Raw genomic sequence first — 57,671 nt, 5'->3', positions numbered from 1 at the left:
GCCCCATCAGCTTTGGCGGCATCCAAGCTCATTTCCACGGCAGCAACAGGCAAATTGGCTAGGATCGCTTCATTGAGTAAATCCTCTACTCTGGTCAATTCCACGGGTGTCAAGGAAGAGAAGTGGGTAAAGTCAAAACGCAAGCGCTCAGGGGTTACAAAGGATCCAGCCTGTTGGACATGTTCTCCTAACACAGTCCGGAGAGCGGACTGGAGCAAGTGTGTGGCGCTGTGATGACGGGCAGTCGCTTGGCGAGCTTTTTCGTCGACCAGTGCTTCTACTTCATCTCCCCGATTCAACACTCCTTGGGTGACGATAAAATGATGATAAAGGGTTCCCGTGACACCCTTTTTCACTTCAGTGAGCTTAGCCTCAGCACGTTGCGTCCGAATCACTCCACTGTCTGAAGTCTGACCGCCGCTTTCCGCATAGAAGGGTGATTCACTGAGGAAGATTAAAACTTCGTCTCCTTCAGCAGCATCCTTTACCTCTTCCCCATTTTGAAACAGTGCTTCGATCTTGGTTTTTATAGTCAGCTCCTGGTATCCACGGAAAGGTGTTGTACCCAAAGCCTTTGCTTTTTCAGAAATAGCAGCACTTTCTTGGACGGCTTTCATCTGTTGGGATTGCTCCTTAGCTAGGCGGCGATGCTCTTCAGCCGCAAGGTTAAAGCCTTCCATATCTACAGTCATGTCTTGCTCAATGAGCATTTCTTCAGTCAGCTCCACGGGGAAGCCATAGGTTTCATATAGCGAGAAGGCATCCGCGCCATTAAGCACCGTTTCTCCTACTTCCTGAAGAGACTTAACCTTTTCCTGAAGAATTTGCGTGCCTTGCTCCAAGGTCGCTTGGAAGTTCTTCTCCTCTAAGCGCAGGTGGTTAAGAATGAAGTTTTCATTTTCCTTGAGCTCCGGATAATGATGGCTGTAATCTCTTTGGATAATCGCGAAGATTTGCTCTAAGAAAGGCTTATCGATGCCAAGCAGACGCGCATAGCGAATGGCACGGCGCAAGATTCGGCGCAACACATAGCCACGCCCTTCACTACCCGGACGAATACCATCGGAGAGCATGAAGGAAACAGCTCGGGTATGATCAGCAACCACTTTCATGGCTATATCGCTCTTGTCATTGCTATGATAGGTTACTCCCGAAAGCTCGGATACCTTATTGATGATAGGTAGGAATAAATCTGTATCAAAGTTAGAGGCAACCCCTTGCATAACGGAGGCAATCCGCTCCAGGCCCATTCCCGTATCAATATTTTGCTTGGGTAGGGGGGTGAGCATGCCGGATTCGTCCCGGTTGTACTGCATAAATACCAGATTCCAGATTTCTAGGAAGCGATCGCAATCACAGCCTAGGGCACAATCGGGTTTACCGCAGCCGCGGGATTCCCCTAAATCCACATATATTTCTGAGCAATAGCCACAAGGACCAACCGGTCCGGCTGCCCATAAGTTTTCCGGATCATAGGCGATACGATCAGGAGATACTCCGGTTTTTTCAATCCAGAGAGCCTTGGCTTCTTCGTCTTCCGGATGGACGGTAATCCACAGCTGATCAACCGGCAGCTTGAGGACTTCCGTTACAAATTCCCAAGCCCAGGGAATTGCATCAGCCTTAAAATAATCACCGAAGGAAAAATTACCGAGCATTTCAAAGAAGGTGTGATGGCGGGCTGTTTTTCCCACAACCTCTAAATCCGGAGTGCGCACACATTTTTGTGATGTGGTAGCCCTTGGAAAGGGAGGTTCGACTTTGCGCATAAAGTAAGGTTTGAAGGGAACCATCCCCGCTACTGTAAGGAGCAAGGTTGGGTCATCCTTGGGAATCAAAGATGCACTCGGCAAGATGCGGTGACCTTTGGATTCAAAAAACTTCAAAAACATTTCTCTTAGCTGATTACCTGTATACACGTTATTTCCTCCCTCAAAATAGATAAACCCGCCCCTAAAATCAGGGACGGGCTAATATCACCGTGGTACCACCCTGCTTACCGATACAGATGCCCGATGTCAGAGGCCAGAGATCAGCTTCGCGCATTTTCACGGCATACTGATTATAGGTACGGCTTCCTATCTGAACTGGATCGGTCGCTTTGCGACAGTTTACTGTCATTGCACTTAACGCGTGCCTCGTCAAGGTTCGTGCTTGCCCTCGGGAATAGCCTTCATACAAAACTCCCTAGCTTCTTTTCACCTGGCGAAGCCTCTCTGCAAAGGAATGTGGTATTACTCGTTCCGTCATCAGTTTTAATCTGTTAAAACTTTGAAATTAATCTTAAGTATATCGGAATGATCAGGAGCTTGTCAACTTCCTCTTTTGATCTCCGGAGAAACCAGCCAAAAATAAATATGACGAAGCAGGACGCGGATAATGGCGGCGATGGGAACCGAAAAAAGCATTCCCCAAAAGCCGGCGATTTCCCCTCCGGCGAGTAAAGCAAAGATAATCCACAAGGGGTGCAATCCCACACTATCCCCCATGAGCTTAGGCGAGATAATGCTGCCTTCTAGCTGCTGGACGATGAGGATGACAATAGCTACTTTAATCGCCATAAAAGGAGATTCAATAAGGCCTAGCAGCACCGCGGGAACAGCGCCAATCAGGGGGCCAAAGTAAGGAATTAAATCAAATACACCACATATGACTCCAATCAGCAGGGCATAGTCCATACCCATCAGCTTTACTCCGACCCCACTAAGAATCCCGACAATGATGGCCACCGTGAGATTGCCTCGGATAAAGCTACGCACCACATGGCTTATATCTTGAATCACTCTTTGCCAAGCGACTCGTTTGCTTTGGGGAACAATCCGCAAAAAACCTACCTGAAGGCGCTTCCAGTCGGCCAATAAATATATTGCGATCACTGGGGAAAGGATGAGAAAGCTCATCGAGGTCAAAAGCTGGGGCAGATTATCCAGAAATTCCTCAAGCCAATTGACGAGAAACGTTTCACCTTCCCCCAAATGTTCATCCAAGACACTGACGACTTGATTCGGTAATCCAGTTGCCCGAAAATTAGTACGAAAATCCTGAATAAGCTGTTCAACGGTCTGGAGGGTACCGGGAAGCACCTGGGTGAGCTTGGAAAGCTCGATGTAAAGCATCGGGATGATAAAAAAGATCAGCAAACCTATCGAAACCAGAATTCCCACGAAGACAATAGCAATTGCTGACTTACGTCCAGCCCCTCGTTTTACTAAAGACCCTACCACAGGCTCTAATAGATAAGCCAAAATAAAGGCTAGGATAAAAGGGCTGAGAATCGTACGCACGGAAAGGATGAATAGCCAGCTTGCAACCATAATACTCACCAAAAAAACCCAACGCCACTTTTCCTTCTTCATAGTCTTCTCCACACCTCTCTAGCCTTGTCATGCCCCATACAGAAATAATTTATACCTTGATAGAGTGTAGTGCGTTTATCAGTGGTACTGTCAAAAGTAAGAGCGCAAGAAAAGCATTTTGCTTTCTTACGCTCTTACTGATTAAGGATGTCGCTTACTTACTTTGGAGAGACTTTAGAATTTCATCATTTTCATACCCTTACGCATCATAGACAGCGTTTTATTTTTCGGACGCATCATGTAACCGACGCTCATACCCAGAATGCTACCTGCCACGATTCCTCCAATGACTTGTCCTGACTTCAAGGTATATCCCTCCTTACTCTTTACTCCATGGCAGCCTCATTTACAGCCCCATCTATTGCTTGGTCTTGCCAAGCAACTAAGGAGCCGTCTTCGGCTAAGTCATAGACGACCACTTTATCCATGGCGCTGGTGAATTCAACACAGCAATCCCAACAATAAAACTGGCCTACTCCTACCTTTCCAATAGCACGACCACTACAAACCGGACAATTCATGATAGTGAACCCCCTTCTTTTCCTTGGTCCCAGGGGGATACCTGGTCTTCAACGATTAAAACATCTTTCCCATCTACCATGACGTTAGCTTGCAGTATCGTGCCACGGCCTTCGAATAAATCGGAAAAAAGGCCATCTGAAACTTCGAAACCAACAATATTTTCAGCTGAATCATCAAGAAAGACATCCTCAATCGTGCCCTTTGCTTCCCCGCCTTGGGTAAAAACTTGATTCCCAACCTTTTGTGACCATTTAACTCCATGAATCCTTTGAACCACATGGTCCCTAATAGTTAAGGCATCTTTCCCTACAGTAGCAACAATTTCACGCGGAATGCCTTTTCCAGAGTGGAAAATATGAGCGTTTTCCAAGAGAATTCCGCTAATTTTCCTGTTGCTTTCATCGAAAACCACATCTTTTACCCAGCCAATCTGGTCTCCGCTTTTTGAACATAAAACAGGTAAACCAACGATTTCTCGTGTTCTACGCATTTTTCCCCTCCCTTCAAAACTTCATGGTTCTTTGCTACTATGCCCGTTTTGTTTAATATTCATTCACAAATATTTCAGGAAAATGAATCACGGGGACAGGTCCCATTCTTCACTGAATCAAGGTCCCAGGCCCCATGATTCAGCCGCGGGGGTCGGTGATGATTTTGCCACCGCCTATGACAAGGTCGCCTTGGTAAAAGACCACTGCTTGTCCGGGAGTTATGGCACGTTGCGGGGTTGCAAATTCTACGCGGACCACCGAACCAATTGCTCCGGGTATTGTCTCAGAATTCTGCACGGTCGTGATTTTTGCAGGAGCTAGAGGGGCTTTGTAACGGATTTTAGCCTGTACATCCAGTGAATCTTGAAGATCAGAAATAGCTATCCAGTTCATATCCGTAGCCAAAAGTGAGGTCGCATAAACCTCTTCATCTTCACCTAAAACTACTTCATTGCGCTCCACATTAAAACCAATAACGAACATTGGCTTGCCAAAGGTTATACCCAGTCCCTTGCGCTGACCGACTGTATAGTTGACTAAGCCTTGATGCAGTCCCAGCACATTCCCTTGACTGTCCACAAAATTACCGGGTCTGATCCTATCTTGAGAACGTTCACGAATGAAGGATATATAATCATCATCGGGTATAAAGCATATTTCCTGACTGTCAGGCTTCCGTGAAACACGAATCAGTCCTCTCTCTGCAGCCATCTCACGAATATGCTCTTTCTTATACTCCGCAAGGGGGAACAGGGTTCCTTTCAGCTGATCCTGGGTCAAGTTATAGAGCATATAGGTTTGGTCCTTCCAGGTGTCCACAGGTCGGCTCAAAAGATAGCGTCCGCTCTGGGGATCTTGAAGAACTTTAGCATAATGCCCTGTCGCCAAATAATCAGCTCCCAAGCTTCGGGCCTTCCTTAAAAACTCTCCCCAGCGGACAACCCGATTGCACATGGTGCAAGGATTCGGCGTCTCCCCACTTAGGTAAGAATTTGTAAAGTAATCGATGACATTTTCCTCGAAAATAGTACGAAAGTTCAAGACATAATGAGGTATGCCCAATTGATGGGCTACCCGACGGGCATCATCAATAGCTGTAATGGAGCAGCAGCCCCCCACATCATCTGGCCCTCCTGAGGGCATGGTTTGTAGGGTTATGCCGATGACGTCATAACCCTTTTCTTTAAGCAAAGCGGCGGCCATGGAACTATCCACACCGCCGCTCATGCCGACCACTACCTTCTTCTTTTCGGTAAGTGTCATTTCATCTTCATCCTTATGCCTTTTGATGCTTTTCGTGATAATCCTTAATGGCTTCATGTAGTGCATCAGCAGCTAAATTCGAACAGTGCATCTTCGCCGGGGGAAGTCCATCAAGGGCTTCAGCAACAGCTGCATTAGTAATTTGGAGAGCCTCTTCAATAGTTTTACCTTTTACCATTTCGGTGACCATACTACTGGTAGCTACCGCTGCCCCACAGCCAAAGGTCTTAAATTTTACATCTTTAATAATATCGCCTTCAACGTCTAAATAAATACGCATAATGTCGCCACATTTAGCATTGCCCACTTCACCGACACCGTCAGCATTTTCTATTTCGCCTACATTACGTGGATTTGTAAAATGATCCATTACTTTTTCTGAATACATATCTCTTCACTCCTCATTATTGCGCTTGCGCGTGACTACATTGCCCATGTTTGGCTTGGTCATATAGGGGGGACATCATCCGTAAACGATCGACAATCTTTGGCAACTGCTCGAGGACATAATCTACATCTTCTTCCGTATTCTGATGTCCAAAGGAGAAGCGTAAGGACCCATGAGCAATTTCGTGAGTTAAACCCATAGCCAACAAGACATGGGAAGGATCCAGAGATCCTGAGGTACAGGCAGAGCCACTGGAAACGGCAATGCCCATCATATCTAAACTGAGAAGAAGTGCTTCTCCTTCTACGAATTGAATGCTAACATTCAAATTACCGGGAAGGCGATTCTCTCCACGGGGTCCATTCAATTTAACATGATCAATCTTTGCCAGGATACCTTCCAGAAGCTTATCCCGAAGCTTACCTTGTCGTATCCCTTCTGCTTCCATCCGTTCGGCAGCCAGGTCACAGGCTTTTCCGAACCCAATGATTCCTGGGGTATTCTCCGTACCTGAACGCCGTTTCTTTTCCTGTCCGCCTCCATAGATCCGGGGAACAACCCTTACCCCTCTGCGAATAAAGAGAGCTCCTACCCCTTTGGGTCCATAGATCTTGTGACTAGATACAGTCATAAGGTCTACATTCATCGACTTCACATTAATCGGAATCTTACCAAAGGATTGGACAGCATCCACATGGAAGATAATGCCTTTTTCCCGAGCGAGCTTACCGATTTCGGTAATAGGTTGAATGGTTCCCACTTCATTATTGGCATGCATGATAGAAATCAATATTGTATCGGGTCGGATGGCTTTTTCCACCTCCGCGACCGAGATCAATCCTTCTTCGTCTACAGGAACGATGGTGAGTTCATACCCATTCTTTGCTAAGAATTCGCAGGCTTCTAAGACTGCGTGATGTTCCACAGCAGAAGTAATGATGTGTTTGCCTTTTTTGCTTTGAGCCTCAGCTGCACCGAGGATCGCAAGATTGTCTGCTTCTGTACCACCGCTAGTGAAGGTGATCTCAGTTGGTTCAGCACCCAAAAGCTTGGCTACAGAATCACGTGCGTTTTCTAAGGCCGCCTTTGCTTCTCGTCCAAAGCTATGCACACTGGAAGGGTTTCCGTATTGTTCAGTGTAATAGGTCATCATCAGCTTGGCAACTTCAGGGTCGACCGGAGTTGTTGCGCTATGGTCAAGATATACTCTCCGCATTGTTGTTCCTCCTAAGTAAACTTGTTTTGTTGATCTACTCTTATGAAAGGTATGTTAAAATGGATCTCAATCAGGATCGGCAATAGAGTTCATCGTCTCAGGGTCCTTCACTAGATCTGCTAAGGTGATAGAATCCAAGACATCCTCGATGGGGTCACGGACCTTTTCGCGAATGGTTCGTGTCACACAGTAGTCTGACTTCAGACAGCACTCAGAATCCCCACCAGAATCGCACTCTACCGCCGCAATAGGCCCCTCTAAAACCCTAATGATATCGCCGATTCTAATTTTCTCTGTTTTCTTACCTAAGATATATCCACCTTGAGCTCCTCGAATACTTTTCACCAACCCAGCTTTTCTAAGTCCTGAAATTAGTTGTTCGAGATAGTGTTCAGATAGTCCCTGTCGATCGGCTATACTTTTTAGGGAAATCGGCCCTTCTCCTGAATTTAAAGCTAGATCGACCATGGCCGTGAGGCCATAGCGGCCTTTTGTAGAAAGCTTCAAATCCCCAACTCCTTTTCAGCGGTTCTCATTGTCCGCTAAGCTCAACTATCGTTTCTTTTTCTGTTCATGTATATCTTACAAAAACACTCGGGATTTGTCAACATAAACCCGACCATTTTGATCAGATTTTTTTCTTAAATTTATGCTTTTACCTCTGGTTATTTCGTTTTATCATTGTGATCATAGTGATAAATTATCAAACAATTCTGTTCCCAATCTCTGAAGGATTTCGCATCTTTATGGTCATTGATTACATCTAAGTACTTCTGGGTTTGGAAATCTACTTTGCTTCATCCAAAAATCTAAGTATACTAAGATTAGTTCATCTAGCCAAAAAATTCATGGGGCTAGTCGACAAACCTCAAAAGCAAGCTGAATAAGCATAGCTATAGATTTTGATTTCAGAAAGGAATTGTTTCCTCATGGATCTATTTTCTGCTTCATTTAACCCCCATCAAGTGGCACCTCTTGCTGAGCGAATGCGCCCTCGTTCCCTTGATGAATATATCGGGCAATCCGAGATTATCGGTCCAGGCAAACTCTTGCGCCGAGCTATCGAAGCCGATCGAGTCACTTCTCTTATTCTCTACGGACCTCCCGGAACAGGGAAAACTTCGCTGGCCCAGGTCATTGCCAACACCACAGCTGCAAGCTTTGTGCGCATCAATGCGGTATCCTCTGGAGTCAAGGACATTCGCGAAATTATTCAAGCAGCCACAGAGCAGCTTCACCTTTACGGCAAGAAGACTCTGGTATTTTGTGATGAGGTCCACCGTTTTAATAAGGGGCAACAAGATGCTCTACTCCCAGCCGTGGAAAACGGAACGATTACCTTTATCGGGGCCACAACGGAAAATCCTTTTTTCGAATTGAACTCCGCACTCTTAAGTCGCTCGACCTTATTTCGTCTGCAAACATTGACTGAAGAGGAGATACGCGCGGGTTTAGAGCAAGCCTTAGCGGATAAAGAGCGTGGACTGGGAAACTATACCGTCGATATTGCACCGGAAGCCTGGGAGCATTGGCTTAATTATGCTAATGGGGATCTACGACGAGCCCTAAATGCTTTAGAGCTTGCCATACTGACCACCCCCCCAGAACAAGGAGTGCGTCATATTTCTTTGGAGGTAGCAGAAGAATCCATCCAACAACGCGCCATGCGCTTTGATAAGGATGGAGATAATCACTATGATATTATCTCTGCTTTTATTAAGAGCATGCGTGGTTCAGATCCGGATGCTGCACTCTATTGGTTAGCCGTTCTTCTGGAATCAGGAGAGGACCCCCGCTTTATCGTCCGCCGCATTCTGGTACAAGCCTCTGAGGACGTGGGTTTAGCAGATCCCATGGTCATGCTGCAAGCTCAAGCAGCAGCAAATGCCTTGGAATGGTTAGGCCTTCCTGAAGCTAGAATTCCCATCGCCCAAGCCGTATTGGCTATAACCACTGCCCCGAAAAGCAATAGTGCCTACGCAGCGATCGATTCTGCATTAAACTATGTTCGCACCCATCCTACCGCGGTGGTCCCTGAACATCTCCGCGATGCTCATTATCCTGGTGCAAAAAAACTGGGACATGGTAATGACTATCTTTACCCTCACGCATACCCTGGTCATTGGGTAGAACAATCTTATTTACCTGAAGGAATCCAAGGAGAGACCTTCTTTAAACCTTCAGGAATCGGCAAAGATTTAGGTAATCAAGGAAAACATAAATAAGAACGAAAAAGGAGAGTCGTAAAACTGCTTATATATCAGTTAACGACTCTCCCTTGATCTTGACTTAATGGGACTCCGTGTCACGATCTAGCGCCGTATGGCGCTTTAATTATGCGTGTTTTTCTAGCATTTTTACTAAGTCAGCTTTTCCACGGAAACCGACGGATTGTTCAACAAGCTCTCCGTTTTTGAAAATCGCTAAGGTTGGGATGCTCATGACCTTATATTGTCCTGCAACTGCCGGTTGCTCATCCACATTTACCTTGCCAATGATTACTTTTCCCAGATATTCATTGGCTAATTCTTCAATGACTGGGGCAACCATGCGACAGGGACCACACCAAGCCGCCCAAAAGTCAACTAAGACGGGTTTATCAGCTCCCAAAACATCCGAACTCCAATTTTCTGCTGTAAAGGTTTTTACATTTTCTCCTGCCATAAAATGTCCCTCCTCGAAATTTGTTTGATTACACAGGGATTGTATAGAATTAATGGTTACTTCATAAATTTCGCTAAGACGGAAACAAGTTCATCGACTGATTCGTCCTGGCGATTTTCTTCCACGGCCCTTATCAGACACTCCCGTGAATGACTTTCGACAATTAGTACACCGACTTTATTGATGGCCGCACGCACAGCTGCGATTTGGATTAAAATATCTACACAATATTTATCCTGATCCACCATTCGTTGTAGTCCTTTGACTTGTCCTTCAATTTTCTTCAATCGTCGCATAACGTCTTCTTTGGGCGCATTATCCGAATTTACCTGCACTACACGTTCCCCTCCTAAATACCCATAGGGGGTACCAACGATTCTATTATAATAAGAATCATTACCCATGTCAAAGTTTTTTCAATTAATAATTCAGATGGAGTTCATCACTAAATCTGATGCCTTATTATTTTGCTTTACTCGGCAGAATATCCGTCTTTATGTGCAATTCTTTCAATTGCTTGGCATCCACTGAAGATGGCGCCTGGATCATGAGGTCAGATGCACTTTGGGTCTTAGGGAAAGCGATGACATCGCGGATATTATCCTTGCCGGTCAAGAGCATGGTCAAGCGGTCTAAGCCAAAGGCAATTCCGCCATGGGGTGGCGTTCCATATTCGAAGGCGTCTAGCAAGTAACCGAATTTAGCTTTGGCTTCTTCAGGAGACAGTCCTAAGAGCTCAAACATCTGCTCTTGGACATCTCTTTGATGAATCCGGATACTTCCTCCACCCAGTTCGATGCCGTTCAAGACCATATCATAGGCCTTGGCTCTCGCTTTACCGGGCTCAGTCTTTAAGAGAGCTATATCCTCTGTCATGGGCGCAGTAAAGGGGTGATGGATAGCCACAAAGCGCTTTTCCTCTTCATCCCACTCGAGAAGGGGGAATTCAGTAACCCAGAGGAAATTCAAAGCGTCTTCAGCGATGAGCCCCAAACGTTTACCTAATTCCAATCTTAGGTGACCCAAGGCATCGGCAACCACATTCTCTTGATCGGCTACAAAGAAGAGAATATCCCCTGTCTCTCCTTTTAGCTTAGCGATTAAGTCCTTAAGCTGTTCTTCAGTAAAGAATTTAGCGATGGGGGATTTGATACCCTCTTCGCCTAAGACGATATAGGCCAGTCCCTTAGCTCCATAAATGCTCACGTATTGGACCAAACCATCCAGTTCCCGGCGTGGCATACTCGCACAGCCTTTAGCGCAGATACCTTTTACGCGCCCACCCTTGGTGAGTGTGTCTGTAAAGACCTTAAAGTTGGAGTCCTTAACGCACTCGGCTACGTCCACCATTTCCATACCAAAACGGATATCGGGTTTGTCGGAGCCATACAGTTCCATGGCATCCTTGTAAGTCATCCGTGGGAAAGGACGAGGAACTTCTCGGCCTGTGGTCTCTTTAAAAATGCGAACCATAAGTTCTTCCATCATGGGCAAGATGTCTTCTACTTCGACAAAGGACATCTCCACGTCCAGCTGAGTGAATTCCGGTTGGCGATCCGCCCGTAAATCTTCATCGCGGAAGCAACGAGCGATCTGGAAGTACTTCTCCATACCCGAAACCATCAGAAGCTGCTTGAAAATCTGGGGAGATTGGGGCAAGGCGTAGAATTCCCCAGGGTGAACCCGACTGGGCACCAGATAATCTCTAGCTCCTTCTGGGGAAGATTTTATCAGCACAGGCGTTTCAATCTCATAGAAGCCTTGGCTATCGAAGAAGTTCCGCATGATTTGGGTCACTCGATGGCGAATTTTGAAAACCTTTTGCATTTCTGGACGGCGCAGGTCTAAGTAGCGATACTTAAGACGCACCATCTCATCTACATCCACATCATCCTGAATATAGAAAGGAGGAGTTTTCGCTCCATTTAATATCTCCAGTGATTCTGCGACAACTTCGATTTCCCCTGTCTCTAGATTGGGGTTGGCTGAACCCTCGGGACGTAAGCGGACTTTGCCACGGATGGATACTACATATTCTGAACGGATACGTTCCGCCGCTGAGAATTCAGGCATATCGGGATTGAATACAACTTGGACAAAGCCAGAACGGTCCCGGAGATCCACAAAGATGACACCTCCATGGTCCCGACGGCGTTGTACCCAGCCTAAAAGATGAATTACCTCTCCTGCATGGCTTCGTCTTAGGCTTCCTGCTTCTGTTCGATCGGATAATAAGGTCATTAGTTTCCATCCTCCTTGTATTGCTTCAACACTTGCTCTTCAAAGTCCTTAAGGGAGAGCTCTTCCTGTTCTCCTAGTTTGAGATCGCGTAAAATAATGATTCCTTTGTTGATTTCCTCTTCCCCCAGAATAGCTGCATATTTGGCTTGAACTCGGTCCGCGGCCTTCAGCTGAGCCTTGAGACTTCGGCCTAGAAGGTCAATGCTTACAGGCAGTCCTTTTTTCCGTAAGCGACTGATGATGGCAAAGCCTTCACTTTGAGCTTTTTCCCCCAGGGCCACAAGCATTAAAAATTCTTTGGCATCCTCATCCTCATGCTCTTTTGAGAGCTTCAGGGCAGCGAGGACTCGCTCCATCCCCATGGCGAAACCTATCCCAGGTGTTTGAGGTCCACCAACTTCTTGAACCAGCCCGTCATAGCGGCCACCGCCGCAGATAGCGCTTTGAGCACCAATATCTTCTACCAGAACTTCAAACGCGGTCTTACGATAATAATCCAGACCTCTGACAAGGCGGGGATTCACCTTATAGACAACCTCTGCTGCCGTCAGCAAACTTTTCAGTTCCGCGAAGTGTCCTGCACAGTCCTCACACAGGACATCCAAAGTAGTTGGAGCTCCCTGGGTAATTTCCTGACAGGTCGGGTTCTTGCAATCCAAGATCCTCAGAGGATTCTTTTCAAAGCGAGACTGACAATCTTTACAAAGCTCTTCTTTGTGTGGTTCAAGAAATTCTTGGAGCTTCTGCTTGTGCTCAGGACGACAGGTTGGGCACCCGACAGAGTTCACATGAACCTCAAGGCCCTTCAAGCCCAGTCTACTGTAGAGATCCCACACCAGAGTGATGACTTCCGCGTCCACCATGGGCTTGTCTGCTCCCAAGACTTCCACGCCAAACTGATGGAACTGCCGGAATCGACCCGATTGAGGCCGTTCATAGCGAAACATGGGGCCGATATAGTAGAGCTTAACAGGTTGGGGCCCGCCATAGAGTTTGTTCTCCACATAAGCCCGACAGACAGAGGCTGTTCCCTCTGGACGTAGGGTGATCGAACGGTCTCCTTTATCGAGGAAGGTGTACATTTCTTTATTGACTATATCTGTAGTTTCCCCAACTCCCCGCTGAAACAGCTCTGTAGCTTCAAACATCGGAGTACGGATTTCTTGGTATCCATATTCCTTACAGATCTTGCGTATTTGCTCTTCAAGTCCTTGCCATTGTTCCACAACTCCGGGCAGTAAATCTTGAGTCCCTTTCGGACGCTGAATGGCCATAATGCATACTCCTTCCTAAAATAAACTAATATCTTAACAGATCCTTCTATCCATTAATAGATCCTTCAGTCAGTCATTCTTCCCTCAGGATGATACAAATAAAAAAGCCCCCTCCCTTGCCAATAAGCAAGGGACGAGAGCTCCCGTGGTGCCACCCTTATTGACGGACTCAAAGAATCCGCCCACTTTGCGGTCTATAACGAGACCAAACGCCGTCATTTCTGTTCTTGGGGTGTCCTCCTAAGCGTCTCCCAGGCTAGTTTCAGTCCAGGCTAGCCTTCCCTGCAGAGAGAATAATGCACAGTCTCTTCCCAAGAATTAATTCAGAAAATCGAGTTCTTATTATACTTTGAATCAAAAAAGCTCAAAATATGTAAAAGTGTTATATTACAATATCTTAACGAGTGAAAACTAATTTGTCAATGTGCCAAATACAGTTTTAATGCCAATTACAGTTTGCCCCCCAAAAATATCCTTCAATCACTCTTTCGCCAAGGATGACACTGCATAGTGAAGAATCTTGAATCGATAATCGGGGATGCGCGGTCGGAGCGGCGTAAAAGTCTGACAGGCAACAAAAAGTGCCCCCTATCAAAAGTCTTACATGTTTAGCCTGATTCAGGGAAAACTAAAAAAGACTAAGAAGGGAGGTTACTCATCATGTCAGACAAACAAACAGACAAATCTCGTACTCATGCGCCTAATGCCGATGATAAAACTCAAAGCCCCAACAAATCAGATCGCTATATCGATAAAGCAACTAAAAAAAAGTAAGATCGGAGCACATCCGATCTTTTTCTTTAGGTCACTCATTTATATATATGCCTATTGATATATTTCATTGGCTTCCTGTAAAGCTTTTAAGTAATACTGAGGAACGAATTCTTCATCAATCTTAAACTCACTAATGAATCGATTCACTACAGGCCAGTTTCCTTGCTCATAAGCTATGATCAAATCCAGTAAATTACGAAATCTACTGGGTCGTCCTAAAAGGGCATCCTTAACTGATTCTTCCATAGGCAGATCCTTAAGAATTTCTGGAAGGGGACGGTCGAGACATGCGTCGATTAAGGAAAAGAGCCCCAATAAGAAAGCATTTGAACCCTGACCTATAAGACCGACCTTCGGTGCTAGCTTTTCTAAGAAACTTGCTCTCACATAGGATTGAATGGCTAGTGCATCAGGTTTTCCGGCTGTGATATCACCCATCACGATGACGGATGCCCACTTTTTAACTTCTTTAGGCCCTAATAAAACCAAGGCTTGCTTAATCGAGGAAATCTTGGATTGGAAGCCAAAGGCTGAGGAGTTGATGAACTTTAATAATTTATACGCAAGAGAGACGTCTCCTTTGATAATTCTTTCGAGTTCTTCTACCTCAAGATAAAGAGAGTTGACTCTCTGCAATAATCTAAGATAGTTCATCTTGCTTGAAGAAATATCTTTGCTCTGGACAATACTTGGTTTGCTGAAAAAATAGCCTTGAAATAAGCCATAGCCGATAGTTCTTGCTACTTCATATTCTTCAAGTGTCTCGACTTTCTCAGCTAGAAACTGGATATTTAATTCACGAAGACGTCGAATTAAGGCCTGAAGCTCCATTCGTTCAGTTGCCTGAAAATCCACTTTAATAATATTTGCAAGCTCGATTAAAGAACGATAGTCCGGTCGAAAAATAAAATCATCCAGAGCTAATTTGTACCCCTGGGCTTTTAGATGCTTACAGGCTGCTACAATTTCCGGATCAGGGTCTACAGTTTCAAGAATTTCAATAACAACTTGGTTCTTAGGAAGTAAGGTCGCCATTCCTTCTTTAAGCAAATTGGCGGTAAAATTAATAAAGGCTGGCTTACCCATCGTAAGCCTGTTGATATCCATAAGAAAAAAGCTACTGGAGATAACCGAACTCGTAGCTAAATCTTCGTTGGCATTTTTGAAATAATTGTCCATGCCTTCTCTAAATAAAAGCTCATAGGCAAAAATTTTCCCCTGCGGATTAAGAATTGGCTGGCGGGCTACAAACACATCCATTCGTGTTCCTCCAATTCGTACAGACCACGTCTGCATCCTTTACCTTTATTATAAACTTTTTATTACTTTTTCTTTATTAATATTCTTAATAAAAGAAAAAAACCCTTTCTTCGTCAAAAGTTAATTTTCCTTAACTTCTATGCCCGCTAATCGAATTAAGTAGAGGGCATTGCGAGTGGTAGATATTCCCTCCCGAAGCTTATAGTCAAAGAATATCTCATTGTCCTGATAATGCTCGCGGAAGTGGTAATTTTTGATTCTACTGTTACTTTGCTTCTCGAGGTCACCCAGTTCCAAATCGTGAGTGGATACAAGTCCCATAGCCCCATCGTTTTGCAGTTGTTGAATCAGAGCAATGGCCCCCTGATGGCGATCGTGGGAGTTGGTCCCTTTAAAAATCTCATCCAGCAGAAAGAATACGGATTTTTCCTTTTTCGCAGCCTCCACAATCTCCTTGATTCTAAGAATTTCGGCATAGAAAGAGGATATACTTTGCTCTAGATTATCGCTAACCCGCATACACGTCCAGAGTTGGAAAATTGAGCAACGGAAGTACTCTGCACAGACAGGAGCACCTGTATAGGCTAGAAGTAAGTTCGTGCCAACAGTGCGCAAGAAGGTGCTTTTTCCCGACATATTGGATCCAGTAATCAACACAATACCTGCGGGTTCCTGAAGGGTAAAGTCATTAGCTACCCGTTTAACGGTAAGCAAAGGATGGCCTAGCTTGCGGGAAGACAACCCCTGCCAGTCATGGTTCCCGGTCTTTTCCGTATCACTGCTTTCCACAATTTCGGGCATGACCCAATGAGGATTTTCGAAGGAAATATTAGCGAGGCTTGCTAATGCTTCCATCTCAGCGATAACCTCTAACCAGGTCTTCAGCAATTTGCCCGACTTGCTTTTCCATTCTTCAAGAGCAATCATACAATGATAGTCCCAGAGGGTAAGAATATTGATAGCTATAAACATAGCATTATCGCGATTAGAGATGCGCTCGACAAGCTTAGATAACTTCTGAATTTGGAGGTGTGCAGAATACCCTTCTTTATCGCGTAAAAGACTCTGCAGTCTATTTAGCTCTTCAGAATGAAATTTCTTCTTTTCCACCTGACTCAACATTTCGGAGTAGGTCTTCAGGCTTGCTTCGTGCTTATAGACCATCGATAGAACTTTTGAACGCTCTTTACCATACAGTTGGAGCAGGAGGATTTGGGTACCAATTAGCAAGGCCACGACTTGCCAAGGGATCCATCCTCCATAAAGGTAAAAAGCAGTCAAGACGCAGGTGATCGTCGGTAGCACGGTCACTCCTAGCTTGAGATTAGGCTGCAGATAACCCTCTTCTCTTTCCTCTGCCCACTGAATAAAGGCTTCGGTAGCTTGGAATTGATCGGATACAACCGCTCCTTCCGCTTCAAACCGTTGACGCCATCCTATAGCTTCGCCTAATTCAGTGATTGCTGCTTGCCGCTTAGCAATTTCCCCATGACTACGCTGAGAGTTTTTAAGAGTACCGCTCAAGGCCTTTCTGCCCAAAGGAGAACGGGCTGAATTAATCCATTGGAAAATGGAAGCCTGACCAAAGAGATCAAGATCAGAAGCATAGGGATGCTTGTCATCCTTGAAATCTGCTCCTGTATCGTTAAAATTCACCCACTCACCTGTGAGGCGTTTCAGACCCTTTTGATTAATATCAGCGAGAATCTCTGCAAATCGTAATTGGGCACGAACCTGACGATGTTGGGATGCAAGATATAGGAAAAAACCAAGGGTAAGAACCCCCATTAATATACCCAAGGCGCTGCTTACCGTTAGATAGAGAAAAACAGCAAAAGTAAAGCCCACTAGGGATGAGAATAACCGGTAATTGCTTAACTGATTCGCTGTTCGCGTATGTTTAACACTTAATCTTTCATAGGCTTGTTTTCTTTTTTCGTAGATTTGTTCCGGAGCGCTCACACTATACCTCCTGCAGGTTAATGGTGTAATTATACCATAATTTAGAAAGAAAAGATCATCCCTCCAATTCGGGATGATCTTTTGCCTTTATTTCTTGCAATGAAGCTGCCAATGGACACCAAACTTATCTGTGAATTTCGCATAGAGAGGGCTGAAAAAAGTTTTCTGTAGATCCATTTCTACCGTTCCCCCTTGGGATAAGTCAGCGAAGGCCTTGCGGATCTCTTCTTCTGAAGAAAACTCTACGGCAAAAGAGATTGCATTTCCTTGGGTGAAAGGTGCGCCGGGAAAATTATCAGCACAACGGATAATATGGCCATCCTTTCTTAGCTCAGCATGAAGGACTCGATTTTTCATCTCCTCACTGACAGGGAAATTCGGGTTGGGCGGTGCATCTCCATAGCGAAGTATTTGGGTCTCGCCACCCAAGGCAGACTGATAGAACTTCACGGCTTCCTCACAATCGCCATTAAATGTAATATAAGGAATTAACCAATCGCTCACGATTAAAACTTCCTTTCCGGCATATCTGATGCTTCCCCTGAAAGAGACATCCGATAAGATTCTTATTCCATAGTATATCTCAAAACGAGCTACTCTACATTCTTTTTATTTTAATCGAGCGGAATATTGATTACTTCATTATAGTCCTTCATATAGGTCATTGATTTAATATCCAATTCAAGTTCCTCCCCCACTCCCTGGAAGCGCAAAGTTCTCTGATGCTTGATGATTCCATCGGGGCCTTTATCATATTGATCATCTATGGTTTCTTCTAGCACAATCTGCTTCCCATCAGCTATGAGATAGACCTTGGTTAAAACTACGCTTTCTTCACTGGTTAGGGTGATTAGAGTCTCCCGTTCCTTTACTACGATTTCGTTAATCTCTACATTCTGCCCTGAAATATCTAGGGTTTGATTCTCTTGGCTAGTTTGAAGCCGAAATTTTTGATTCACGTCATGATCTGCACCAAAGCTTACCAGTTCAAGCTTTAAGTCATTCAAAGGGGCAGGTAGCGCATTAAAATTGCTGTGGAAGGTGATCCCTTGCAGATCAGTGCTCATTCCACCACCCTGTTTCTCTACTTCGATACCATTGGCTATTAACCTGAAGGATAAATCATGCGGTCTAAAGCGCTCCCCACTTACCGTATCTAGCACTAAAGCGATGATGCCCTGAGCCGATCCTCTAATGACCGTCTGGGTAGGCGAAGCTAGGATGGACTCAACCGTAATATTCGTTTCATCCACTTTAATCACTTGATTCAGCTCTTTCTTTAGGGTGTGTCCCATGGCTCTATTTCTATCCAGAATAAAAGTGATTTCAGCAGGAGTACTTATACCATGGTCACCTAGGGCAAAATTAAAAGTCAGTTTTTTTGCCATGGGAGGCGGGGGTTCAAAGCTGGCAATGTTTTTTACCTCAGATTCTTCGTCGTTGAATAAGCCTTGGGAGCTTTGAAGCTGGCTCTCTCCCCAAAATCCCTTTAGAGATATAAAAGGTGATAGTGCATCATTTACCTTCCCGGCAGGATCCTTTACTGTGTAGAAAAGAAGGAGTTGGTTTTCATCCAGCATCACATAATCGACTGTTAAGGACACCCCATTGGCAAACGTATGACTTTTACCGATTAGCTGACCTTTACCCAAATTATTCAGCTCCCTTAGAGTTCCATCCATCACTTGATCATAACCAAAGAGCTGTTTTCCATAGGAAGCAATAGCATCATAATTAAAGCTAACGAGCAGGACAAAGACTAGGGCCACAGCAATCCTGAGTTGCCTAGTATAACGTTGATAAAAAGGCAGGGGCTTTTGCTCCGCTTTTTCCAGGGCACTGCGCAGCCTTATTTCCAGTTCATCGGGCACTTGAATGCGGTCCATCTGGGCCTTGCTAGCTTCGAACATTTCCTCTATATCCTTCATCCCTGCTCCACCTCCATCCTTTGCTTAAGCGTTTGTAGTCCATTGTGTATTCGTGATTTCACAGTACCCAGAGGAATTTCCAACAGGTTAGCGATCGATTGATAATCCAGATCGAGAAGGAATCGCAGCCTTAGAACCTCCTGATAGTGTGGCTTCAACTTATCCAGATGAGCTTCAAAGACTATTTGCTCTTCATGCACACTCATTGGTTCCTCATAGGATTCTTCCGGTAGCTCTTGGATTAAAATGAGTTTATTTCTTTTCCGCAAGTTCTGCTTACAGCAATTAATTAAAATTGTTTTACTCCAGCTAAAGAAGGCCTCAGCTTCTTTGAGGATCTTAATATTTTCAAACACCTTAAGAATCATATCTTCCATGGCATCTAGAGCATCTTCTTGGTTCTTCATATAAACATAAGCCAAGCGGTAATAATCTTGCTTTTGGCTCATAATCAGCTGGACCAAAGCTTCTTTATCGCCGTTCTGGGCTAGTATAACTTTGTCTAAAACCTCTTGTTCCACTCTGTCACCTCTCTCTGCTATAGATAAGAGTATTTAACCTCGCAAAAAGTTCGCACAATACATATGAAAAACAACCACTACCCGAAAATCAGTTTTGGGCAGGGGTTGTAAAGTTCTTTATTATGAGAGCTTACACTTATTATGCCATATATAACCATATAGTTAAAGCTTGTATATCTAGCGGTCTCCTAGTTTATTCTTCATTATCTATATTTACGAACTCCAATATATCACCAGGTTGACAATCAAGGGTTCTACATATTGCTTCAAGTGTAGAAAAGCGAATAGCTTTCACTTTTCCCGTCTTTAGGTTCGAAAGATTTACGTTAGAAATACCGATACTTTCTGCTAATTCATTGAGTTTCATTTTTCTCTCTACTAAAACTCGATCTAATCTGATTATGATTGCCAAGTGAAACACATCCTTATAAAGTTGTGTCGAATTCATTTTGTAGAAAGACACCATATCGGAATATATCCGCGATTAAGAGAACTATCAATCCGATGATTACTCCAGGTAAAAAATCAAAGCTTACATTAAAAGCAAATATCTTTGTCACTAATGCACAGAGAAGGGTGGCTAACATATCTGATGCAAGTGTATAGATTATTATCGAATACGCCAGTCGCTTTAAGCTCTTAGCGTTATTCATGTCAAAAGGCGTTTCATCATTGCTCATGATCGATGTTGCTATATTTTCCACTTGCCTAATCCCATATAAGATGAGGCCAAAACTCAATAGAAATGAGAATAAATAAGCTATTAATGCATACTTAGCACTAAACATACTGCTATCTAAAGGTTGAATAATCTTAAACGGCACAGACATATAGAAATTCGAACTTTCATTGACGGCAAACGTTAGCGACCAGTCGATAGTACCTTTCACTGCGGCGAATCGCTCCGGTGAAGCAAAAATTAAAAACAACAATCCCAGCAAACCTGCTATAAGCACTACCGCTCCAATGAGAAATGCTATCGTGACAAACATATGAATTAACCCGGCTCTGGCTTTGATTCTTAATAGATCATCTTTTCGCATAGTATCCCCTCCCTATTTAAAGTATGCGGATACGATATTCGTTTGTCAATATGAAATTAACGTTTATCGTTAAATATAGCTCGATCATTTTCTATGGCGTCTCCTTAAATCCTTAATTGAAAGGTGAGAAGCCATTTTGTAAACTGAGATGCAGTCTTTGTAACCGACAACTGAATATTTGTAAACGAAACGCAGTTTTTGTATCTGAAATGCCTGCTTTGAAAACCAAACCTTAATTGAATGGCAAAAAGCCATTTTCTCAACCGAGATTCAGCCTTTGTAACCGACAACTGAATATTTGTAAACGAAACGCAGTTTTTTGCACCTAAAATGTTATTTAAAAGACAAAGGCTTAGGAGGACATAACTATACCCCCTAAGCCTTGCATATCGAATAAGCTGTGCACATACCTTCATGTTAAATAAACTAATTTCGAACTTGATTCCATGCCTCTTCTCTTCGCCCTTGCATCTCTTGCCATCGATGCAAATAAGCCTGCCAATCGGAGGGATGATGGATATTGATCAAGGAAAAATCTTTGGGATTGATTATCTTACTGGAAGCACCCGCTCCTAGACCGATGACCGTTTGCTGTTCTTCCATAATGCCGATATTATAACGACATTCTAACCCGGGCTTGGCAAAGCCGATATTCTCCAGATTCCCGGCGATATACTTTTGGCGATAAAGATAATAGGGTAGCATGCCCATGGAACGCGCGCTGGTCATCACCACTTGCTGGATAGTCTCTAACTCACCGCCCAAATTTTGAGTTGAGCCTTGTTCGCGCTCCTTCGAACCCCGTTTAATGGATAAAGCGTGAACGGTCAGATTATCGGGGCCCAACAGCTTAATCTGCCCAAGGGTTTCTTTGATATCTTTCACCCCTTCGCCGGGTAGCCCCATAATCAGGTCCATATTGATAACCCAGCCCGGTATTTCGCGCGCAAGCTGATAGACCTTAAGGATATCGTCCACAGTATGGGCACGACCAATCCGCTGGAGGGTCCGGTCATGCATGGTTTGAGGATTGATGCTCAGGCGATTGACACCGCACTCCCGGAGAGCCAGAAGCTTCTCCTGGGAAAGGGTATCCGGGCGACCTGCTTCGACTGTCAGTTCTACTACACCTTCCGTGGGGACAGCCTTCCGCACTAAAGCGATGAGCGCACTAATCTCTGAGGTAGTAAGGATTGTCGGAGTACCTCCTCCTAGGTAGATGGAATCTGCCACGAGGCCACTAGCGCTCATCCAAGCTCCGGTGGTGCGGATCTCTTCCCCTAATCCTTGAAGATAACGCTCAAGAGTCTCCCGACCTTGCTTCAAGGAGTAGGCAGGAAAAGAGCAATAGGAACAGCGTGTAGGGCAGAAGGGTATCCCCACATAAATTGCTACATGGTTGAGGTGGGTTCTCATAAAGTTAAGGTAGGGTTGTTGAAGTGAGACTACTTTTTGGAGCAGTTGAGCTTTATCCTCACGAACTCCATATACTTCCCTTAATGATCTATTACTTTCCTCAGCAGTATATCCTGCATCTTGCAAACGATGAAGAATCTTGCTGGGGCGAATACCGGTGAGAATCCCCCAAGGAGGAGTATGGCCTGCCACCTGAGGAAGAAGAGCTAGGAGCCCTCTTTTTAACAAGAGCTTGCGCAGACTTTCCTTTCCCACATAGGGATGGGCTAACAAAGCTTTCACTTCATCCTCATCAACCTCGAAGGCAGCTTCCTTAACGTCAGCTTCCTTTATGTCCTCTGCTGTTTCATGATGGGCCTCCTGTAGGCTAAAATATCCTTCAATTCGCGAAGGGGTTTCGGGATAATGAATATCTATATGTACTATCCCGATCTCGTCATGTGCTACAGCAGTAGTATCACTCTGGTTGAGGTCGACATCCTTGGGATCTTTTTCTATTGGCTTCCCATCTTCACCCTTGTCTGTACTTTCCTCTTCAAGCTCCACTTGCGCATGGGGAAAAAAAGCACGGCTTAAGGAAAGACCCGCTGCCAGTTCGGAGCGGGATAAGGTGTTGCTTTTTAAGATGATCTTCATTGTAAAAACGGGTTATCCCGTTTTTCCCTCCCAATCGTGGTTTCCGGACCATGGCCCGGATACACCATGGTATCATCAGGTAAAATGAGCAATTTCTCCTCTATAGAGTTAATTAACTCTTCCATGGATCCCCCAGGAAAGTCAGCCCGACCGACTGAGCCATCGAAAAGGGTATCTCCACTTAACAGACCCTCGGCAGTCAAAAAGCATACCCCGCCAAGGGAATGGCCAGGTGTAGCAATGACAGTGAGGCTCAGTTTTCCAACTTGAAGCACTTGGCCCTCTTCCAGAAAGAAATCTGCCGGCTTATATTCGAAGGACTTGCCCAACATACGCGACAAATTATGAGCTCCACTGGTGAGCATGACAGCATCCTCGTGATGAATGCCTGCCTTTGCTTGATATTGCTCACGCAGGTCATCTACGGCTCCGATGTGGTCAAAATGGCCATGGGTTAACAAGATATATTCCACCTGGACCCCTTTGTCGGCAATCCACTTTTTAAGTCCATCACTATTTGCTCCTGGGTCAATGATGGCAGCCTTTTTGGTTTCCGGGCAGCTGACTAAATAACAGTTCGCTCCCATTGGACCTACGGCACGGCATTCAATCACTATCGATCCCCCCTAAAAATTCTTCTCGCTATCTAAAAGCATTGTTACGGGTCCATCATTGACCAACTCTACCTTCATCTCTGCTTGAAAGATTCCCGTGGCCACCTGAATTCCATACCCTCGTAATTTATCCACAGCCTGATCAAATAAGACCTTCGCTACCTCTGGAGGGGCTGCGCTTGAAAAGCTGGGGCGTCTACCCTTACGGCAATCACCATAGAGTGTAAATTGGGAAACCATGAGGATTTCACCGCCCACATCCGAAATCGAGCGATTCATTTTCCCATCCTCATCCTCAAAGATCCTCAGACCGACGATCTTATCGACCAGCCATTCCAGATCTGACTCCTGGTCGCTCTGTCCCACCCCGAAAAAAATCAGCAATCCGGCGCTAATTTTGCCGACGACCTCTCCATCAACGGTTACGGAGGCCTGGGTCACTCGCTGAACTACACTACGCAAATTAGCGCCCCCCTAAATGCACCCGCTCCACAGAGCTAATATCTTTGATTCGTCGAATCTTCTGTATGACATTATACAAATGCCCCAGATTGCGAATCTCGATACTCAGTTGGATATGGGTAATTTTATCTTTACCGACACGGGCATTAATCGCTAAAATACTGGTTCGTGTCTCTAAAACCGCATTCATCACATCCGTTACTAACCGCGGTCTATCCAAGGCGAAGATCTCCAAATCTACCGGATAGATAGACTCGACGTCCGTATCCCAAATCACTTCGACCATCCGGGCTTGTTCCTCCGGAGAATGATGTTTGATATTATCACATTCTCGTCGATGAATGGAGACTCCTCTGCCCCGAGTGATGTAACCCACGATATCATCCCCGGGCAAAGGGTTACAACAACGGGAAAAACGGACCAAAATATTGTCGACCCCTTTAACTCGTACTCCCTGACTAGCTTTACCATAGCTACTGGAATCCCGGGCCGATTTGCCATCTCCCTGTTGCAGGGCTTCCAATTGTATCCTTTCCCGTTCTTCCTTAGTAAAATCCTCCCGCAAGCGCATGAGGACCTTATTGATCGTAATCGCGCCATCTCCCATAGCGGCGTAGAGATCATCTAAATTCGTGATATTATAGGATTTGGCAATCTTGAGAAGTACTTCCGGGCGGAGAGCCTGAGTGGGGTCAAGACCAAGCTTGCGTACTTCGCGTTCAATTCCTTCGCGTCCACGCACCACATTCTCTTCCCGTTTTTCTTTCTTAAACCAGCCCCGAATCCGGTTTTTTGCTTGGGAGGTCTTGACAAAGGACAGCCAATCCCTACTCGGTCCATTGCTCTGCTTTGAGGTGAGAATCTCAACAATATCGCCATTAGTTAGCTTGGTCTCCAAGGGAACAATCCGGCTATTAATCTTAGCACCTACGCAGCGATGCCCAACATCCGTATGAACCCGATAAGCAAAATCCACCGGACAGGATCCTGCCGGGAGCTCGACCACATCCCCTTTTGGGGTAAATACAAACACCGTATCGGCAAAGAGGTCAATCTTCAGGGACTCCATAAATTCGCCGGCATCCCGTGAATCATGCTGCCACTCAAGAAGCTGCCGTAACCAGGAAAGCTTTTGTTCAAAATTCCCGCCTGTGGGTCTGCCTGGGCCCTCTTTGTATTTCCAGTGTGCAGCAATACCATATTCAGCAGTACGATGCATTTCCCAAGTTCTGATTTGGATTTCAAAGGGTTCGCCATGTGCCCCCACCAAGGTGGTGTGGAGCGATTGATACATGTTAGGTTTAGGCATGGCAATATAATCCTTAAACCGACCCGGCAAAGGTTTCCATAACGTATGAATAATTCCTAAAGCTCCATAACAATCATTGACAGAATCGACGATAACCCTAACGGCTGTTAAATCATAAATCTCACTTAATTCTTTATGTTGATTGATCATTTTGCGATAAATACTATAAAAATGTTTAGGACGCCCAGATATATCCGCCCGAATCCCTACCTCTGACAAACGGCTACGCAGCTGAGTAATAACCTCATTGATCTGGACCTCCCGTTCGGCTCGTTTTAAAGCGATTCCTTCGGATAAGTCATAGTACTCTTGGGGTTTCAGGTAGCGGAAGGATAAATCCTCCAGCTCCCATTTGATTCTAAATATACCTAGGCGATTAGCCAGTGGGGCAAAGATTTCTATGGTCTCTTGAGCAATCTCTTTCTGTTTCTTCTCAGAATGGTATTTTAACGTACGCATATTGTGCAGGCGATCCGCTAATTTGATCAAGATAACCCGTATATCCTTAGCCATGGCTAGGAACATCTTACGAAGGTTCTCGACTTGAAGCTCTTCCTTACTCTTATACTCGATTCGTCCTAATTTTGTGACCCCATCCACCAATAAGGCCACTTGGGAGCCAAACTCCTTTTCGATATCCTCTACAGAATACTTGGTGTCCTCCACCACATCATGGAGGAAAGCCGCTGCAATCGTTGCCTCATCCAATTCTAGTTCCAATAAAATCTTGGCCACTTCCAGAGGATGCTGAATATATTCTTCTCCAGAATTGCGAAGCTGCCCACGGTGTGCTTCTTCAGCAAAGGAATAAGCCTTCTCAATAAGCTTAATCCCTTCCGGAGATGCTTTATGTAATTTTTCCATGAGCTCGCCTATCGACATCACACTGCTCCTCTCTTGTGCCCCTTCTTCTTAATAATTCAGCAAGGAAAAAATATCATAGCCTTGCAATTTTTTACGGCCTTCCAGAAAACCAAGTTCGATTAAGAAACCCATGCTGACGACTTGAGCTCCTGTCTTTTCGATCAGGCGGGCAGTAGCTGATGTCGTCCCGCCGGTTGCTAGTAAATCATCCACAATAGCCACCCTTTGTCCTGCCCTTAGGGCATCTGCATGAACTTCTAAGGTATCACAACCATATTCGAGTTCATAGGTTTCGCTGACCGTTTGGCCGGGGAGTTTTCCCGGCTTACGCACGGGTACAAAGCCAATTCCTAAGGCATAGGCTACTGGAGCTCCCAACAAAAAACCGCGTGCTTCCGGTCCCACAATGAGATCCGGTTGATATCCTTTTACTTGCTCAACGATGGCATCAATAGCTGCCCGATAAGCTTCTCCATCCTTTAAAAGGGTCGTGATATCTTTAAAGGAAATACCAGGTTTGGGAAAATCCTCAATAACGCGAATATACTGGTCAAAATCCACTATTTTCACACCTTTCCTTTTCCTTAGCTGTATTGTGACTCAGTTGCGTTGGCCCTTATCTAGCTTTTGCCTAAATTCAGGCCAAGCTAATGTTCTATAGTCTACACTAAAGGCCTTCGCATCCTCCCAGCATCTTTTAGCAGTACGAAAACGCAATGACGACTCTAAATTCAGCTTTTGCGTTGCAGGTATCCATTCCAAATCCACTTTTTGATCTTTATAACGTAAGCAGCGCAGTAAACCTAGCTCTTCAAATACTTTCAAGGCCGCTCGAGCTTGCCAGAGGGGCAGATCTTGCATCTGCCAAGAAAACGGATTTTTCTTAATAGCCAAATCATATAACACTCTGTAGATTTGGACAAGGTTTTCTCTGGATAAATAATCCGTACGCTTTTGCAGCAGGTCATCATCGACGCTACTTTGGGCAAAAATGCATCCCTGGATCTCCTGTCCACCTTGCTGAGAAATACACTCGTAGACCTCTTGCCAGGATGAGGGGACCCCTAGAACCATCACCCAACGGGCTTCTGGACTCTTCTCTCGCCAATAAGGGCTTATCCCCGTACTATCCCAAATATTGACTGGTTTTTCCCATCCTTCAAGGGCTTGCATCCATTCTTCCCGATTTTTCTCTCGCCAATCCAAAACTTCAAGGTCCTGAGCAAGTACCTTTTCCCCAAGATTCTCGGCAGATCCTACGGCAATTTCTTGAAGAGCCCTTTGCTGTTGATCATTTTCATACCAAGTCGCCTTGGGCAAAATATCTTTTATCATCAATTGAATGCACTGTACGCCCCGGAACGTATTCCATTCCAAGCCAAAAGCAACGTCCACTGTTGGGGAATTGATAATCTTCGCTATTTCCTCCCCTTTACGGAAGGCAATACCTTCCCATTCTCCATGGGGACCAAAGCTGCATTTTAGATGAGCCTGGTCTTTGCCCACTGTGTCTGCCTGATACAGTGTATAATCCTCGCCGGCGAGCACCGGGTTAGGGTTGCCAAAGCCAAAGGGCGCAAGATGTTCCAGTTCACGTAGCAATGAGGCATCTATGGCTTCCAAGGGGAGGCTTTGATCCACACGAAGGCGTTCATAAAACAATTCTTCCGGCAACTTCTCTGCCGAACGATTCAGGGCCTCACGTAGCAAGGGTATATTTTCCCTCTTTAGTGAAAAACCAGCGGCTTGACTATGTCCACCAAACTTCTCAAGAAGTTGTTCTTGATCTCTAAGTTCATCCAGAACGTGATAGCCACCGATTCCGCGGGCTGAGCCTTTGCCCAACTCTTCCTCCTCGGAAATAATAAAAACAGGTCGATAATAGCGTTCAACTAAGCGTGAAGCGACGATACCTATTACTCCATGATGCCAGTTCTCCGCCGCTAACACGATAACCCGAGGGACAGGGGACTTTTCTAAAATCTCTATTGCCTCAGCGACAATTTCCTTTTCCGTGTCTTGACGCAGGGAGTTTTCACGACTTAAGAACCTTGCTAATTCTTGGGCTCGCTCTTCATGCCCAGTAAGCAGCAGCTCCAGTCCAGCACGGGCACTATCCATGCGCCCAGCGGCATTGATTCGTGGGGCGACCATAAAGGCTATTTGCCCAGCCTTCAGTGGTTTATTCCACAACCCGCACTCTTCAAGTAGAGTCTGTAAACCCAGATGGATCGTATGTTCCATCTGGCGTAAGCCATAGGCTACAATAATCCTGTTCTCTCCCACTAAGGGGACAAGGTCCGCAATCGTTCCTAACGCTACTAAATCCATAACTTCAAGGACTGCGTATGCATCCGTTTCACCCAGTTGTAATGACTCCAACAAGGCCTGTGCTAATTTAAAGGCCACTCCTACTCCCGCCAAATCGCGAAAGGGATACCCAGAGTCCGGGATTTTCGGATTGAGGGTCGCATAAGCCCCTGGCAAAATAGCGGGGGGTTCATGATGGTCGGTAAGTATGATGTCTATTCCTAAGGTCTTGGCATAATCGACCTCTTCCACCGCGGTAATGCCACAATCCACAGTAATAATTACCTTTACGTCGGCTTGTGAAGCTTTTAATATAGCTTCCTTATGTAAGCCATAGCCTTCATCCATGCGACTGGGAATATAAGCAACAGCTTTTAGGCCGCAATTCGTTAACACCTTATAGAGCAAGGTTGTGCTGGTTACCCCGTCCACATCATAATCTCCATAGATGAGGACCTTCTCCTCCCCGCTCCGCGCGCGCTCTAAACGTTCGACGGCCTGAGCCATCTCGCGAAAAGCGAAGGGGGAGTGGAGGTTCAGCAAGGAAGGTCTCAAAAATTCGAGTATCTGCTCCTCTGTCTCAATTCCACGTTGCTTCAATATATCTGTAACTACAGCGGATATTCCTAAACGTTGGGAGATTGTATGGTTCCCCTCATTAGTCCTTGGCAGGGGTTGTGGCCTTGTCCATATCTTTTTCGTCATACTCTACCTCCATAGGCACCATTATACCTTATCTGTTCCGCTCTGTGCACGCACCCATGGAGGACAAATTGACCTTTTTTGACATGATCGATTTTTAGATAAGGATATTACCAACAACGATACACAATATTCCCATCACTGCACGCCAGAGAACGGGCGAGAATCCCCAAGCCACTTCCTTAAATTTTATCTTAGGAATTAAGCCGACACCTACAACCAGCGCCCAGGCCAGGATAGCCAGTAGTGGCGTGATAAAAGCTCCAAAAACAACAAGGCTAGCAATACCCCCCGCTAAACCAGCTACAATATTGCTTTGCCCCGCCTTTTCGACGAAATAGAGTAGAATCCCTATACTTATTCCGACTCCACCTAAAAAGAGGATTTCCCACAACCAAAAATCAGTAGGATGTGTATACCAAAGGATTCCACTCATAATAAGTGTCGCTACTAATGCTCCTCTAATTCCGCCTATGAAAATCATAGTTGCCGCCAACAACAGCAGCCATTCCAAGAAGACTAGAATTACAAAAGCCAAAGCCCATCCCCCTTTCAACACACATCATGATCTAGTATTTCCTGTAGCAGTCCAAATAAACCAAATTAAAACCCACAATCCATTAATTGTCAAATACCATCCTATTGCATAGTATATATTGGGAATGAGAAAAACTATTTATACAAAGGAGGAATTGTACTATGTGGGGTTGGGGTTTCCCCTGGTGGGGCTTTGGATTTGGTTTTCCTTGGTTTGGGATACGATATCGTCGTCGTTGGTGGTGGTAATCTTTCTTCGATTCTATCTCTTCTGTAAGCAGCCTCATTATATGTATTTCCATCTGAACCGTTGGCTCGTTCCAACGGTTTTTATTATTCATGCAATTTTCACGGCATTCATCAAGGAGTTTCCCTCCGATCATCGCGAAGAAAATAAAAAGGCCCTCTCAATCGAGAAGGCCCGTCGGAGAAGCTTAGTTGAAGATTACTCCTAAAGCTAGCAGAATCAAAATTGCAATTGCGATAATCCCTGCACCAATACTGCTTCCTACACGACAATAGCCACCATAACCGTACATGAAGCCACCCCCAGAACTATTTATTTTCTACCAAGCACAGTTTAGAATACTATTCCCATGGCGATGAGCAATAAGATGATTACAACAACGATAGCGATTCCGGCGCCCCAATTAGTTCCATGCATAGTATTACCCTCCTTAAATTTCACCCTTGAACTTAAGGGATACTAATTATCTATATTTTGGTAATCCGTTAAAGTGTTCTTGTTTAGTTGAAGATGACTCCTAAGGCGATAAGAATCAAGACAGCGATAGAGATAATTCCGACGCCAACACCCCAACCTACACCTTGACCACAGCATTGTCCATAACCTGCACCTGCTCCAAAACCGGGTGTTCCTCCAAAACCTAAACCGTACATAAAGTACCCTCCTTTTATTTCAATAATTTAAATTAGAATACAATACCCATTGCAATCAATAAGAGAATGATGACTACAACTACAGCGATGCCTTGTAGATAGTTAGGACCGCATCCACCTGCTCCAAATGCCATTTTATTTTCCTCCTTTCGGATTGGTAATATCTGGTTATGTTACAAGATATGACCATTGTAAAAAATTGTGAGATGTCCACCGATATTATTGGTCATTTTTCCTCACCACCAAGCTAAGGTCATTACGAAGTATAAATTAATAAAACTCATCTTAACTAGGTCAGCACCGCTCTCGCATTTGTTGACTTTAAAGCTCACATCCAAGGAAGTGAAAAAATAAGCCTGTCCCAGATTAGACAACGTTGTCTATTCTGGGACAGGCTTTTATCAACTCTCAGGATACCGCCTACGAGATAAGTGCGTACTAATAGTTAGGATTTTCAATTCTTCTTTTCAATTCAGCCAAGCCCATATTTGCATAGCAATAAATCCTCTGGAGGCGGAAAGGGTCCTCTTCAACCGCCCATCCCCGTTCAATGGTTAGCCCCATTGTATACCCGGCTTCTTTAGACTGTTCAATAATTGTCGGATTATTGATTCCATATGGATAAGCAAAGAAGTTGACCGCCGTGCCAAGGAGATCTTCGAGAATCTTTTTTGAACTTGAGAGCTCTTCCTTGATCTGCTCAGTAGAAATGCTATTCAAATAGGGATGGCTTTTGGTATGGCTTCCTATCTGCCAACCGGCTTGACTCATTTCCAGTAGTTGTTCCCGCTTTAGATATCCTGCGCCATCGATCCAGTCGGTTACCATAAAGATCGTGCCATGATAACCGAACTTATCTGCGATAGGAAAGGCGTGAGTATAATTATCTTCATAACCATCATCAAATGTGATAACAATGGGTTTTTCCGGTAAAACACCATCCTCGTAGAAATAATGATAAAGCTCATCTAAGCTGACGCTCTCATAGCCATTGTCATAAAGCAGCTGCATATGCGTTTCAAATTCTTGCGGAGGAATGCGCAACTCATTACCCGCCTCGTAGGCTATAGAGTGGTAATAAAGAACCGGAATGGCTTCAGCAATGACTGCTGCTGTAGGTTCTTCCAGAACTCCTTGTGGATCTGGGTCCTGTAGGGGAATCTCTGGGGTAATTATCTCGGAACTCGGTTTAGCTTCACGAGAGCTTGGACTATCTCCACTAGTGCTCAGGCTATCTTCGCTACTACCTAGGTTAGCGTTGTGATTTTCGGCCTCAACTTGGTTTGAAGTATTATTTTGTTCCGGTTTTAAAACCTCATTCACAACAGATTCTTGCGAAGAGTGGGGTGGATTACTTTGACCCAAAGAACATCCTGAAGTAATTAGTGCCGCCAGAAAAGAAAAGGCTAAGACTAAACAAAATACACCTTTTCTAACCCTTATTCTTGTACTCATATCTTCAGCTCCCTCAGAGGATATATCTTGCGTAAAATTAAGACAACCTTATATGCCTTTATATTCTCCGTGGTGGTTAATTCCCCCTGCAAAGGCAACATGCTCAACACGACAACTACATAGATAATAGCCTATAGCAAAAGCGGCGCACCCTCGAACCATAGCTTCGGGGTGCACCGCTTTTGGATTTATACATTTTTTGCTGGGATAGGTCCACGAGATAAAGCAACCTTTCCGGTTCGCACAATCTCGATAATCCCATAATCCTTAAGAACTTCACAGAGAGCATCAATCTTGGTTTCTTCCCCTGTTAATTCGATGACCATGGTTTCCCTATTCACATCGACGATCTTGGCCCGGAAGATATCCACGATATCCACGACATCCGAGCGGGTCTCGCTGCTGGCTTTAACCTTGATCATGGCTAATTCTCTCTGAATGGAATCCGTTTCTGTTAGATTCGTAATCTTAATAACATCGACGAGCTTGGAGAGTTGGTTAACCACCTGCTCCAACTCGAGCTCATCTGCTTGAACCACCACAGTAATGCGTGTCGTATCCGGTTCTTCCGTATAACCCGCAGCTATGCTTTCGATATTAAACGCCCTCCGGCTGATCAATCCCGAGATATGGGTTAATACCCCGGGGCGATTCTCAACCAATACGGCCAAAGTGTGTCTCATAATCTCTCACCCTCCCATAATCATTTGGTCAAGTCGTCCTCCTGCCGGAACCATTGGCAAAACATTTTCGTCCTCAGGAATTCGAACATCCACGACTACAGGTCCTTTGATCGCCAAAGCCTTTTGAATTGCCCCCTCAACCTCTTGGGGTTGGGTAACCCGCAGTCCCGTCACACCCATGGCTTCGGCGAGTTTCACAAAATCTGTATGACCTTTAAGGGTGGAATGAGAATAATGGCCATTGTAGAACATCCGTTGCCACTGAGCGACCATGCCCAGAACCTGATTATTGAGAATAAACACCTTGACCGGTAACTCTAAATCCGCTAAGGCCGATAATTCTTGACAGTTCATCATAAAACCACCATCACCGGTAAACAGCAAAATTTGGCGTCCGGGGCAACCCACCTGAGCACCTAAGGCCGCAGGTAGTCCATACCCCATGGTCCCCAGACCACCTGATGTGAGCAGGGTGCGGGGTTGTCTAAACTCATAGAATTGGCTTGCCCACATCTGATGCTGGCCAACATCAGTCACCACCACTGCATCACTGTCGGCATGTTGGCTGACGCTTTCAATCAGTTGTTGAGGCAATACGACCCCTTCACGTGGCGTATAGGTGAGTGGATTCATTTCCCGCCATTCATTAAGTTGTGCTTTCCACTCAGGGTTTAAGGCTTTCCAAGCATCGGCTGTGCGTTCTTTAACCTTCGTTAGCATAGCAGGGATAGACCACTTCAAATCTCCTACAACCCGTATATTGGCAATAATATTTTTATTGATTTCCGCCGGGTCGATATCAAAATGAATCACCTTGGCTTTGGAGGCAAAATCAGCGACCAAACCTGTGACCCGATCATCAAAGCGTACTCCCAGACCGATCAACAAATCCGCATGGGTGGTAGCCATATTAGCAGCATACGTCCCGTGCATGCCGACCATGCCGAAATTCTGGGGATGTCGATCCGGAATACACCCTAACCCCATCAGACTCGTAATGACAGGAATATTCGTATACTCCACAAATTCACTTAAGGCCGGTGAAATATCGGCGAGATTTACCCCTCCGCCCACAAAAACCAGCGGTCTTTGCGCCTTAGCTAGCTCCTCTGCCACTTGAGCAATCACCCGAGAGTCTCCCTCAAAGAGCGGTTTGTATCCTCTTAAATTAACCGTATCTGGGTAGTGAAAATCTATTTCTTTGGCAAAAACATCTTTGGCAATATCAATGAGCACCGGTCCAGGTCGACCTGTCCGGGCAATATGAAAAGCCTCTTTAAATACTCTCGCCAAATCATGAACGTCTTTAACCAGGTAGTTGTGCTTTGTGATCGGGGTGGTAATCCCGGTGACATCTGCTTCCTGAAATGAATCGCGGCCAATATAAGACACTGCCACCTGACCCGTGATTGCCACCATCGGAATCGAATCCATATAAGCTGTAGCAATACCCGTAATCAAATTCGTTGCTCCCGGTCCTGAAGTAGCAATACATACTCCTACTTTTCCAGTGGATCGTGCATATCCATCGGCAGCATGCACTGCACCTTGCTCATGTCGAGTAAGGATGTGAGGAAATTGGGTCTCATAAAGCGCATCATATAGCGTCAAGACCGCCCCTCCCGGATATCCAAATACGATATCCACATCTTCTTGCTTCAAGCATTCAATCACTGCTCGAGCTCCTGACATCCTCATACGCCCACTCCTCCTTTATATCTGTTTAGAATGTATTATAGTACAGGACCGCAAAAAATGCACCTATAATATTAAATAAATATTGAAAAATTATATTCTTATAAAAAATCATTAAAAGAAATTCCGGGTCGAGCCCGGAATTTCTAGAGTTACATTATTATACGTTAGGTCATGGATTACATTAGGTTATGAAATACCTCAGTTTAAATAATTATTGATTCCATCCATAGCTTAGGCTTTGGCGCGAGACGGATTGCCACCGCGTTTGGATGTTATTCTCTTCTTAATTTCAACCAAGATTTGGCTGGCATTAAAGATTGAGGAATAGGCACCTGCTAAACAACCGATGAGCATAGCTAAAGCGAAGCCTTGAGTCGACTCTCCGCCGAAAATCAGTAAAGCGAGGAGCGAAATAATCACAGTTAAAGCCGTCTTAATGGAACGTCCCATCATCTGCCAGATGGATTTATCCACCATATCCTCGTAGCTATCGTTTCGTTTCAGACGCGGTTCATTTTCTCTGATCCGGTCAAAAATAACCACGGTATCGTTGATGGAATAACCGAAGATGGTCAAGATGGCCGCCACAAAGGTGGAATCTACTTCCCATTGGAAAAGAGAGAATACCCCCACGGTGATGATAACGTCGTGCAGCAAGGCCAAAATTCCTGATACTGCATACGCAAATTGGAAACGGAAAGCAATATAAATCAACATGAGGACCGCGGCGATGGCCAAGGATAAAAAGGCGTTATTGGTTAACTCTTCACCAATAGCCGGTCCGACAAGGTCTTCCTTTAGGGTTTCTTTGTCATAATCGCCCACATTCGTTTGCAGCGCCGAAAGTAGTTCGTTACGCTGGTTCCCTTCTAAGGCCGAGGTACGAATCAGAGCAGTTGTATCATTATCAGAAAGTTGGACGCTTCCTTCCAGACCTACTGAGTCCATAGCCGCAGTAACATCCTCTTGGGTAACCTGTTGATTGAATTTCACATCCATCATGGTACCACCCGTGAAGTCCACGCCCAGATTCAGGTTTCTAACAAACAAGGAACCGATACTGACCGAAATCAAGATGAGCGAGATGGCAAACCATATATTACGCCGCTTAACTACATTAAAGTAGAAAGGTATGGAATTCTTGACTTCGTCATAGGTTGCCGCATGAGCTGCTGGAGTAGATGCCTTAGCTTTCGTCTCAGAATCCTTATTCTCAGGCTTGACCCCAAACCAAGCAGTACTCATACGGGGATTTACACCTACAATCCAACGCAAAATCATGCGGGTAAAGGTGATTGCCGTAAATAAGCTGGCAAAAATACCAATCGCCAAAGTAATGGCAAAGCCCTTGATAGAGCTTGTTCCTAAGAAAAATAGGGTAGCAGCTGCAAATAAGGTGGTGATGTTCGAGTCAAAGACTGTCAGGAAAGCACGACTAAAGCCTGCCTCCACTGCTGCACGCAAGGATTTTCCTAATTGAATCTCTTCTTTGATTCTTTCATAAATGATAATGTTTAAGTCCACTGTCATTCCTATAGATAGAATCATCCCCGCGATTCCCGGTAAAGTAAGTACTGCTCCAAATCCTTTTAATGCCCAGAGCACAATCAGAGTAAAGACAACGAGAGAAATATTAGCAACCAACCCCGGTAAGCGATATAAGACCAACATAAATAAAATAATAAAGCCTAAAGCAGCAATACCGGCATCAATACTTTTATTAAGGGAATCTACCCCAAGAGTAGCTCCCACGGTGCGTTTCTCTTCAATCGTTAAACTCACTGGCAGTGCGCCGGAACGAAGCAATACTGCATATTCCGCTGCTTCTTCCAGAGAGCTATATCCAGTAATCTCAGCTTGTCCATTTGTTATGGCACTTTCGACTCTGGGATTTTGCAAAAGTTGATCATCCAAGTAGATTCCAATCTGTTGACCGAGACTTCTTGAGGTCGCTTCGGCAAACTTCTTGGTCCCTTCCGGAGTAAAAGTAAGGTGAACAACATTACCCGATTGACCCTGCCCCGCGCGGGCATCCTTCAAATCGGCTCCTTCAATCACAACATTACCCTGAGGGTCTTTGAAAGTTAGCTTAGCTGTGGTTTTCAAGGTTTCCACAGCTTTATCTGGATCCTGGACTCCGGCCAAGTCAACAATGATACGTTTCTTAGCTAAATCAGCCTGCACGACAGGCTCGGAAAGGCCCATTTCATTGACACGTCTTTCAATAATGCTTTTAGCTTTGTCCATATCTTCAGTAGTAATTTCTGCCCCGTCCGGACCTGCTACAGCTTGTAAGACGAGATGAACTCCCCCGCGTAAGTCAAGTCCCAACGAAATCCCTTTTTCCGAATCTGTAAGGGGTTTGACTGAGAATACGACTGCGATGATAATCAGCAACATAGCTGCTGTTAACTTCAGGATGCTTCCCCTTTTCATTATTTTTCCTCCCTTAAAATTGTCCTGGGACTTGCCCATGCCAAACTATATTATAGTCCTCGTTCCATAATGGTGTCAATTAGTGGTTAATTTAACCCTTTTTCTTGAAGGATTCTCATGCGGTAGCAATTCATGCCTACTTGTCCTAAGTCCTCCAGCAATCCGTAATTAGCGATCAACCCTACCACAGCACCGATTCCCGGTAGCATTTGGAGCATCTTTCTTAAATCGATCGCATCCCGATACTCAATCTGGAATTGTTCCCAGTCGAATTTTTCCATTGCTTTGCTTTGGGGGTAATCCTGCACCGTATCTTCCCAACGAACTAGTTTATGGTAGACATAGGGGCGCTTTTGTTGGCTAGAAAATGCCAGTTGAAAAACAAAGAGAATATATAAGCGTTCTTTATAGTCTTCGGTAGAATAGCCATAGATATGAGCAAGCTCGAACAGAAATTTTAATTTAATCGCAATCAGGGCCGGGAAATCGGCAATTCCCAGCACAAATCCGCCAGCCCCTGTCCCGGCACCTTCAGCTGCAGCTATCCGCTTATAGGTCTTAAGTAGTTCTAAAGCACGTTGATCTCTGACACTCAAATCCATGTTTTTTAGAGGTTTCCCTTTAGGAATAAATTCAAGTCCAAAAAGAACGCCTTTAATCAGTCCTTTGATGGTCACAGTCAGGGCATCAAGAAATTTTTGAGGATAAAGATTATTGACTTTTCCCTGTATTGCTTTCGATCCCTTTTCCAACAACCCAGGGGCTTTAAGCATTTTCTTTTGCCACCGCAATAATTCTTTGCGAATATGCTCTTCGTAAGTCACACTATGCCCCTCCTGTTCGTGGTTATTATCACCACAGAAGTGTTGGCTATTCCCAATGAAATAAGCAAGTAGATTCGTCCACTTGCTTATCCTATCTTACCTATTGTACCCGAGATTGGCTGTGGCATTCTTCGAATACTCTCTTACTCAGCGGAGTTCTCTTGGGCTTCGCTTTCTTCTTTATTTTCCACTTCGTCTTTCTTCTCATTATCCTTTTTGCCAAACAACTTACCTTTTTCAACAACAATTTCGCGATTGACTACTGTGACGACGCCAGATTTGTTTAATTCGACTTCTACTTTATCGGCGATAAGAATCATAACTGAGTCTTCTTTAATTTTTTTGATTTTACCATGTATCCCACCGGCAGTAATAATCTTATCGTTGACTTTAAGGCTAGCCAGCATAGCTTGTCTTTGCTTTTGCTGCTTTTGTTGTGGTCTGATCATAAAGAAATACATAATTGCAAAGAAAACAGCCATATAAAGAAGAAGAGTCGTTGTACCTGAATCCATAGATTGATTAGCCCCCTTTAGTTTTGTCTAATTTACTTTAGTAATTATTCCCTATGGCACCGAAGAAATCCTGCTCATTGCCGGGATTAATTAAAATATCCGTAATCAGTGAAAATTTTCTGGCGATACTCAGCTAGACGATCTTCCTTAATCGCTTCCCGAATCTCCGCCATGAGATTGGTCAAGAAACGCAGGTTGTGAATGGTCATCAAGCGCAAACCTAAAATTTCGTCGGCTTTGATGAGATGTCTCAGATAAGCTCGAGAATAGTTCTTACAGGTATAACAATCACAGGTTGGATCAAGTGGTGAAAAATCATGAGCTGATTCAGCATTTCTCACCACTACCTTTCCATAGCGAGTGAGGGCAGTGCCGTTACGGGCGATACGTGTGGGTAGAACACAGTCAAACATGTCGATTCCTCTCATCACCCCTTCAATCAAGGCGTCCGGCGAGCCGACTCCCATGAGGTAGCGTGGTCGATCCCTGGGGAGTAAAGGCACGGTATAATCCAGCACTTCGTACATGAGCTCTTTCGGTTCACCGACGCTTAGGCCCCCTATGGCGTAGCCGGGCAAATCTAACTCGGTGATTTCCGCCGCGCTTTGCTTGCGCAAATCCTCATACATACTCCCTTGGACAATGCCAAACAGAGCTTGTCGATCAGTCGAGGTCAGGGTCTCTTTACAGCGCTTCAGCCAGCGGGTCGTTCGCTCTAAAGAAGCTTTGGCATATTCACGGGTTGCGGGATAAGGAGTACATTCGTCAAAGGCCATCACAATATCTGATCCTAAGGCCATCTGCACTTGGGTAGCAATTTCAGGACTTAAAAACTTCTTAGAGCCATCCAGATGAGATCGAAATTCCACTCCCTCTTCGCTGATTTTCCGCAAATCACCTAAACTGAACACCTGAAAGCCACCGCTATCAGTAAGAATCGCTCCATCCCAGTGCATAAATTTATGCAGTCCTCCAGCGTCTCGAATCAACTCATGACCCGGACGCAAGAAAAGGTGATAGGTATTACTTAATATTATGCCAGCTCCCAGCTCCTTTAATTCCTCTGGGGTCATAGTTTTCACTGTTGCTTGGGTGCCAACGGGCATGAACACAGGGGTTTCAATTATCCCGTGAGGAGTATGGAGTTTGCCGAGTCGAGCTCGGGTTTTGCTATCTTCTTTGAGTATTTCTATTCGAACCGCCATGAATCGTCACTTCCTTTATTACAAAATAAGCATGGCATCTCCAAAGCTATAAAAGCGATAGTGTTCTTGGATCGCCAGATGGTATGCTTCAAGAATCTGTTCTTTGCCTGCTAAAGCACTAACCAACATAATTAAAGTAGATTTAGGAAAATGAAAGTTGGTAATCAAACCATCAACTACTTTGAATCTGTAGCCTGGGTAAATAAAAATATCCGTCCATCCTTCTTGGGCGACAATCTGGCCATTTTCTTCGGCAGCTGATTCTAGAGTTCGCGAGGCGGTCGTTCCGACAGCGATTACTCGACGCCCTTGAGCCTTAGCTTGATTGATCCGTTCAGCGGCCTCTTGCGATACTCGGTAGTATTCTGAATGCATTTCATGCTCTTCAATAACGTCAACCTTAACCGGTCGGAAGGTTCCTAGTCCTACATGCAGTAGGATTTCTACGATTTCCACCCCTTGGGCCCGCAAATGCTCCATCAGCTTCGGAGTGAAATGGAGGCCCGCTGTAGGCGCAGCGGCTGAGCCACTTTCCTTGGCATACACCGTTTGGTAGCGGTCTTTATCTTCTAGCTGTTCTGTAATATAAGGAGGCAAGGGCATACTCCCTAATTCATCGAGAACCGCTTCAAAAACTCCTTCATAGCAGAACTGCACGACCCGGTTACCATCAGGCAAAATTTCTAAGAGTTTCCCCTTCAGGAGTCCATTGCCAAAAACAACGGTCTGTCCTATTTTCAAGCGTTTGCCCGGCTTAATAAGGGTCTCCCAAACATCCTTCTCACGACGGGTAAGCAGTAGACATTCTATTTTGGCCTGGGTATCCTCTTTTTCACCAATCAATCGGGCAGGGATGACCTTTGTATTGTTGACGACAAGGACATCTCCCGCTTGGAGCAAATCAGGTAGCTCATGAAACACATGATGCTCGATTCTTCCGCTAGTACGGCTTACCGTCATAAGCCTTGAAGCATCTCGAGGCTCCAACGGGTGTTGGGCAATGAGCTCTTCGGGAAGATCAAAATCAAAATCTTCTACTTTCAAAATGATTCTCCTTTTATGTAAAAGATCGGTAGCCTAATATCCCTATCCTAAAGATAGGACTTTATCAAATCGGTCTGTTGGTAATAAAAGTCAAGAATCTCGCGATAGGTGAAGCCGCGCTGGGCCATATGATAAGCACCCCATTGGGACATGCCAACCCCGTGACCCCAACCTCGGCCCTGAAAGATAAAGACATCATAAGTCGCGGGAACGTCTCGAATTCCTTGGGAAGAGCTTAAGATGCGACTTAGGCGGGGACCGGAAGTCGTTGCCATGAGCTTTTGATAATCTTGGCTGGTATTTAGCGGGATGGGCATCCCCTTTACCCTTTGCCCTAGAGAGAATACCGCTTCATGGTTAGGAATGCGTTGGGCACTAAACAGGTTCCCGAGAAAAGCTTGCGAGGTGATCGGTTGTCCATAAGGATAAAACTTTTGGACTAAAACCCTGCCACTAACACTGACAAGCTTACCATAGATGTCCTGCATACTTACCTTTTTTATCCTACCTGAGGGGAGTTTGTCAAGGTCAATCTTCGCAATCGGTCCTAATTCGAAAGCTTTTCCTAAAACATCCGCTCCAACGATAAACCGCCAGCGATCGGCAGGGCCGCCGATACCTGCCGAGAAAGGATCCGGCTGCGAAACAAAATGAGGATCTGGATTGGACCAAACATTTTCAGCAAGTTCCATATAACCCCCATTATGAGAAGAGTAAAGAGCATCAATAGGTTGATAGGTGATGGAGTCCACTAGGATTTCACCCCGTGTGCTCTCCACAGCATTACTGGCACTACCCTCTACATTCCTTCCCAAATACGCCTGATCATAATCAGGTGAATCGGTAATGCGAGTTGTATTTCGGGTTTTTCTCACCATATAAGTTCTGGCGGCAACAGCTTGAGCTTTGAGAGCCTCTATTCCGTCCCCTGCCCAAGAATTGCTCATCTCAATCGGTACTACCCCTTTGAGATACTCCTCTTGGTCGACGTGGTTAGTCAATTTACAGTAGCCGTCTTCCCACCGGAGACTTAAACTACCCCGATAACTTACCCGCTGACCGTCTGGAGTTTGGACCAAAAAACTTCCATATTCTCCTTGTTGGAGGAGCTCAATTTCTTTTCCGTTCCAAATCATAAACGGATCATAGTTCTTTTTTAAGGCTGGAGACCATCCCCCCCATGTGAGTTCAAGGGAAGCTCCTGCCGGAAAAGCTGTTGAGGTGCTGGCATCCGTATTTACTTCTTTGAGCAGATAATTTCCCTGCTCGATTTGAATCTTGACCCACCCAGCGTCCTTAAATTTCCAAACCAGCTGAACTTCTATCTCTTGAGCCTGACAGGGTGGAACCTGAATCATGAGGGTAGCTATGAAAACTAAAGCTAAAAACGCTCCACCAAGAGAGTATCTGTTGGAGAAAGGTAGCAAATCAACCACCTCACATCTCTTTTCCACAGATTGCCCTTTTGCGGTTTTATCTATTCCTCATCTTCAAACAAACTGTCCCCTAGCAAGCTATCCTTTGACTCAGATGTTAAAGGAATATTGAGATGCTGGTATGCGCGCACTGTTGCCACTCTGCCACGAGGTGTTCTCTGCAAAAAGCCCTGTTGAAGCAGGTAGGGTTCCACCACATCCTCGATGGTTTCCGATTCTTCACCGATGGTCGCGGAAAGGGTCTCTAAACCGACAGGTCCGCCGGAAAACACCTGAATAATGGTAAGAAGGCACTTCTGGTCAATTCGATCCAATCCAGCAGGATCAACTTCAAGACGATCCAGTGATTTACTTGCCAATTCTTCACTGACAAGCCCATCTTCCCAAACTTGAGCATAATCACGCACCCGCTTTAAGAGACGGTTGGCAATTCGCGGTGTCCCACGGGATCTCCTGGCTATTTCCGTCGCTCCTTCGAGGGTTATGTTTAGATTCAATATTCCTGCCGCCCGAGAAATAATCTTGATTAAATCTTCAACTTCGTAGAACTCCAGGCGGCTGATGACCCCAAAGCGATCTCTTAAGGGTGAGGCCAACTGTCCGGCCCGGGTGGTTGCCCCAACCAGGGTAAAGGGTGGTAGAGATAAACGAATGGAACGGGCACTGGGGCCTTTGCCAATCATAATATCCAAGCACCCATCCTCCATGGCGGAATAGAGTATTTCTTCAGTGGTCCGGCTGAGTCGATGAATCTCGTCAATAAAGAGAACATCTCGCGGTTCCAAAGAGGTCAAAATAGCCGCCAAGTCCCCGGGGCGCTCGATTGCCGGTCCCGAGGTGGTTCGGATATTAACCTCCATCTCCGTGGCGATGATATTAGCCAAAGTAGTTTTCCCCAAACCGGGAGGGCCATAGAGAAGCACATGATCCAGTGCCTCGCCTCTGGCTAAAGCCGCCTGAATAAAAATATGTAGATTTTCTTTTACTTTCGTCTGCCCTATATAATCCGCCAACCGGTGGGGTCGGAGGACTTCACCTTCCTGATCACCCGGAAGTTGCTGGGGTGCTATCATCCGTTCTTCCATAGTCATTTTTCTCCTCTGTGATTATACTGGCTTGATTGCCGCAAGGGAGCGAAGAGCCAAGCGCACCTGCTCCTCGGTGCTCATCCCCTGATCGGTAACAGGAAGGGATTGAAGAGCCTTCTTCGCTTCCTCCTGACTAAATCCGAGGGCAAGCAACGTTTCCATTGCTTCCGAACCGCTAGCTAGCAAGGGCATAGCCGGTGAAGACTCAGCCCCATCGCTTGGAATCACTCTGTCCTTAAATTTCTCTTTCAGCTCGAGAATCAATCGTTGTGCTGTCTTTTTGCCAATACCGGGAACTTTAGTCAGGATCGTAATGTTCTCACTGGCGATAGCACTTTCTGTCTGCCCAGTACCTAAGGTTGACAAGATGGATAGAGCTGCCTTGGGTCCAACACCTGATACTGTCAGCAGCATTAAAAAAACTTCTTTTTCGGCGACTGAAGAAAAGCCATAAAGAGCCAGTTCATCCTCACGTAAAATAACATGGGTGTAGATAGTGACTTCTTGATCGGGATGTAGCTTGGTCAACAATCCATAAGGGGTAGCGATCAGATACCCTACTCCCTGAACATCCAGAATCAATTTATCGGTTTGAATCTCCCAAACCTTACCCCTTAGCATTCCAATCAAAGGGATCCCCCCATTCTATTGAGCAAATTCACACTATGGGCATGACAGATAGCGATAGCTAAAGCATCTGCCGTATCATCAGGTTTCGGTATATCTGCTAGCCCAAGCAAGGCTTTCACCATCTGTTGGATCTGTTGTTTATCCGCCCTTCCGTAACCGGTTACGGATTGCTTAACCTGTAAGGGTGTGTATTCAGCCACCGGAATCCCAGCTTGGGCAGCTGCGAGTAAAATAACTCCCCTAGCCTGTCCGACGGAGATGGCTGTCGTGGTGTTACGATTAAAAAAGAGTTCCTCGACAGCTACAAAGTGGGGCTGCCGACTCTTGATACAGTCTGATATATCATTATAAAGCATAAGCAACCGCTCCGGCATGGGTGTATGCGCCGGGGTACGCCAACAGCCATAATCAACAGAAAGCAAACGGCTACCCTTCTTTTCAATCAATCCATACCCCATAATTGCAGTTCCTGGGTCAATTCCGAGTATTAGCATAAACGCCTTCCTTTCTATTCTTTAAAGATTCGACAGGGCGGCGATAGATTCCTTGTCAACGAAAAAGAGTTCCACGCTCTGAATGGCGCGGAACTCGATACGTTTAGCATGTTGTCAATCCAAGTCCTCTTCGTTAATTGAATCAGCTAATTCAAAGTTTGCATAGACACCCTGAGAATCATCATGATCTTCCAGAAGCTCCATCATGCGAACAAGTTTTTTAGCTTGCTCCACATCGGCAATTTCAATGGTGTTCTGTGGAACCTGATTTGTTTTTGCTTCTTCAATGATAATCCCTTGGTCAAGCAAAGCTTGGCGAAGGTTCTCCAAGTCATCAGGAGCTGTATAAATGATAAAGCTCTCATCGTCTTGTTGTAGGTCTTCTGCTCCGGCTTCCAAAGCGACCAGCATGAGTTCATCTTCATCAAACTGTAAATCTTCCTTAGGAATCGTCAACTGACCCTTTTCATCGAACATCCAATTGACACAGCCAGTTTCCCCAAGGTTTCCCCCATGCTTGGAAAAGATATGACGCACTTCACCGGCAGTCCGATTGCGGTTATCGGTCATGATATCCACCATGATCGCTACTCCACCTGGGCCATAGCCTTCGTAGCGTAACTCTTCATAGTTTTCACCCTCGCCGCCACCGGCTCCCTTTTGTATAGCTCTTTGAATATTGTCATTGGGCATGTTAGCTGCCTTAGCATTATCAATGGCAATTTTCAAACGAAAGTTATTATTAGGGTCTCCTCCGCCTGACCGTGCCGCCACAATGAGTTCCCGACCCAGTTTGGTGAAGGCCTTTCCCTTTTGCGCATCAGCTTTTGCCTTTTTATGTTTAATATTCGCCCACTTAGAATGTCCAGACACAGTGACTCCTCCTTTGTTTAGTCCATCGTTTATTGTACCATAGGGATTTTTAGCCTGTAAAGCTGTTCGGCGAATGAAAAGCTTCCGTGCAAATCATACTAAGACAAAGGCAACGACAAAAGAACTAATTCAATCTGAAAATTGATTCATCCATACAGTGGACAGCAAGCTGAAAGGAGGTTTGATTTTGGCACCCATACCACGTAAATATAAAAAACTTCTAGCTATTAGTATTCCGGTTCTAGCAATCTTTATCGGTTTCATTGCCTACATTTACGAATATACGTCTACCACGAATTATTGCGGTACGACCTGTCACATTATGGATGAGGCCTATGCAACTCAACTCCATAGTGCTCACCGAGAAGAGCTTGTCGGGTGCGGCGATTGTCATCTCTATCATGGGAATAATATCGTTTATTCCCTAGTGTACAAGGGCTATTCAGGCATGAAAGATGTCTATAAAAACGCTTTTGATCAACCGGTCGTTTTACATACCACAGAATGGAGTCAAGCTGTGATTCAAAAAAATTGCCTCCGCTGCCATCAATCAGTGGTGGATAAAATCCAGATTGGTGGCGGGCCTCAATGCTTTGATTGTCATCGAAGTACCCCTCACGGACAAGGCACGCAATCCTTTGGTATCCAAACCATTTCTACCCCACTTCGCTCGAATGGAGGCTCATAAATGCGTAAATCTTGGAAAAGCTTTTTACTTGCATCTCTATTTTTGGTAATATCCACTGTGTTAGCTTTTGGCTGTGCCTCGGAAATCACGCCCTCTCCCCGCACAACCGCCACAATCCCCGAAGGTGCCCTTGATTCTGAGACTTGGGGGAAAGTCTACCCGGATCAATACGCCAGTCAAAACAAACAAAAAGAAATGACTAACGGCAACTCTAAATACGGAGGTTCTTTACCGGAATCCCATCTTGAGAAATATCCCATCCAGAAGAGGCTCTTTGCCGGTTATGGGTTTTCCGAAGATTATAATGATGAGCGTGGACATGTTTATGCCCTTGAGGATGTAACAACGACACTGCGTGTCAATGAAAAAACCATCAGCTCCTGTTGGAACTGCAAAAGCCCCCAAGTCCCAGGCTTAATCGAGAAAATGGGAGATGATTTCTGGTCAACTCCCTTCCTACAACTCAAAGATCAAATCACTATGCCCATTGCCTGTGCCGATTGTCATGATCCAGAAACCATGAATCTACGCATCACTAGGGTCACTTTGCTCAACGCTCTTAAGGAACGAGGCATCGATCCTACACAGCTCAGCCGCCAAGAAATGCGCACCATGGTCTGTGCCCAATGCCATGTAGAATACCACTTTACCGATGAAAATAAAAAAGTAACCTACCCTTGGAAATATGGGCTCACCGCTAATGATGCGGAAAAGTATTATGAAGAGATCAAGTTTAAAGATTGGAACCATGCCGAAACCGGAGCCCCCATGTTAAAAGCTCAGCATCCCGATTATGAGCTAAGCTCTACCGGTGTTCATGCCGCAAACGGGGTGGCTTGCGCTGACTGCCATATGCCCTATGTCAAGGAAGGCACCTCAAAAATATCCTCCCATCATCTTCAAAGCCCTTTGAACTCCATAGCTGAATCCTGTCAGACGTGTCATCGCCAAAGTGAGGAATATTTAAAAAACCAAGTCATTAACATTCAAGATAAAGTCTTTGCGACACGGACCGTTCTTGAAAACGCTCTAGCTGATGCCATGGATGCTATCGTTGCCGCCGATAAGAATCCCAATGCGAAAGCCGATGCCATGAGTAAAGCACGTGATCTACACCGCAAAGGACAGTGGCGCTGGGATTACATAGCCGCTGAAAACAGCATGGGCTTCCATAGCCCTAATGAAGCTCTTCGTGTCCTTAGCGAAGGAATCGATTTTGCTCGGCAAGCACAACTTCAAGCTAACCTAGCCATTGGAACCGCGGCCAGTGGTGCAGCTAATCCAAATGCAGGCGAAACTCCAGGTATAGGAACAGCTAATGAGGCCGCTGGCGGGGCAACTCCTCTCCAAGACAATAAGAATAACGACCAGAAGCCGACAGAGGGTGATAAATCAGCACTAAGCGATGAATCCACCCCTAAAGATGAAGCAAAGCAAACGGAACAAACCAAACCGTAAATATCTGTACGGATTTAAACCAATCTAAAAAGCAGCCCGTTCTGATATGTAATCTGCTTAAAGTCGAACAGATCATATGCAGAATAGGCTGCTTTCTTTTTAAAGCCTTTTTTCTACCTCATCCACTAATTGCTCTACATGGTGAGGCAAAGGCATGCGGGTCGTACCTGTAACAATCATATTGTTTCTTTGGATGGGAATAAGCAGTTTAAGCGCTGAGCTTGAGGATATTGCTCCTGCAATGTTTGGGGTAATCTCGCCTAATAGACCGTGAACTGTAGCAATGGCTAAGGACCCGGCAATGATATCGACGCGATTAGCATTATAACAAATAGCAGCTTCACCGGATGCTCCTTCCGTAGCGCCGGCTTTGAGCATCGCCCCGGTAGCTAAAGCATTGGTACCAAGTGCTAAAATTTCTAAATCAGGCATCCGCTTGCGCAATTGGTCGACGATATGCTTGCCTATTCCCCCGCCTTGTCCGTCAATAACTGCAACTCTCATCTCTAGCCTCCATCCTCGTAGTGGCAATGTCAGTGTTATCTACTCAAATCGAGCATTGTATCATCCGGTGCCACTCGTATCATGTGCCTTTAACCTTAATAAATATTTAGCAAATCCGTGGCAAGTGTTCTCCCTCAAGCATGCCCACGATTCGTTTCCCTCCTAAAGGAGTCTTAAGCAGAACAAGTCCCGGATCAGCCGCCTCGACCCTGCCGATAATGGCTGCGTCTCGCCCAAGGGGATGATTCCTCATCCGAGTTAAGACCTCCTCCACCGCATCGGGGGCAACGATGGCCAAAACCTTTCCTTCATTTGCGAGATATAGAGGTTCCAAGCCTAGCATTCCACAAGCTCCGGCAACACCCGGATGGAGGGGGAGCTTTTCTTCTTCAAGGATCATACTTACCTGACCTTGTCGGGCAAGTTCGTTTAGGGTTGTGCCTACTCCGCCCCGAGTCGGGTCGCGCATGCAGTGGACCCCCGGCATATAAAATTCATCGATCAAATGATTTAAAGGCGCACAATCACTGGTGACTGGAGTCTCAAATTCCAATCCCTCGCGGTCTGCGAGGATAGCCACCCCATGGTCGCCAATGGTACCGTTAATTAGGACATAATCTCCCGGCCTTATGTACTGAGGTCCGACTGAGCGCTCTTGGAGTGCACCAATGCCGGTCGTGTTAATAAATATTTTATCAGCGCTGCCCCGCTCGACTACCTTGGTATCGCCGCAGACAATGGGTACACCCGCCATTTGGGAAGTTGTAGCGATGCTTTGCACTATTCTTTCGAGATCCGAAAGCAAGAACCCTTCTTCCAATATCACGGCAAGAGTTAGATAACGAGGTTGAGCTCCTGATACCGCCAGGTCGTTGATTGTGCCACATACTGCTAGTTTACCGATATTACCTCCCCGAAAAAAAAGCGGAGAAACCACAAAGGAGTCCGTGGTTATCGCTATATTTTCACTGCCGGGTAGCCAAGTGGCGTCATTCATCTGGTTGAGGTAGGCATTGCTGAGATGCTTTTGAAAAATCTCCTGCACTAACTGATGACTCAACCTTCCCCCGCTCCCATGAGCCAATATAATCCGTTCCATTTACATCTCACTCCTTTGCGCATAACGGTAATAGGCTGCACAGGACCCCTCTGATGAGACCATACAGGGTCCCACGGGTGCTAAAGGAATGCACTTCCGTGCAAATAACGGACATTGGGGCGGAGCAATCTGTCCCTTGAGAACTTGCCCACAGCGGCAGCCGGGGATTTCAACTGTTTCAAATACAGGAAGATCAAACTTTTTCTCGGCATCCCAATCCTCATATCCCTTGCGGATGCCTAACCCTCCTTTTCCGATAGTGCCCAGACCACGGAAGGCCGCATCAACAGGTACGAAAACTTTATCGATGAAAGACTGCGCCACGGGATTGCCTTCAGGCTTGACCATGCGCTGATACTGAATCTCGATTTCCGAACGTCCTTGGGCTCTTTGTCTCAGTAGCATCACTAGCCCTTCCAAGACATCGACACCCTCAAAGCCGGTAACCACGCCAGGTTTATTATAATCTTTAGCCATGAATTCTAGGGGCTTAGTACCGATTATGGCGCACACATGCCCCGGATCCAAAAACCCATCCACTTCCGTCTCCGGGTCCTCGGCCAATGCCCGCAATACTGGAGGAACGAGCTTGTGCATGGATAAGACACTATAATTCTTTAGCCCTTCGTTTTTGGCGCTTTCAATGCTTACGGCCACTGTCGGAACCGTGGTTTCAAAGCCGACCCCTAAAAACACAACCTCTTTAGTGGGATTTTTGCGAGCAAGCTCTAAGGCATCCAGAGTGGAATAGACAATTCTAATATCCGCACCCTCACCGCGCAGCATCTGCAAGCTTTTCTTCGATCCGGGAACCCGAATCATGTCACCAAAGGTTGCCGTAATGACATTGGGTTGAGCAGCTAGATATAAGAAACGGTCAATATCACTGCTATCCGTTACACAGACGGGACACCCCGGCCCAGAAACCAAACGAATCTGAGTCGGTAGGATATCACGCAAAGCATTTTTGGCAATAGCTACCGTATGGGTTCCACAAACCTCCATGACCGTATAGGGAGTTGTTGCCAGTTCATGGATTTCTTGAAGGTAGCGGTCGGCAGTTTCTTTAATTTCTTGCTGGTTATTGTAATTCTTCACGGGCATTCGCTTCCTCTATCAATAATTCGACCGTTTCTTCTGCATAGCGTTGGTCCACGACTTCGATGGCAAAACCAGCATGGACTAAGACATAATCACCGACCTGAGCATCAGGCACCAAATGGGTTCCCACAACACGCTCATTTCCCATCATATCGACCTTGGCCAAAAAGTCCTCGATCGAAACGATGCGAGCTGGAATAGCTAAACACATGATGAACACCTCTCATTTGCTATGATAACTTGCCCAAAGGCAAGCCCCCCATCACCCGGTGGCAGTTCCTTGGCACGAAGAACCGGGATATCATGGGTTTTACAAAGTGCTAATACTCTTTCCGTCAAAAGTTTATTTTGAAAGACTCCACCCGTTAAAGCTACGGGCCCTTGGTTTGCTTGGAGCCTGAGCACAGTTTGTATGATGCCATGGGCTATGGAATCATGAAAATGGGTGGCAATAAAGCCAATTTCTTTTCCCTCAAGCAGATCTTGCATAACGCTGGCAAAGGTTCTTCCAATTTTTAAGGCCAACCCTTCTTCATTCTCATCCCACTTCATGGGATAACGCGGGGAATGTCCTAGCAGCTCTTCAACAGCTACTGATCCATAAATATCTCTCATGTTATGCAGCCAGGTTATGGCCCTGCTCTCTAATTCGATGGCTGCCTGTCCTTCATAGGTAACCTGTGTACAAATACCCAGCACTGCGCTCACTGCATCGAATAGTCTACCACAACTTGAGGTTGCAAAAACATTAATTCTTCTCTCTAACTGTTGGTCCAGAACCTTTTGTTCGGACGCGGTCAAACCCTCCCAGAGCCCTTGTGTCTTTGCCCACTCATCGGGAGAGAGTAGCGTTTTACCATAGGCATAGGCGATTCGCAAAGGGTACTTCGCAGCCGCATCGCCTCCGGGTAGAGGGAGATATTCGAGATGAGCTAAACGCTCATACCCTGCTGCATTCCCCTTCAGAAACTCAAACCCCCAGATCGTTTGATCCTCACCCCAACCTGTCCCATCACAAACCACCCCTAAAGTAGGTTCAGTGATACCATGTTCGCCCAAGACACTGACTAAATGGGCATGATGATGCTGAACTTTAATCTTGGACAACCAAGGTCCCTCTTGAGCAAACCGTGTGGTTTGGTAATTGGGATGGGCATCGAAGGCCACTATTTCCGGTTCAATCTTTACGACCTTCTGGAAGGAAGCAAACTCTTGACGAAAGCGTTGGAAATTCTCATACCCTTCCATATCCCCAATATACTGACTGGTAAAGGCCCTACCATTTGCCGCTAGACAGAAAGCATTTTTTAATTCTCCACCCACCCCCAAGATAGGAGCAGGCTGAGTCTTAGAATATGCTTGAGGTAAAGGAACATAGCCACGGGCTCGTCGATGCCATACAGGCTCTTCCCCGATGACCTGAAGTACCGAATCATCACAAGGATGATAGATATCCCGATTATGGATCAGAAAATAATCGGCAATTCCCTTAAGCTCGCTCAATGCCTCTTCATTCCTGTAGATCAAGGGACGACCGCTTAGGTTGGCACTGGTCATCACCAAAAAATCATATGGGCCATCAAAGAGCATGGCGTGCAAGGGCGTATAGGGTAGCATCACCCCTAAGGTATGGATTCCCGGTGCAATCTCCTGAGGAAGATAGCCCTCACTTTCCTTTTTCCTCTCTAGGATAACGATAGGGGCTGCCGGACTTCTCAGGAGCGCCTCCTCTTGCTCAGAAAGTCGAAAACAGTTACGGATGACTTCGATATTCCTAGCCATTAATGCAAATGGTTTTGCTCCTCTTTCCTTACGCTGGCGCAAATGCTGAATGGCTGTAGAATCTCTGGCATCACAGACTAAATGAAATCCACCCAACCCCTTAACAGCGAGAATAGCTCCTTGAGCTAATTTCTCAATTGCCAAGCCCTCTAAGGCCTCACCTTGAGCATCCAAAAGCTGTATTACCGGCCCACATCGGGAGCATGCGACAGGCTGAGCATGAAAACGGCGGTCAGCTGGATTCTCATATTCTTGGGCACAGGCTTCACACATGGGGAAGACTTTCATCGTTGTTTGGATACGATCATAGGGAACATCCTCGATAATGGTATAACGCGGCCCACAATTTGTACAATTGGTAAACGCATAGTGATAACGTCTGTTATTGGGATCCCTAAGCTCGTCAAAGCAATCGGCACAGGTCGCAATATCCGGTGAAATTAAAACATCAGCCAAGCCATCATCCTCGCTGTGCATAATTTCAAAAGCCTTATAAAAACGAAACACCGTCTCTTCACATTCGGCTTGAGTAATTTTTGCTAAAGGGGGGGCTTCTTTGAGCAACCGAGCATAGAAAGTATCAACTTGACATCCCTCGGCATGTATACCTACCCCATGACTAGAATTATTGACCCACCCCTTAATCCCCATCTCACCCGCTAAACGATAGACATAGGGTCTAAACCCAACGCCCTGAACGATACCATTAAGATGGATAGAATAAGCTCTTTGCATAACGAATTACCCGCTTTCTTCTGAGCCCAACCATGTAAATACATTCTACACTCGGAAGAGGTATTAAGTAAATAATTTTAATATTCGGAAATTTTAAAAAGGACTGGTAAATCTTTGCGTAATAGGTTACAATCTAATTGTGAAATGCGCGTACTATCACAATCATGTGATACTTAGTAGTTAATCATTTCACTCCTCCTCAATCTAACCCCTCTGCTCTATGCCCGGCAACTTGCTGGGCTCTTTTTATTTATAACTTTCTAAAATCTTACGAATAGAAATCTTACATTCGGTTATGTTAATAATGATTCTCGAGTATTTTCCAAACTGTTAATCTGCGTGACAATCATGGCGGCCATCATGATTGTCATGCCAATGAAGTGACTTTCGAATGAGAGCACTTACCTAAAAGGGGCTGATACAAAATGAGCTTATCTGTTCATTTTGTATCAGCCCCTTTTTTGAGCAAGGTTATCCACGCAAATTGGATTTGTAGCCGATTTTGAAAATGTGTAAAGAAAACGCTATAGCCAAAGCCGGCAATACAGCAAGGAAAATCCCCCTACTGAAGAGTTATCTATCAATAGGGAGATTATCTATATTCCTCTTATACTTCTACTTTAGTTGTTTACTTTGCTGCTTCCGGCAGTAGCTTGGTAATCATATCGATAGCCTCTTTATTCGTGATCTCAATTTCTGGTGTCTTGTCTTTATCACCTAGCTTATCATAAGGCAGAGCGCCAAAGCTGTGATCCTTAGTAAAGTGGCCTCGAGCATCTGTGGGGTTCTTCCACATCATCTTATCAAGATCCATGGTTTTTCCTTGGTGGCACTGAGCACAGATATCTTGGGCTTTATCTGCTTTAAGCAACATACCGCTGGCATTCGCCTTATGCGATTCGTGACAGGTCAAACAGTTCATCGAAGTACTTTGCCCATGCTTGCTGGCAAAATAGTTTCGTGTTCCATAGTGGGTGTTTGCTGTCCATACCCCTTCGGTGTTCTTACTTGGATTGCTTTCATGACAGGTATTGCATGCATTTACAGCTGTCTTTGGATCCATGGTTCCTTTCTTAGTGGCGGCACTTACGTGATTTCCACCGGGACCATGACAGGACTCACAGGACACTCCATAGTCTTTAGAATTCACTTCAATACCCGGGGCGTGACATTTGCCGCAGCTGAAGCTTTCTGCTGTGTAATCAGGCTTGCCATCCTTATCCACATCAGTACCTTTAGCAGGCTTAACTACATATTTTTCTCCAGACTTCTCTAAGGCAGCTACACGGTAAACTTTCTCGCTAAACCCTTCGGGAGCTTTTGCAATGACATAATGATCCATCATTACCCCATAGACCAGATCTTTATTGGCCAGATCAAGAGTCCCTGACTTATCCGTGGCCTTCGTATCAAAGAGTTTTATTTCCCCTGCTGGCTGGGTCAGAGCATAGTCTGCCAGGGGCTTAAAGGCCTTAGAGTGTTGGGTTTTAGTGAAGTTGCCATGGTATTCCGAGTGACAGCCTTTACAACTTTCGCTACCCACGTATTGAGCTTCAGCTGGTGGTGGATTTACAGGCTGGTCAGTGGCCGTCCCTGTGGGTGGCGGGGTCTGATTCTGCGTTTTGCAGCCTACGAGTACCGTGATAACCAGTGCAATCAATGCTAGTCCGAGTATAATTTTCTTGGATTTCAAACTACCTTCCTCCTTTAAACGTATTTCCTTTTCCTAAAATATAGTTTGATTAGCATTGTGATTAGTTTGCACGTTTTACGTAATCTTATAAATAATTATGAAATTATTATGAAAAAAAATAATACCCACACCAACTCAGGGCATGAGTATTGAAATGAAAAATCCCCCTTTTCGCCTCAAGTTATATTTGCAATACAACCAGTCGCCTAAAGGGGGAGATTAAAAGCTCCAAGGAGCATTGTTCAGTTCGCTTATTCTTTAACTTCTTTTTCATGTAACTGCTCGTTTTAAAAGGCTAAGCTACATTGGCTTGCGTCGTTAAATACTTGGTATTCAGAGACCAAGAAAGTTACAAATTTATATTTTTCATTTTGCAAAGCTGCATACCTTTCAGCTTCTTGCTTGCTGATAAATATTCTGTCGACTGAACTCACAAAGTTAGTATCCATGCTCTTAACAACATAGACCTTCATACCAATCACCCCTCATATCTATTTCTTACCCATATTATATTACACATTTTTGCAATACTATGAATATTTCCTCTAACGGATGAAATTTGAACCTCTCAGGTTCAAAATGAGGGGTGAACGGTTATGAGGTAATTAAAAACTAGCTTCCAAAGCTTTAATTCGTTGATATAATTCCTGGTTCACAGGGGTAGCTATCCCATGCTTTTTTCACCATAGCCAACGATCAACTTGCTACGTGCGAAAGCAGTGCTTTCGTGGTACCCGCTGAGTTCATTCAAGGCGAACGAAGCTAATATTTAGGGGAACTCCTACTTTACGGAGTTCCCCTAAGATCAATGCTCTAGAGCCTTATCAAATACATTGCGGATGATATCCTTTGTAGCAGCTCCCTCATGAACCTTAATTCCATCAACAAAATATGTTGGCACATAATAGTAGGGATACTGCCTTGCAATCTCAGGTTGAAGCTGTTCATCGACTATAGTAAACTCTACCCTCTCATAATGAGCATTTTCAGCCTTGAGTTCTTCCATCCAACGAAGCGCCTCTTTACAATACGGGCAGGATTCCAAGACAAACATCGTAACAGGTTTCATCTGCTTCACAACCCTTCACTTTGAGATGGACTCTGGATTCTGGATTATTAAATACCTCAACCTCATCATTATCTAATGCCACGATCTCCCTCGTCAAGGATCAACGATGATATCGTTGGGCAAGTGAACGAAGATCATCAATCTCCCCTGAACTCATCTCTTTGGGAAGTACGATAGAAATTTGCGCATAAAGATCTCCTGCTTGACCCGGATTTTCTAAACGAGGCATTCCTTTGCCTTTAAGACGTAGCTTAGCTTTTGTTTGAATCTTGGGAGGAACTTTCATAAGCACTTCTCCGTTAAGAGTTTTGATACTCACCTCACCGCCCAGTACTGCTTTATAAAAGTCAACAGTAATCTCTGTCGTTAAATCATCACCCTCGCGCTCAAAGAAAGAATTCTTCTCCACAGTAATCAGAAGGAAAAGGTCGCCATTTGCTCCACCACCGTACCCGGCTCCGCCTTGCCCTGCTAGCCGCACTTTCGACCCTGTACGCACTCCTTTGGGTATCTTCGCTTGAATCCGTTTATCGTCAAAGTCAATAAGTCGAGTCGTCCCGTGATAGGCCTCCTCAAGGGTTACACTAACTTCCAATTCCAAATCTCGTCCTACTTGTGCACGAGTTGAACGGTTGCCCCGTGATTGACCGAAAGGATCGCCCCCACCAAAGATCGTCGAGAAAAAATCCGAAAAATCTCCAGCACCTGAGAAACCACCACTAAATCCCCGCTCACCAAATCCTCTGTCCCCAAAAATTTCGGCGAATTCCTCAGGAGTCATTGTCCTAGTCTGGGTTCCCTCACCAGGTCGAGCTTGCCAGCGATTCCAATCAAAATCACCTCTACCCCCACGCTTCTTCCAGGACTCATAATTTTGTTTTAACTCATCATATTTGCTACGTTTTTCAGGATCACTGATGGCCTGATAAGCCTCAGTGACTTCTTTGAACTTCTCTTCCGCTTCTTTATTGTCTGGGTTGACATCCGGATGATATTTTTTAGCCAATTTTTGATAGGCTTTTTTAATAACCTTTTCCTCCGCATCACTGGGGACACCGAGAATAGCATAATAATCTTTAAAATCCATAAGTCACCCCTCATCTCCATCGATAAAAATATCATTGTCGTTAAGTTCTCATTCTTGCTATAACTCGCGGCCTTATCGCCATGATTATATTATAAAATTATTATTGCAAAAGGTCAATAAAGGTCAGACTTTTTTCTTCCTAATTTTACTACTTTATATTCGAAAATTAGGTTATTCTAATACAGAAAAAAATCTTCTCACTATATGGGTAATACTTTCCCAGGCAGGAAACGCGTCAAATACAAGTATAAGGAGAAATGTAAAAAAAATTATTTTGTGGCATTTTCATTTATACACTTAAAGTTTATACTTAGTTGAAATACTTTGATTCCTAAGGCAAGGTGATATTTAACTTGAAACTTCAGAAAACACACGGTACGAATTCTCTCTTGCTAACCTTAATTCTAGTAATTTCCATTGCGCTAATTGTCCTCTTTTTCTATCTTGATCGCAAGAACGAGCTCTCTTCTCTAATTCAGTCCTGGGGAATCGGCGGTATTTTCTTTGCAATTCTAATTATGGCAGCACTCTGCATGACGCCTATACCTTCAGAAGGGTTCTTCATCCTCTTGCTAAAGATCTTCGGTGTCTTTTGGGGATCCCTATACTCATGGTTAGGATTTATTCTAAGCAATTTTGCTATCTATTATCTTGCTCATTATTACTTGAAAGATTTCTTTCGGAAATTGGTTACCCCCAAACTTTTTGAATCAGTAGACCGTTGGATCGAAGATAAGGGTACTTTAGGGTTATTTTTTGCTCGCCTTCTACCGCTTCCCGCCCACACAGTAGGATATATTGCTGGGGTAATGCCTTCAGTAAAACTTTGGCCCTATGTCTGGACAGCTGCTATAACCATAGTCCCCTATTATGTTGGTACTGCACTTATTTATCTTGGTGTGGCGAAGTCCACCTGGATCTGGCTTCTAGTCGGAGCCACTGCTTTGCTTGTTATATGGGGAATCAGCTATTTTTTAGGCATACAAAGGAACATTGTAAAGTTGAAATAAAGAAAACGAACGCCCACCCTTTTCGGTACCTATGTAATGTCGCCAACCCAAATCATATTTATGGCATCGGTTGAAATGATAGGATTTACCATGCCATTTTCACTTTAGTGAAAAACAAAGAGACCATCTTAATCAATGGTCTCTTTGCTTAGTTATCTGGCAACACGAAAGGCGGATGAGCATTTTGCCACACTGCGGTCCAAGTATCATCAGCCCTGGCGGTCTTAACTTCCGTGTCCGAGATACGAAACAGTCCAGTGGACTATTTCGGCCATACTGCAAACTGTTAGAAGAATACCCATGCCGTGTGAGCCCGAACGGGGTAAGCGCTTAATAAAAGGGTGCATGGAAACTACTTGAGGCCTATGGCAAAATATAATAAAACCCAGCTACACTAGTTATAGCCGGGTA

At 45.1% G+C, this 57,671-nt stretch carries 57 protein-coding genes (1 of these 57 running past the window's edge); 5 read left to right on the top strand and 52 right to left on the bottom strand.

Annotated features, from left to right (window positions below):
- The 10 genes from alaS to AAC978_RS08010 form a co-directional block, all read right to left on the bottom strand.
- Window positions 1–1,919: the 5' portion of an alanine--tRNA ligase gene (gene alaS, locus AAC978_RS08055; RefSeq protein ID WP_341547532.1), read on the bottom strand. Its footprint begins 721 nt before the window's first position; only the first 1,919 of its 2,640 coding nucleotides appear in the window; it begins with the start codon at window positions 1,917–1,919; its stop codon lies beyond the left edge, outside the window.
- Window positions 1,920–1,959: 40 nt separating this feature from the next.
- A complete protein-coding gene (locus AAC978_RS08050; RefSeq protein ID WP_341547531.1) occupies window positions 1,960–2,121 on the bottom strand; it encodes a hypothetical protein in 162 nt (53 codons plus the stop codon).
- A 191-nt stretch (window positions 2,122–2,312) separates the two neighbouring features.
- Window positions 2,313–3,356: an AI-2E family transporter gene (locus AAC978_RS08045; protein ID WP_341547530.1), complete on the bottom strand. Its 1,044-nt coding sequence runs from the start codon at window positions 3,354–3,356 to the stop codon at window positions 2,313–2,315.
- A gap of 174 nt (window positions 3,357–3,530) precedes the next feature.
- Window positions 3,531–3,662 carry a hypothetical protein gene (locus AAC978_RS08040; protein WP_341547529.1) on the bottom strand — a complete coding sequence of 44 codons (132 nt, stop codon included), beginning with the start codon at window positions 3,660–3,662 and terminating at the stop codon, window positions 3,531–3,533.
- 20 nt (window positions 3,663–3,682) lie between these two features.
- Window positions 3,683–3,877, bottom strand: a complete 195-nt coding sequence (locus tag AAC978_RS08035) for a hypothetical protein (protein ID WP_341547528.1) — start codon at window positions 3,875–3,877, stop codon at window positions 3,683–3,685.
- Window positions 3,874–4,368, bottom strand: coding sequence for a PRC-barrel domain-containing protein (locus AAC978_RS08030; protein WP_341547527.1), 495 nt, complete (start codon window positions 4,366–4,368; stop codon window positions 3,874–3,876). Before AAC978_RS08030 ends, AAC978_RS08035 begins: the two co-directional genes overlap by 4 nt.
- A gap of 139 nt (window positions 4,369–4,507) precedes the next feature.
- Window positions 4,508–5,632 carry a tRNA 2-thiouridine(34) synthase MnmA gene (mnmA, locus tag AAC978_RS08025; RefSeq protein WP_341547526.1) on the bottom strand — a complete coding sequence of 375 codons (1,125 nt, stop codon included), beginning with the start codon at window positions 5,630–5,632 and terminating at the stop codon, window positions 4,508–4,510.
- Between the two features lie 13 nt (window positions 5,633–5,645).
- Window positions 5,646–6,020: a Fe-S cluster assembly scaffold protein NifU gene (gene nifU, locus AAC978_RS08020; RefSeq protein ID WP_015262886.1), complete on the bottom strand. Its 375-nt coding sequence runs from the start codon at window positions 6,018–6,020 to the stop codon at window positions 5,646–5,648.
- Window positions 6,021–6,036: 16 nt separating this feature from the next.
- Window positions 6,037–7,236, bottom strand: a complete 1,200-nt coding sequence (gene nifS, locus AAC978_RS08015; protein ID WP_341547525.1) for a cysteine desulfurase NifS — start codon at window positions 7,234–7,236, stop codon at window positions 6,037–6,039.
- A gap of 66 nt (window positions 7,237–7,302) precedes the next feature.
- Window positions 7,303–7,743 carry an RrF2 family transcriptional regulator gene (locus tag AAC978_RS08010; protein ID WP_341547524.1) on the bottom strand — a complete coding sequence of 147 codons (441 nt, stop codon included), beginning with the start codon at window positions 7,741–7,743 and terminating at the stop codon, window positions 7,303–7,305.
- A 422-nt stretch (window positions 7,744–8,165) separates the two neighbouring features.
- Here AAC978_RS08010 and AAC978_RS08005 point away from each other — a divergent pair, with 422 nt between their 5' ends.
- A complete protein-coding gene (locus AAC978_RS08005; protein ID WP_341547523.1) occupies window positions 8,166–9,461 on the top strand; it encodes a replication-associated recombination protein A in 1,296 nt (431 codons plus the stop codon).
- Between the two features lie 109 nt (window positions 9,462–9,570).
- Here AAC978_RS08005 and trxA read toward each other — a convergent pair whose 3' ends face one another.
- The 18 genes from trxA to AAC978_RS07915 form a co-directional block, all read right to left on the bottom strand.
- Window positions 9,571–9,900, bottom strand: coding sequence for a thioredoxin (gene trxA, locus AAC978_RS08000; RefSeq protein WP_341547522.1), 330 nt, complete (start codon window positions 9,898–9,900; stop codon window positions 9,571–9,573).
- A 56-nt stretch (window positions 9,901–9,956) separates the two neighbouring features.
- Entirely contained in the window at window positions 9,957–10,235 is a 279-nt protein-coding gene (locus tag AAC978_RS07995) for a metal-sensitive transcriptional regulator (RefSeq protein ID WP_341547521.1), read from the bottom strand.
- A gap of 127 nt (window positions 10,236–10,362) precedes the next feature.
- Window positions 10,363–12,141 (bottom strand): aspartate--tRNA ligase, encoded by a 1,779-nt coding sequence (gene aspS / locus AAC978_RS07990; RefSeq protein WP_341547520.1) that lies wholly within the window; start codon window positions 12,139–12,141, stop codon window positions 10,363–10,365.
- Window positions 12,141–13,415, bottom strand: coding sequence for a histidine--tRNA ligase (gene hisS, locus AAC978_RS07985; RefSeq protein ID WP_341547519.1), 1,275 nt, complete (start codon window positions 13,413–13,415; stop codon window positions 12,141–12,143). The genes aspS and hisS overlap by 1 nt, the downstream gene beginning before the upstream one ends.
- A gap of 825 nt (window positions 13,416–14,240) precedes the next feature.
- Window positions 14,241–15,449, bottom strand: coding sequence for an EAL and HDOD domain-containing protein (locus AAC978_RS07980; protein ID WP_341547518.1), 1,209 nt, complete (start codon window positions 15,447–15,449; stop codon window positions 14,241–14,243).
- A 120-nt stretch (window positions 15,450–15,569) separates the two neighbouring features.
- The gene (locus tag AAC978_RS07975) at window positions 15,570–17,411 is read right to left on the bottom strand and encodes a MutS family DNA mismatch repair protein (RefSeq protein WP_341547517.1); all 1,842 of its coding nucleotides are present in this window, start codon (window positions 17,409–17,411) and stop codon (window positions 15,570–15,572) included.
- A gap of 87 nt (window positions 17,412–17,498) precedes the next feature.
- Window positions 17,499–17,915 carry a VOC family protein gene (locus tag AAC978_RS07970; protein WP_341547516.1) on the bottom strand — a complete coding sequence of 139 codons (417 nt, stop codon included), beginning with the start codon at window positions 17,913–17,915 and terminating at the stop codon, window positions 17,499–17,501.
- 110 nt (window positions 17,916–18,025) lie between these two features.
- The gene (locus tag AAC978_RS07965) at window positions 18,026–19,339 is read right to left on the bottom strand and encodes a DUF4179 domain-containing protein (protein WP_341547515.1); all 1,314 of its coding nucleotides are present in this window, start codon (window positions 19,337–19,339) and stop codon (window positions 18,026–18,028) included.
- On the bottom strand, window positions 19,336–19,860 hold the full coding sequence (locus tag AAC978_RS07960) for a sigma-70 family RNA polymerase sigma factor (RefSeq protein WP_341547514.1): 525 nt from the start codon (window positions 19,858–19,860) through the stop codon (window positions 19,336–19,338). Before AAC978_RS07960 ends, AAC978_RS07965 begins: the two co-directional genes overlap by 4 nt.
- A gap of 193 nt (window positions 19,861–20,053) precedes the next feature.
- Window positions 20,054–20,272: a helix-turn-helix domain-containing protein gene (locus tag AAC978_RS07955; protein WP_341547513.1), complete on the bottom strand. Its 219-nt coding sequence runs from the start codon at window positions 20,270–20,272 to the stop codon at window positions 20,054–20,056.
- 13 nt (window positions 20,273–20,285) lie between these two features.
- The gene (locus tag AAC978_RS07950; RefSeq protein WP_341547512.1) at window positions 20,286–20,903 is read right to left on the bottom strand and encodes a DUF2975 domain-containing protein; all 618 of its coding nucleotides are present in this window, start codon (window positions 20,901–20,903) and stop codon (window positions 20,286–20,288) included.
- 426 nt (window positions 20,904–21,329) lie between these two features.
- Entirely contained in the window at window positions 21,330–22,955 is a 1,626-nt protein-coding gene (gene hemZ, locus AAC978_RS07945) for a coproporphyrinogen dehydrogenase HemZ (RefSeq protein ID WP_341547511.1), read from the bottom strand.
- On the bottom strand, window positions 22,952–23,569 hold the full coding sequence (locus tag AAC978_RS07940) for an MBL fold metallo-hydrolase (protein WP_341547510.1): 618 nt from the start codon (window positions 23,567–23,569) through the stop codon (window positions 22,952–22,954). Before AAC978_RS07940 ends, hemZ begins: the two co-directional genes overlap by 4 nt.
- A gap of 12 nt (window positions 23,570–23,581) precedes the next feature.
- Window positions 23,582–24,031: a D-aminoacyl-tRNA deacylase gene (dtd, locus tag AAC978_RS07935; RefSeq protein ID WP_341547509.1), complete on the bottom strand. Its 450-nt coding sequence runs from the start codon at window positions 24,029–24,031 to the stop codon at window positions 23,582–23,584.
- Window position 24,032: 1 nt separating this feature from the next.
- Window positions 24,033–26,222 carry a RelA/SpoT family protein gene (locus tag AAC978_RS07930; RefSeq protein WP_341547508.1) on the bottom strand — a complete coding sequence of 730 codons (2,190 nt, stop codon included), beginning with the start codon at window positions 26,220–26,222 and terminating at the stop codon, window positions 24,033–24,035.
- A 30-nt stretch (window positions 26,223–26,252) separates the two neighbouring features.
- Window positions 26,253–26,774: an adenine phosphoribosyltransferase gene (locus tag AAC978_RS07925; RefSeq protein WP_341547507.1), complete on the bottom strand. Its 522-nt coding sequence runs from the start codon at window positions 26,772–26,774 to the stop codon at window positions 26,253–26,255.
- Window positions 26,775–26,804: 30 nt separating this feature from the next.
- Entirely contained in the window at window positions 26,805–29,219 is a 2,415-nt protein-coding gene (gene recJ, locus AAC978_RS07920) for a single-stranded-DNA-specific exonuclease RecJ (protein ID WP_341547506.1), read from the bottom strand.
- 94 nt (window positions 29,220–29,313) lie between these two features.
- Complete coding sequence (locus AAC978_RS07915) at window positions 29,314–29,754, bottom strand: hypothetical protein (RefSeq protein ID WP_341547505.1); 441 nt, start codon at window positions 29,752–29,754, stop codon at window positions 29,314–29,316.
- Between the two features lie 163 nt (window positions 29,755–29,917).
- On the opposite strand from AAC978_RS07915, the gene AAC978_RS07910 reads away from it, so the two are divergent.
- The gene (locus tag AAC978_RS07910; protein WP_341547504.1) at window positions 29,918–30,208 is read left to right on the top strand and encodes a hypothetical protein; all 291 of its coding nucleotides are present in this window, start codon (window positions 29,918–29,920) and stop codon (window positions 30,206–30,208) included.
- 292 nt (window positions 30,209–30,500) lie between these two features.
- Here AAC978_RS07910 and AAC978_RS07905 read toward each other — a convergent pair whose 3' ends face one another.
- From AAC978_RS07905 to AAC978_RS07840, 14 genes are all read right to left on the bottom strand, one after another.
- On the bottom strand, window positions 30,501–30,653 hold the full coding sequence (locus AAC978_RS07905) for a hypothetical protein (RefSeq protein ID WP_341547503.1): 153 nt from the start codon (window positions 30,651–30,653) through the stop codon (window positions 30,501–30,503).
- Between the two features lie 438 nt (window positions 30,654–31,091).
- Entirely contained in the window at window positions 31,092–32,108 is a 1,017-nt protein-coding gene (locus AAC978_RS07900; protein WP_341547502.1) for a polysaccharide deacetylase family protein, read from the bottom strand.
- A 188-nt stretch (window positions 32,109–32,296) separates the two neighbouring features.
- The gene (gene ilvN, locus AAC978_RS07895; RefSeq protein ID WP_341547501.1) at window positions 32,297–32,791 is read right to left on the bottom strand and encodes an acetolactate synthase small subunit; all 495 of its coding nucleotides are present in this window, start codon (window positions 32,789–32,791) and stop codon (window positions 32,297–32,299) included.
- Between the two features lie 6 nt (window positions 32,792–32,797).
- Window positions 32,798–34,489 (bottom strand): biosynthetic-type acetolactate synthase large subunit, encoded by a 1,692-nt coding sequence (gene ilvB / locus AAC978_RS07890; RefSeq protein WP_341547500.1) that lies wholly within the window; start codon window positions 34,487–34,489, stop codon window positions 32,798–32,800.
- 231 nt (window positions 34,490–34,720) lie between these two features.
- A complete protein-coding gene (gene secD, locus AAC978_RS07885; RefSeq protein WP_341547499.1) occupies window positions 34,721–36,925 on the bottom strand; it encodes a protein translocase subunit SecD in 2,205 nt (734 codons plus the stop codon).
- An 86-nt stretch (window positions 36,926–37,011) separates the two neighbouring features.
- Window positions 37,012–37,749: an EcsC family protein gene (locus AAC978_RS07880; RefSeq protein WP_341547498.1), complete on the bottom strand. Its 738-nt coding sequence runs from the start codon at window positions 37,747–37,749 to the stop codon at window positions 37,012–37,014.
- A gap of 143 nt (window positions 37,750–37,892) precedes the next feature.
- The gene (yajC, locus tag AAC978_RS07875; RefSeq protein WP_341547497.1) at window positions 37,893–38,264 is read right to left on the bottom strand and encodes a preprotein translocase subunit YajC; all 372 of its coding nucleotides are present in this window, start codon (window positions 38,262–38,264) and stop codon (window positions 37,893–37,895) included.
- Between the two features lie 86 nt (window positions 38,265–38,350).
- The gene (gene tgt / locus AAC978_RS07870) at window positions 38,351–39,469 is read right to left on the bottom strand and encodes a tRNA guanosine(34) transglycosylase Tgt (RefSeq protein WP_341547496.1); all 1,119 of its coding nucleotides are present in this window, start codon (window positions 39,467–39,469) and stop codon (window positions 38,351–38,353) included.
- Between the two features lie 18 nt (window positions 39,470–39,487).
- Window positions 39,488–40,513, bottom strand: a complete 1,026-nt coding sequence (queA, locus tag AAC978_RS07865; RefSeq protein ID WP_341547495.1) for a tRNA preQ1(34) S-adenosylmethionine ribosyltransferase-isomerase QueA — start codon at window positions 40,511–40,513, stop codon at window positions 39,488–39,490.
- A gap of 47 nt (window positions 40,514–40,560) precedes the next feature.
- A complete protein-coding gene (locus AAC978_RS07860) occupies window positions 40,561–41,940 on the bottom strand; it encodes a SpoIID/LytB domain-containing protein (protein ID WP_445900292.1) in 1,380 nt (459 codons plus the stop codon).
- Between the two features lie 50 nt (window positions 41,941–41,990).
- Window positions 41,991–43,034: a Holliday junction branch migration DNA helicase RuvB gene (ruvB, locus tag AAC978_RS07855; protein WP_341547494.1), complete on the bottom strand. Its 1,044-nt coding sequence runs from the start codon at window positions 43,032–43,034 to the stop codon at window positions 41,991–41,993.
- A 21-nt stretch (window positions 43,035–43,055) separates the two neighbouring features.
- Window positions 43,056–43,667: a Holliday junction branch migration protein RuvA gene (ruvA, locus tag AAC978_RS07850; RefSeq protein ID WP_341547493.1), complete on the bottom strand. Its 612-nt coding sequence runs from the start codon at window positions 43,665–43,667 to the stop codon at window positions 43,056–43,058.
- Window positions 43,664–44,161, bottom strand: coding sequence for a crossover junction endodeoxyribonuclease RuvC (ruvC, locus tag AAC978_RS07845; RefSeq protein ID WP_341547492.1), 498 nt, complete (start codon window positions 44,159–44,161; stop codon window positions 43,664–43,666). Before ruvC ends, ruvA begins: the two co-directional genes overlap by 4 nt.
- A 114-nt stretch (window positions 44,162–44,275) precedes the next feature.
- Window positions 44,276–45,034 carry a YebC/PmpR family DNA-binding transcriptional regulator gene (locus AAC978_RS07840; protein WP_341547491.1) on the bottom strand — a complete coding sequence of 253 codons (759 nt, stop codon included), beginning with the start codon at window positions 45,032–45,034 and terminating at the stop codon, window positions 44,276–44,278.
- Between the two features lie 187 nt (window positions 45,035–45,221).
- Here AAC978_RS07840 and AAC978_RS07835 point away from each other — a divergent pair, with 187 nt between their 5' ends.
- Window positions 45,222–45,722, top strand: coding sequence for a cytochrome c3 family protein (locus tag AAC978_RS07835; RefSeq protein WP_341547490.1), 501 nt, complete (start codon window positions 45,222–45,224; stop codon window positions 45,720–45,722).
- A complete protein-coding gene (locus AAC978_RS07830; RefSeq protein ID WP_341547489.1) occupies window positions 45,723–47,180 on the top strand; it encodes an ammonia-forming cytochrome c nitrite reductase subunit c552 in 1,458 nt (485 codons plus the stop codon).
- Between the two features lie 99 nt (window positions 47,181–47,279).
- Here AAC978_RS07830 and AAC978_RS07825 read toward each other — a convergent pair whose 3' ends face one another.
- The 10 genes from AAC978_RS07825 to AAC978_RS07780 all read right to left on the bottom strand — a co-directional run bounded on the left by AAC978_RS07825 (window position 47,280) and on the right by AAC978_RS07780 (window position 56,250).
- Window positions 47,280–47,684, bottom strand: coding sequence for a DUF3842 family protein (locus tag AAC978_RS07825; RefSeq protein ID WP_341547488.1), 405 nt, complete (start codon window positions 47,682–47,684; stop codon window positions 47,280–47,282).
- Between the two features lie 106 nt (window positions 47,685–47,790).
- A complete protein-coding gene (gene hypE, locus AAC978_RS07820; RefSeq protein ID WP_341547487.1) occupies window positions 47,791–48,783 on the bottom strand; it encodes a hydrogenase expression/formation protein HypE in 993 nt (330 codons plus the stop codon).
- The gene (hypD, locus tag AAC978_RS07815) at window positions 48,784–49,887 is read right to left on the bottom strand and encodes a hydrogenase formation protein HypD (RefSeq protein ID WP_341547486.1); all 1,104 of its coding nucleotides are present in this window, start codon (window positions 49,885–49,887) and stop codon (window positions 48,784–48,786) included. It lies immediately after the preceding gene.
- Entirely contained in the window at window positions 49,865–50,095 is a 231-nt protein-coding gene (locus AAC978_RS07810) for a HypC/HybG/HupF family hydrogenase formation chaperone (RefSeq protein ID WP_341547485.1), read from the bottom strand. The genes hypD and AAC978_RS07810 overlap by 23 nt, the downstream gene beginning before the upstream one ends.
- Window positions 50,086–52,401 carry a carbamoyltransferase HypF gene (gene hypF, locus AAC978_RS07805; RefSeq protein ID WP_341547484.1) on the bottom strand — a complete coding sequence of 772 codons (2,316 nt, stop codon included), beginning with the start codon at window positions 52,399–52,401 and terminating at the stop codon, window positions 50,086–50,088. The genes AAC978_RS07810 and hypF overlap by 10 nt, the downstream gene beginning before the upstream one ends.
- A 628-nt stretch (window positions 52,402–53,029) precedes the next feature.
- Window positions 53,030–54,094 carry a cytochrome c3 family protein gene (locus AAC978_RS07800; RefSeq protein WP_341547483.1) on the bottom strand — a complete coding sequence of 355 codons (1,065 nt, stop codon included), beginning with the start codon at window positions 54,092–54,094 and terminating at the stop codon, window positions 53,030–53,032.
- Between the two features lie 287 nt (window positions 54,095–54,381).
- Window positions 54,382–54,567: a hypothetical protein gene (locus AAC978_RS07795; RefSeq protein WP_341547482.1), complete on the bottom strand. Its 186-nt coding sequence runs from the start codon at window positions 54,565–54,567 to the stop codon at window positions 54,382–54,384.
- A gap of 332 nt (window positions 54,568–54,899) precedes the next feature.
- Window positions 54,900–55,100, bottom strand: a complete 201-nt coding sequence (locus tag AAC978_RS07790; RefSeq protein ID WP_341547481.1) for a glutaredoxin — start codon at window positions 55,098–55,100, stop codon at window positions 54,900–54,902.
- A gap of 16 nt (window positions 55,101–55,116) precedes the next feature.
- The gene (locus tag AAC978_RS07785; RefSeq protein WP_341547480.1) at window positions 55,117–55,245 is read right to left on the bottom strand and encodes a hypothetical protein; all 129 of its coding nucleotides are present in this window, start codon (window positions 55,243–55,245) and stop codon (window positions 55,117–55,119) included.
- An 18-nt stretch (window positions 55,246–55,263) separates the two neighbouring features.
- Window positions 55,264–56,250 (bottom strand): J domain-containing protein, encoded by a 987-nt coding sequence (locus AAC978_RS07780; protein ID WP_341547479.1) that lies wholly within the window; start codon window positions 56,248–56,250, stop codon window positions 55,264–55,266.
- A 353-nt stretch (window positions 56,251–56,603) separates the two neighbouring features.
- On the opposite strand from AAC978_RS07780, the gene AAC978_RS07775 reads away from it, so the two are divergent.
- Window positions 56,604–57,260, top strand: coding sequence for a TVP38/TMEM64 family protein (locus tag AAC978_RS07775; protein ID WP_341547478.1), 657 nt, complete (start codon window positions 56,604–56,606; stop codon window positions 57,258–57,260).
- Window positions 57,261–57,671 lie beyond the last annotated feature (411 nt).

Origin of the sequence: Desulfitobacterium sp. THU1 (assembly GCF_038181555.1) — a bacterium.
GTDB lineage: Bacteria > Bacillota > Desulfitobacteriia > Desulfitobacteriales > Desulfitobacteriaceae > Desulfitobacterium.
This window is presented reverse-complemented; position numbering and strand designations above follow the sequence as displayed.

What these genes read in the sequence shown, in the direction of transcription:
- ilvN (WP_341547501.1), bottom strand. Translation starts at nt 32,791, where the DNA reads ATGAGACACACTTTGGCCGTATTGGTTGAGAATCGCCCCGGGGTATTA.
- AAC978_RS08050 (WP_341547531.1), bottom strand. Translation starts at nt 2,121, where the DNA reads ATGACAGTAAACTGTCGCAAAGCGACCGATCCAGTTCAGATAGGAAGC.
- ruvB (WP_341547494.1), bottom strand. Translation starts at nt 43,034, where the DNA reads ATGGAAGAACGGATGATAGCACCCCAGCAACTTCCGGGTGATCAGGAA.
- trxA (WP_341547522.1), bottom strand. Translation starts at nt 9,900, where the DNA reads ATGGCAGGAGAAAATGTAAAAACCTTTACAGCAGAAAATTGGAGTTCG.
- tgt (WP_341547496.1), bottom strand. Translation starts at nt 39,469, where the DNA reads ATGGCGGTTCGAATAGAAATACTCAAAGAAGATAGCAAAACCCGAGCT.
- yajC (WP_341547497.1), bottom strand. Translation starts at nt 38,264, where the DNA reads ATGGATTCAGGTACAACGACTCTTCTTCTTTATATGGCTGTTTTCTTT.
- nifS (WP_341547525.1), bottom strand. Translation starts at nt 7,236, where the DNA reads ATGCGGAGAGTATATCTTGACCATAGCGCAACAACTCCGGTCGACCCT.
- AAC978_RS07790 (WP_341547481.1), bottom strand. Translation starts at nt 55,100, where the DNA reads ATGGAAGAACTCAAGGCTGAAAATGCTCATTATGAGAGGGTAGAGTTT.
- AAC978_RS07830 (WP_341547489.1), top strand. Translation starts at nt 45,723, where the DNA reads ATGCGTAAATCTTGGAAAAGCTTTTTACTTGCATCTCTATTTTTGGTA.
- ilvB (WP_341547500.1), bottom strand. Translation starts at nt 34,489, where the DNA reads ATGAGGATGTCAGGAGCTCGAGCAGTGATTGAATGCTTGAAGCAAGAA.
- AAC978_RS07780 (WP_341547479.1), bottom strand. Translation starts at nt 56,250, where the DNA reads ATGGATTTTAAAGATTATTATGCTATTCTCGGTGTCCCCAGTGATGCG.
- ruvC (WP_341547492.1), bottom strand. Translation starts at nt 44,161, where the DNA reads ATGCTAATACTCGGAATTGACCCAGGAACTGCAATTATGGGGTATGGA.
- AAC978_RS07795 (WP_341547482.1), bottom strand. Translation starts at nt 54,567, where the DNA reads ATGAAGGTCTATGTTGTTAAGAGCATGGATACTAACTTTGTGAGTTCA.
- hemZ (WP_341547511.1), bottom strand. Translation starts at nt 22,955, where the DNA reads ATGAAGATCATCTTAAAAAGCAACACCTTATCCCGCTCCGAACTGGCA.
- mnmA (WP_341547526.1), bottom strand. Translation starts at nt 5,632, where the DNA reads ATGACACTTACCGAAAAGAAGAAGGTAGTGGTCGGCATGAGCGGCGGT.
- hisS (WP_341547519.1), bottom strand. Translation starts at nt 13,415, where the DNA reads ATGGCCATTCAGCGTCCGAAAGGGACTCAAGATTTACTGCCCGGAGTT.
- AAC978_RS08030 (WP_341547527.1), bottom strand. Translation starts at nt 4,368, where the DNA reads ATGCGTAGAACACGAGAAATCGTTGGTTTACCTGTTTTATGTTCAAAA.
- AAC978_RS07905 (WP_341547503.1), bottom strand. Translation starts at nt 30,653, where the DNA reads ATGTACGGTTTAGGTTTTGGAGGAACACCCGGTTTTGGAGCAGGTGCA.
- aspS (WP_341547520.1), bottom strand. Translation starts at nt 12,141, where the DNA reads ATGACCTTATTATCCGATCGAACAGAAGCAGGAAGCCTAAGACGAAGC.
- hypF (WP_341547484.1), bottom strand. Translation starts at nt 52,401, where the DNA reads ATGCAAAGAGCTTATTCTATCCATCTTAATGGTATCGTTCAGGGCGTT.
- AAC978_RS07810 (WP_341547485.1), bottom strand. Translation starts at nt 50,095, where the DNA reads ATGTGTTTAGCTATTCCAGCTCGCATCGTTTCGATCGAGGACTTTTTG.
- AAC978_RS08045 (WP_341547530.1), bottom strand. Translation starts at nt 3,356, where the DNA reads ATGAAGAAGGAAAAGTGGCGTTGGGTTTTTTTGGTGAGTATTATGGTT.
- secD (WP_341547499.1), bottom strand. Translation starts at nt 36,925, where the DNA reads ATGAAAAGGGGAAGCATCCTGAAGTTAACAGCAGCTATGTTGCTGATT.
- hypD (WP_341547486.1), bottom strand. Translation starts at nt 49,887, where the DNA reads ATGCCCGTGAAGAATTACAATAACCAGCAAGAAATTAAAGAAACTGCC.
- AAC978_RS07825 (WP_341547488.1), bottom strand. Translation starts at nt 47,684, where the DNA reads ATGAGAGTTGCAGTTATTGACGGACAAGGCGGGGGAATAGGCAAGCAT.
- AAC978_RS07950 (WP_341547512.1), bottom strand. Translation starts at nt 20,903, where the DNA reads ATGCGAAAAGATGATCTATTAAGAATCAAAGCCAGAGCCGGGTTAATT.
- AAC978_RS07965 (WP_341547515.1), bottom strand. Translation starts at nt 19,339, where the DNA reads ATGAAGGATATAGAGGAAATGTTCGAAGCTAGCAAGGCCCAGATGGAC.
- AAC978_RS08005 (WP_341547523.1), top strand. Translation starts at nt 8,166, where the DNA reads ATGGATCTATTTTCTGCTTCATTTAACCCCCATCAAGTGGCACCTCTT.
- nifU (WP_015262886.1), bottom strand. Translation starts at nt 6,020, where the DNA reads ATGTATTCAGAAAAAGTAATGGATCATTTTACAAATCCACGTAATGTA.
- AAC978_RS07980 (WP_341547518.1), bottom strand. Translation starts at nt 15,449, where the DNA reads ATGGATGTGTTTGTAGCCCGCCAGCCAATTCTTAATCCGCAGGGGAAA.
- hypE (WP_341547487.1), bottom strand. Translation starts at nt 48,783, where the DNA reads ATGGAACGGATTATATTGGCTCATGGGAGCGGGGGAAGGTTGAGTCAT.
- recJ (WP_341547506.1), bottom strand. Translation starts at nt 29,219, where the DNA reads ATGACGAAAAAGATATGGACAAGGCCACAACCCCTGCCAAGGACTAAT.
- AAC978_RS07900 (WP_341547502.1), bottom strand. Translation starts at nt 32,108, where the DNA reads ATGAGTACAAGAATAAGGGTTAGAAAAGGTGTATTTTGTTTAGTCTTA.
- AAC978_RS07930 (WP_341547508.1), bottom strand. Translation starts at nt 26,222, where the DNA reads ATGTCGATAGGCGAGCTCATGGAAAAATTACATAAAGCATCTCCGGAA.
- AAC978_RS08035 (WP_341547528.1), bottom strand. Translation starts at nt 3,877, where the DNA reads ATGAATTGTCCGGTTTGTAGTGGTCGTGCTATTGGAAAGGTAGGAGTA.